47 protein-coding genes (1 of these 47 running past the window's edge) are annotated in these 57671 nt (G+C 69.9%); 32 read left to right on the top strand and 15 right to left on the bottom strand.

Annotation, left to right across the window (positions count from 1 at the left end; translation table 11 throughout):
* Nucleotides 1–391 carry the end of an RNase A-like domain-containing protein gene (locus tag KGQ19_RS01195; RefSeq protein WP_212007139.1) on the top strand. The gene continues 1052 nt to the left of window position 1, outside the view, so only the last 391 of its 1443 coding nucleotides appear in the window; its start codon lies off the left edge, out of view; it ends in the stop codon at nt 389–391.
* A gap of 31 nt (nt 392–422) precedes the next feature.
* Nucleotides 423–1190: a contact-dependent growth inhibition system immunity protein gene (locus tag KGQ19_RS01190; protein WP_230418044.1), complete on the top strand. Its 768-nt coding sequence runs from the start codon at nt 423–425 to the stop codon at nt 1188–1190.
* A 350-nt stretch (nt 1191–1540) separates the two neighbouring features.
* On the opposite strand, the gene KGQ19_RS01185 is transcribed toward KGQ19_RS01190, so the two are convergent.
* Nucleotides 1541–2164: an ArsR/SmtB family transcription factor gene (locus tag KGQ19_RS01185; protein WP_212007137.1), complete on the bottom strand. Its 624-nt coding sequence runs from the start codon at nt 2162–2164 to the stop codon at nt 1541–1543.
* The gene (locus KGQ19_RS01180) at nt 2161–3171 is read right to left on the bottom strand and encodes an ABC transporter permease (protein WP_212007220.1); all 1011 of its coding nucleotides are present in this window, start codon (nt 3169–3171) and stop codon (nt 2161–2163) included. The genes KGQ19_RS01185 and KGQ19_RS01180 overlap by 4 nt, the downstream gene beginning before the upstream one ends.
* Nucleotides 3172–3640: 469 nt before the next feature.
* Between KGQ19_RS01180 and KGQ19_RS01175 the strand changes: the two genes are divergently transcribed.
* Nucleotides 3641–5638, top strand: coding sequence for a hypothetical protein (locus KGQ19_RS01175; protein ID WP_212007136.1), 1998 nt, complete (start codon nt 3641–3643; stop codon nt 5636–5638).
* Between the two features lie 185 nt (nt 5639–5823).
* On the opposite strand, the gene KGQ19_RS01170 is transcribed toward KGQ19_RS01175, so the two are convergent.
* Nucleotides 5824–6450 (bottom strand): TetR/AcrR family transcriptional regulator, encoded by a 627-nt coding sequence (locus tag KGQ19_RS01170; RefSeq protein WP_212007135.1) that lies wholly within the window; start codon nt 6448–6450, stop codon nt 5824–5826.
* Nucleotides 6451–6540: 90 nt separating this feature from the next.
* On the opposite strand from KGQ19_RS01170, the gene KGQ19_RS01165 reads away from it, so the two are divergent.
* The 3 genes from KGQ19_RS01165 to KGQ19_RS01155 all read left to right on the top strand — a co-directional run bounded on the left by KGQ19_RS01165 (nt 6541) and on the right by KGQ19_RS01155 (nt 8686).
* The gene (locus tag KGQ19_RS01165) at nt 6541–7212 is read left to right on the top strand and encodes a DsbA family oxidoreductase (RefSeq protein WP_212007134.1); all 672 of its coding nucleotides are present in this window, start codon (nt 6541–6543) and stop codon (nt 7210–7212) included.
* A 151-nt stretch (nt 7213–7363) separates the two neighbouring features.
* Nucleotides 7364–8047: an SDR family NAD(P)-dependent oxidoreductase gene (locus KGQ19_RS01160; protein WP_212007133.1), complete on the top strand. Its 684-nt coding sequence runs from the start codon at nt 7364–7366 to the stop codon at nt 8045–8047.
* A gap of 132 nt (nt 8048–8179) precedes the next feature.
* The gene (locus tag KGQ19_RS01155; RefSeq protein ID WP_212007132.1) at nt 8180–8686 is read left to right on the top strand and encodes a VOC family protein; all 507 of its coding nucleotides are present in this window, start codon (nt 8180–8182) and stop codon (nt 8684–8686) included.
* A 152-nt stretch (nt 8687–8838) separates the two neighbouring features.
* On the opposite strand, the gene KGQ19_RS01150 is transcribed toward KGQ19_RS01155, so the two are convergent.
* The gene (locus KGQ19_RS01150) at nt 8839–9495 is read right to left on the bottom strand and encodes an NAD(P)-dependent oxidoreductase (RefSeq protein WP_230418032.1); all 657 of its coding nucleotides are present in this window, start codon (nt 9493–9495) and stop codon (nt 8839–8841) included.
* Nucleotides 9496–9623: 128 nt separating this feature from the next.
* A complete protein-coding gene (locus tag KGQ19_RS01145) occupies nt 9624–10067 on the bottom strand; it encodes a MarR family winged helix-turn-helix transcriptional regulator (RefSeq protein ID WP_212007218.1) in 444 nt (147 codons plus the stop codon).
* A gap of 197 nt (nt 10068–10264) precedes the next feature.
* Between KGQ19_RS01145 and KGQ19_RS01140 the strand changes: the two genes are divergently transcribed.
* A complete protein-coding gene (locus KGQ19_RS01140; protein ID WP_212007131.1) occupies nt 10265–11152 on the top strand; it encodes an NmrA family NAD(P)-binding protein in 888 nt (295 codons plus the stop codon).
* Nucleotides 11149–11799: a hemerythrin domain-containing protein gene (locus KGQ19_RS01135; RefSeq protein WP_212007130.1), complete on the top strand. Its 651-nt coding sequence runs from the start codon at nt 11149–11151 to the stop codon at nt 11797–11799. Before KGQ19_RS01140 ends, KGQ19_RS01135 begins: the two co-directional genes overlap by 4 nt.
* A gap of 60 nt (nt 11800–11859) precedes the next feature.
* Here the strand turns inward: KGQ19_RS01135 and KGQ19_RS01130 are convergent, their stop codons facing one another.
* The gene (locus KGQ19_RS01130; protein WP_212007129.1) at nt 11860–13563 is read right to left on the bottom strand and encodes a flavin monoamine oxidase family protein; all 1704 of its coding nucleotides are present in this window, start codon (nt 13561–13563) and stop codon (nt 11860–11862) included.
* Between the two features lie 91 nt (nt 13564–13654).
* Complete coding sequence (locus tag KGQ19_RS01125) at nt 13655–14407, bottom strand: TetR/AcrR family transcriptional regulator (protein WP_212007128.1); 753 nt, start codon at nt 14405–14407, stop codon at nt 13655–13657.
* 253 nt (nt 14408–14660) lie between these two features.
* Between KGQ19_RS01125 and KGQ19_RS01120 the strand changes: the two genes are divergently transcribed.
* The 6 genes from KGQ19_RS01120 (at nt 14661) to KGQ19_RS01095 (ending at nt 21638) form a co-directional block, all read left to right on the top strand.
* On the top strand, nt 14661–16274 hold the full coding sequence (locus KGQ19_RS01120; RefSeq protein ID WP_413562476.1) for an amidohydrolase: 1614 nt from the start codon (nt 14661–14663) through the stop codon (nt 16272–16274).
* 109 nt (nt 16275–16383) lie between these two features.
* A complete protein-coding gene (locus KGQ19_RS01115) occupies nt 16384–18042 on the top strand; it encodes an ABC transporter substrate-binding protein (protein WP_212007126.1) in 1659 nt (552 codons plus the stop codon).
* A 23-nt stretch (nt 18043–18065) separates the two neighbouring features.
* Nucleotides 18066–18983, top strand: coding sequence for an ABC transporter permease (locus KGQ19_RS01110; protein ID WP_212007125.1), 918 nt, complete (start codon nt 18066–18068; stop codon nt 18981–18983).
* On the top strand, nt 18983–19864 hold the full coding sequence (locus KGQ19_RS01105; RefSeq protein ID WP_212007124.1) for an ABC transporter permease: 882 nt from the start codon (nt 18983–18985) through the stop codon (nt 19862–19864). The genes KGQ19_RS01110 and KGQ19_RS01105 overlap by 1 nt, the downstream gene beginning before the upstream one ends.
* Nucleotides 19861–20850 carry an ABC transporter ATP-binding protein gene (locus KGQ19_RS01100; protein WP_212007123.1) on the top strand — a complete coding sequence of 330 codons (990 nt, stop codon included), beginning with the start codon at nt 19861–19863 and terminating at the stop codon, nt 20848–20850. Before KGQ19_RS01105 ends, KGQ19_RS01100 begins: the two co-directional genes overlap by 4 nt.
* Complete coding sequence (locus tag KGQ19_RS01095) at nt 20847–21638, top strand: ABC transporter ATP-binding protein (protein ID WP_212007122.1); 792 nt, start codon at nt 20847–20849, stop codon at nt 21636–21638. The genes KGQ19_RS01100 and KGQ19_RS01095 overlap by 4 nt, the downstream gene beginning before the upstream one ends.
* Nucleotides 21639–21654: 16 nt before the next feature.
* Here the strand turns inward: KGQ19_RS01095 and KGQ19_RS50820 are convergent, their stop codons facing one another.
* Nucleotides 21655–22860, bottom strand: coding sequence for a PucR family transcriptional regulator (locus KGQ19_RS50820; protein ID WP_212007121.1), 1206 nt, complete (start codon nt 22858–22860; stop codon nt 21655–21657).
* 366 nt (nt 22861–23226) lie between these two features.
* Here KGQ19_RS50820 and KGQ19_RS01085 point away from each other — a divergent pair, with 366 nt between their 5' ends.
* Nucleotides 23227–23844, top strand: a complete 618-nt coding sequence (locus tag KGQ19_RS01085; RefSeq protein ID WP_212007120.1) for an HAD family hydrolase — start codon at nt 23227–23229, stop codon at nt 23842–23844.
* 27 nt (nt 23845–23871) lie between these two features.
* Here KGQ19_RS01085 and KGQ19_RS51625 read toward each other — a convergent pair whose 3' ends face one another.
* Nucleotides 23872–24099, bottom strand: coding sequence for a hypothetical protein (locus KGQ19_RS51625; RefSeq protein ID WP_307856308.1), 228 nt, complete (start codon nt 24097–24099; stop codon nt 23872–23874).
* Between KGQ19_RS51625 and KGQ19_RS01080 the strand changes: the two genes are divergently transcribed.
* The 5 genes from KGQ19_RS01080 (at nt 24016) to KGQ19_RS01060 (ending at nt 32899) form a co-directional block, all read left to right on the top strand.
* Entirely contained in the window at nt 24016–24867 is an 852-nt protein-coding gene (locus tag KGQ19_RS01080; protein ID WP_368862039.1) for an NADP-dependent oxidoreductase, read from the top strand. The two genes, KGQ19_RS51625 and KGQ19_RS01080, sit on opposite strands and share 84 nt — an antisense overlap.
* Nucleotides 24868–24904: 37 nt before the next feature.
* Nucleotides 24905–25723 carry a hypothetical protein gene (locus KGQ19_RS01075; RefSeq protein ID WP_212007119.1) on the top strand — a complete coding sequence of 273 codons (819 nt, stop codon included), beginning with the start codon at nt 24905–24907 and terminating at the stop codon, nt 25721–25723.
* 171 nt (nt 25724–25894) lie between these two features.
* Nucleotides 25895–29236, top strand: a complete 3342-nt coding sequence (locus tag KGQ19_RS01070; RefSeq protein ID WP_212007118.1) for an ABC transporter permease — start codon at nt 25895–25897, stop codon at nt 29234–29236.
* Nucleotides 29233–31920, top strand: a complete 2688-nt coding sequence (locus KGQ19_RS01065; protein WP_212007117.1) for an FtsX-like permease family protein — start codon at nt 29233–29235, stop codon at nt 31918–31920. Before KGQ19_RS01070 ends, KGQ19_RS01065 begins: the two co-directional genes overlap by 4 nt.
* Nucleotides 31921–31951: 31 nt before the next feature.
* Nucleotides 31952–32899 carry an ABC transporter ATP-binding protein gene (locus KGQ19_RS01060; RefSeq protein ID WP_212007116.1) on the top strand — a complete coding sequence of 316 codons (948 nt, stop codon included), beginning with the start codon at nt 31952–31954 and terminating at the stop codon, nt 32897–32899.
* Nucleotides 32900–32922: 23 nt separating this feature from the next.
* Here the strand turns inward: KGQ19_RS01060 and KGQ19_RS01055 are convergent, their stop codons facing one another.
* The gene (locus tag KGQ19_RS01055) at nt 32923–33927 is read right to left on the bottom strand and encodes an NADP-dependent oxidoreductase (protein WP_212007115.1); all 1005 of its coding nucleotides are present in this window, start codon (nt 33925–33927) and stop codon (nt 32923–32925) included.
* Nucleotides 33928–34064: 137 nt separating this feature from the next.
* Between KGQ19_RS01055 and KGQ19_RS01050 the strand changes: the two genes are divergently transcribed.
* The 3 genes from KGQ19_RS01050 to KGQ19_RS01040 all read left to right on the top strand — a co-directional run bounded on the left by KGQ19_RS01050 (nt 34065) and on the right by KGQ19_RS01040 (nt 36098).
* Complete coding sequence (locus KGQ19_RS01050) at nt 34065–34643, top strand: TetR/AcrR family transcriptional regulator (RefSeq protein ID WP_212007114.1); 579 nt, start codon at nt 34065–34067, stop codon at nt 34641–34643.
* A 100-nt stretch (nt 34644–34743) separates the two neighbouring features.
* Entirely contained in the window at nt 34744–35634 is an 891-nt protein-coding gene (locus tag KGQ19_RS01045) for an LLM class F420-dependent oxidoreductase (RefSeq protein WP_212007113.1), read from the top strand.
* A 65-nt stretch (nt 35635–35699) separates the two neighbouring features.
* Complete coding sequence (locus tag KGQ19_RS01040; RefSeq protein WP_212007112.1) at nt 35700–36098, top strand: VOC family protein; 399 nt, start codon at nt 35700–35702, stop codon at nt 36096–36098.
* Nucleotides 36099–36110: 12 nt separating this feature from the next.
* Here the strand turns inward: KGQ19_RS01040 and KGQ19_RS01035 are convergent, their stop codons facing one another.
* On the bottom strand, nt 36111–36944 hold the full coding sequence (locus KGQ19_RS01035; RefSeq protein ID WP_212007111.1) for a DsbA family protein: 834 nt from the start codon (nt 36942–36944) through the stop codon (nt 36111–36113).
* 251 nt (nt 36945–37195) lie between these two features.
* On the opposite strand from KGQ19_RS01035, the gene KGQ19_RS01030 reads away from it, so the two are divergent.
* The 6 genes from KGQ19_RS01030 to KGQ19_RS01005 all read left to right on the top strand — a co-directional run bounded on the left by KGQ19_RS01030 (nt 37196) and on the right by KGQ19_RS01005 (nt 46662).
* Nucleotides 37196–38278 (top strand): extracellular solute-binding protein, encoded by a 1083-nt coding sequence (locus KGQ19_RS01030; protein WP_212007110.1) that lies wholly within the window; start codon nt 37196–37198, stop codon nt 38276–38278.
* Nucleotides 38275–39864: an ABC transporter permease gene (locus KGQ19_RS01025; protein WP_212007109.1), complete on the top strand. Its 1590-nt coding sequence runs from the start codon at nt 38275–38277 to the stop codon at nt 39862–39864. Before KGQ19_RS01030 ends, KGQ19_RS01025 begins: the two co-directional genes overlap by 4 nt.
* 1 nt (nt 39865) lies before the next feature.
* On the top strand, nt 39866–40990 hold the full coding sequence (locus tag KGQ19_RS01020) for an ABC transporter ATP-binding protein (RefSeq protein WP_212007108.1): 1125 nt from the start codon (nt 39866–39868) through the stop codon (nt 40988–40990).
* Nucleotide 40991: 1 nt separating this feature from the next.
* The gene (locus KGQ19_RS01015) at nt 40992–42362 is read left to right on the top strand and encodes a recombinase family protein (protein WP_212007107.1); all 1371 of its coding nucleotides are present in this window, start codon (nt 40992–40994) and stop codon (nt 42360–42362) included.
* Between the two features lie 393 nt (nt 42363–42755).
* Complete coding sequence (locus tag KGQ19_RS01010) at nt 42756–45116, top strand: putative Ig domain-containing protein (protein ID WP_212007106.1); 2361 nt, start codon at nt 42756–42758, stop codon at nt 45114–45116.
* 172 nt (nt 45117–45288) lie between these two features.
* Nucleotides 45289–46662 carry an aspartate aminotransferase family protein gene (locus tag KGQ19_RS01005; RefSeq protein WP_212007105.1) on the top strand — a complete coding sequence of 458 codons (1374 nt, stop codon included), beginning with the start codon at nt 45289–45291 and terminating at the stop codon, nt 46660–46662.
* Nucleotides 46663–46717: 55 nt separating this feature from the next.
* Here the strand turns inward: KGQ19_RS01005 and KGQ19_RS51620 are convergent, their stop codons facing one another.
* Both KGQ19_RS51620 and KGQ19_RS00995 read right to left on the bottom strand, forming a co-directional pair.
* Nucleotides 46718–47341 carry a Clp protease N-terminal domain-containing protein gene (locus tag KGQ19_RS51620; protein WP_212007104.1) on the bottom strand — a complete coding sequence of 208 codons (624 nt, stop codon included), beginning with the start codon at nt 47339–47341 and terminating at the stop codon, nt 46718–46720.
* A complete protein-coding gene (locus KGQ19_RS00995; protein ID WP_194893205.1) occupies nt 47341–47589 on the bottom strand; it encodes an RNA polymerase sigma factor sigma-70 region 4 domain-containing protein in 249 nt (82 codons plus the stop codon). The genes KGQ19_RS51620 and KGQ19_RS00995 overlap by 1 nt, the downstream gene beginning before the upstream one ends.
* Before the next feature lie 144 nt (nt 47590–47733).
* Here KGQ19_RS00995 and nhaA point away from each other — a divergent pair, with 144 nt between their 5' ends.
* Nucleotides 47734–49623: a Na+/H+ antiporter NhaA gene (gene nhaA, locus KGQ19_RS00990; protein WP_212007103.1), complete on the top strand. Its 1890-nt coding sequence runs from the start codon at nt 47734–47736 to the stop codon at nt 49621–49623.
* An 18-nt stretch (nt 49624–49641) separates the two neighbouring features.
* On the opposite strand, the gene KGQ19_RS00985 is transcribed toward nhaA, so the two are convergent.
* On the bottom strand, nt 49642–50175 hold the full coding sequence (locus KGQ19_RS00985; RefSeq protein ID WP_212007102.1) for a hypothetical protein: 534 nt from the start codon (nt 50173–50175) through the stop codon (nt 49642–49644).
* Nucleotides 50176–50385: 210 nt separating this feature from the next.
* Nucleotides 50386–51591: an ROK family transcriptional regulator gene (locus tag KGQ19_RS00980; protein ID WP_212007101.1), complete on the bottom strand. Its 1206-nt coding sequence runs from the start codon at nt 51589–51591 to the stop codon at nt 50386–50388.
* A gap of 143 nt (nt 51592–51734) precedes the next feature.
* On the opposite strand from KGQ19_RS00980, the gene KGQ19_RS00975 reads away from it, so the two are divergent.
* Together KGQ19_RS00975 and KGQ19_RS00970 are read left to right on the top strand one after the other, a co-directional pair.
* Nucleotides 51735–53639: a ricin-type beta-trefoil lectin domain protein gene (locus tag KGQ19_RS00975; RefSeq protein ID WP_212007100.1), complete on the top strand. Its 1905-nt coding sequence runs from the start codon at nt 51735–51737 to the stop codon at nt 53637–53639.
* A 123-nt stretch (nt 53640–53762) separates the two neighbouring features.
* A complete protein-coding gene (locus tag KGQ19_RS00970) occupies nt 53763–57668 on the top strand; it encodes a ricin-type beta-trefoil lectin domain protein (protein ID WP_212007099.1) in 3906 nt (1301 codons plus the stop codon).
* The last annotated feature ends 3 nt before the right edge of the window (nt 57669–57671 follow it).

The raw sequence follows: 57671 nt of genomic DNA, 5'->3' as shown, positions 1-57671 counted from the left end.
ATATGATAAGCATGTTGGGGAAAGCAATGAGGAGCTTGGCGATCGGCTCTATGACACCAGAAACGACGAAAATCCGCCGGACGAGGTGTCGACATACGAGACCTACGAAGACGAACGGAGGTTCAGCCAAATGGTGATCGATCAGAATAATGCGCAAATCACCAATTGGCTGAGCAAGGCAAAACCTGGCAGCACACGGGATTTCGAAGTGGACACTCTCGGCGAGGTGACCGGCCGCCAGCTCACCAGAGAAGATTGGGAGAATAAGCTCCCGTCCAAGCCGGTGCTGGGCGCCAGAGTAGTCATTAGAGCCGATCCGGCCGCGCCAAATGGGTATTATATCCTAACTAGCTTTCCTACTGGGATTGACGCAGCCACGTGGCTCCCTTAATACCCGCCAGCAATAGCCTGAGGTCTTGACGATGACACAGCCTGACATTTTCGATGACGACGCCCCGTGGGCCGAGAGGTTGCCAGAGCTGAGGCTCCTCCTCGAAGCTTATTCATCCGTGCCGCTCCAGGAACGGTTCACCGATACACCGGACTCGCCCTCGAAGGCAATGCGTTCGTACCTGCGGATGGCCACCTTCTATCCGGGCCGGGCCTTCAGGGCCACTGCCGAGATCCTCGACACGCTCAAGCGTGGCCTGGACGACCCGGAGGTCACCGCGGACATGGACTCGATGTCGCGCATGATCGTTCCGGATGGCAGGACCCGTGAGGATTGCCTGACGGCGATGATCCCGCACCTGGTTGCCTTCACGGAAGGCGGTGAACAGGCCGCGGTTCAGAAGCCGGAGACCCGGTGGGAGTGGCGGGAACGCTTTCCCAATCTGGGCAACCTGCTTGGCAGCTACTATCACCAGGACATCGGCTACGTATACGGCAACAATGCGACCAGTGAAGTTATTCTCGCCGACTACTTCACCACAAATTGGCCCTACGAAGTAGCCGCTGCCGTGTCCGAGATCGACGAGCTGCTCGCGATGGGTTCCGACGAAGATTTTCTTGAAATGACGACCTCAATGCTCGGCCGCCAGGTGCGCCCGTCGCGCGGGTTGTCACATGGAGAATGGCTGTCTTCGATCACCCGAGATCTACAGGGGCGACTGCAAGGCGTAGATTACCAGCCTCCGGCACCTCCGAACCCCGCATATCCGGCACACGACAAACGTGCCTGGGGACGTTGATCCACTGCCGCGCGAGGTACCTATCAAGGCTGTCGAAGCTGCCCCCGCTCCGGGCCAGGCTCGCTTGGCCCGCGGCTGGTCCGAGCACCTAGTAGTGCAGCGACGCTCCCGGTCTCAACCGGTCGCAACGCGTCTCGACACCACCGGTGCATGCGTGGTGCGGTTTCGGAAGTTGAAAGCATGCAACCGTCCCGCGCCAGCTCGCAGGCATAGTTTCAGGATTCGACTACCAGGCCCCTAAGCTCCACAAAGAACGTCGCGTGCGATGTTCGAACAAGCAGGTAACGGCCCCGACCTCAAGGTCAGGACCGTTTTTGCTTATAGGCGTGTTCGAATGCCGGGTCTGGTGCTCATGCGCTGTCGTCCAACTCGAACATGAACGCCGTCATACTGACATGTACCCTTCCCTCGGCCCGCGGCTGACCTGCCTTGTCGTGGATGAGCTGTATAGCCTGATTGACCAGGTCGCATGCCTCGGCCCAAACCTCGCGGCCTACCCATACCTCAACGTCGGTGGTCGATCGTTGCCTGGTCATCAAGGGCAGGCGACGGCGGAGGTCGGTGAATGTCGCCTCGTACAGCAGTTCGCGGCCGCTGGAGGTGTCCAGGCGGTGGGCGCTGGCCGGGTCGTATTGATAGAGCAGCCGTGTCCGTCCGCGGCGGGCTGGGGTGGCCGGGTCCTTGATGTTCTCGACCCGCTGCAAGAAGCCGGCCGCGGCGAGCTGTCGCAGGTGGTAGCTCGCTGACGCGTGCGCGATGCTGAGCTCGTCCGCCACCTCGGTCGCCGACATCGCCGTGCCTGTCAGCAACGACACGATGCGTAGGCGCAGCGGGTTGGCCAGGGCTCGGAGGGGGACCAGCCCAGTATTATCCAAAGGCATGTTGGGATAGTACGCATCGCCTACGTAGCATGCAAGACGTGCGATATGCCCGATTTGATCAGGGTCCGTCCTCAGGGTGAATCTTTTGCTCATGAGGCCCTCACTCGGGGGTCTACGACGCCGTACAGCAGGTCTACGACCAGGTTCGCCAGCACGATGAAGGTGGTGGCCACGACCGTGACGCCCATGATGACGGGGAGGTCGGACTGGTTCACCGCGTCGACCGCCTCCCGGCCGATGCCCGGCAGGTTGAAGACCTGCTCGGCCAGCACCACGCCGCCCAGGGCGAAGCCGAGGTCCATGCCGAAGATGGTGACGATCGGGGTCAGGGCTGCGCGCAGCGCGTGCTTGAAGATGACCGTTCGCTCCGGCAGGCCCTTGGCCCGGGCCGTGCGGACGAAGTCCTCGTTCATGGTGTCCAGCATGCCGACGCGGGTGAGGCGGGCGTATAGGGCCGCGAGGCCGAACGCCACGGAGATCCACGGGAGCAGCAGGTGCGTCATCCAGTCGACGGGGTTCTGGGCGAACGGCACGTAGCCGGGGTTCGGGAAGATGTGCCAGTTGATCACGAACGCCAGCATCAGGAGCGGGCCGACGAAGTACACCGGCAGCGACACGCCGATCAGGGCTGTGATCATGCCGGCGCGGTCCACGAGCGTGCCCTTCTTCAGGGCGGAGGCGACGCCGACGGCGACACCGAAGATCAGCCACAGGATCGAGGAGCCGACGGCCAGGGAGATCGTCACCGGGAGCCACTGGGAGATGCTGTGGGAGACCAGCTCGTTGGTCTTGAACGAGTACCCGAGGCACGGGGCGTAGCAGTGCGACATCTGGGTGCCGGTGTCGTAGTCGTACCCGAGGAAGATGCCCTTGATGAAACGCCCGTACTGCACCCAGATCGACTGGTCGAAGCCGAAGCGGTGGATGACGCCCTCGATCGCCTGCGGACTCTGGGTCTTGCCGACGAACTGTGACGCCAGCGACTCCGCCGTCTGCCCGCCCAGGCGTGGGAAGACGTAGAAGATGAAGAACGTGATCAAGCTGATCACGAACAGCAGCACGACTGCCGCGAACAGACGTCTGATGATGTAGGTAACCACGGAGTGCGGCAGCGGTCGCCCGGCGGTACCGGGGTTCCCTGCCTTCACCTGCCTATCTGTGAAAGCGAAGGGGTCTGACCTCAGGGGGCGGTGTCACTTCACGCCCACGGCGGTTTTGCGGTGCGTCCAGTAGCCCTGGCTGAACACGAGGGGGCCGGCCCGGCATTATCCAAAGGCATGTTGGGATAGTAGGCATTGCCTGCGAAGCAAGCAAGATGCGCGGGCAAGCCTTGGCGATCTTCTTCGGGGCGCGGGCCAGGCAGAGTGCGGAGTTTGAGGACGGCCTCGGAGCCTTCAAGTCCCCAGCGGGCCCCGGTGGTGTTCAGGCGGTGCGTGGAGACCAGACAGCCGCAGCGGCATGATCCCTCCCCGATGTCGCTATTCCGCCGACAGCCACACCAGGACACTGACAACCCGACACGGGTCCGGCTCCGTATGACAGTCGAATGTCCACGAACGGGAGGAACCAGTGTCAGAGAACAGCATCACCCGTCGCTCGGCCCGTCGGAGGGCCACCGCCCTCGGTCTAGCGGTCGCCACCACCACCGCCGCGGCCGCGGTAACCACCTCCGCGGCGGCCGGCACGGCGACGGCTCCAGCTGTGCCGGCCCACTCCGTCGCGCATGTCAGTACCCTGCCGGACGGCGATCGGGTCACCGTGCGCGGTTCCGGGGCGCACACGTCGACGATGGTGACCACGCCGGACGGGAGCTCGGCGCCCGCGGTCCAGATGGCCGTGGCCGGGCACGCCTACGTGATCCCGGTGTCGGTCATCGCCTCGGGCCAGGCCTATGACCCGGCCGGGTACGACACCGCGGCCCCGGCAGCCGCCCACCCCGCGGCCGTCACACCGCATTACCCGCTAAGCATCCTGGAGATCGACGGCATCGGTCTCGACGGCGCGGCGGCCCAGGCGACCACCTTCCTGCTCAACACCGACGACATGAAGCGGTTCGCGGCGCCGATCCCGTTGAAGGGCGGCGTCGCCCGGGTCGCGGTTCCCAGCGGGAACTACTGCGCGGTCACGGTCTTCGCCACCCTCGGCCCCGCGAAGGGCACCACCGAGCACGTCGTGACCCGGACCGACTTGGCGGTGAGCGCCCCGGGCACCACCACCCTGACCGCCGACGAGCGCACCGCGACCGCGCAGGTCGGCGCTGTCACGCCCAGGCCGTCCACCGCCGACACCGACTTCGAGACCATCGACCGGACCGACGCCGTCGGCGCCACGGGCCACGTCGTCACCGGCAGCACGGGCGCCACTTGGGTGACGCCGCAGCCGGCCGCGCGGATAGGCGCCCTCGCCTTCCGCGTCCTGGACTTCGGCGCCGCCGGGCCCGCCGGCCCCGACCCCTACCGCTACGACCTCAGCTTCGCCCCGTCCGACCACATCGACGCGAACCAGACTTACCGGCCGGACCCGTCGCGGATCCAGACCACCCACAACGTCTTCGCCACCGACTCGGTCAACCCCGCTCACCAGGCCAGCTGGGACATCGGGGCCAGCGGGCCGGACGGCGGCGCCGGAACGGGGTACATCGTCCCCGCCCCGGGACGTCTGACCGACTACATCGGCGTGTCGACCGACGATGTCTCCTGGGCCGCCTACTACGTGCCGGTGGAGAACGACCCGAACCAGGAATCAGAGCTCGAATTCGAGGATCTCGGCATCTACCGGGGCCCGGGCCAGACCTGGCGTACCTGGGGCCGGGGCCCCCTGACACCCCAGGTCGGCCAGTACACGAACGGCATGGCCTGCAACGCCTGCGTGGACCCCGTCACCGACATGACGGACTTCGGCATCACCGAGTTCACCGACAGCGACCCGAACAGCGCCGCCCACGACAACGGCCCCGGCTACGCCGCGACGTTCAGCGTCTACCGCGACGGCGTCCAGGTCGCCACCCAGTCCGGCTGGCCGCACACCGAGCTCCCCGGCACCACCGCCCAGCCCGGCACCTACCGCATGGTCTACGACGCCGACACCACCGGCAGCGGTCTGCCGATGTCGCAGTCCACGAAGACCCACACCGACATCACCTTCCGCTACGCGCCGGGGTCGCCCGAGCAGCCCACCCTCCCGGCCGACGACGTCTGCTACGCGGCGAACTTCGTCAACCTGCAGTGCGAGATCCTGCCGGCGCTGTCCCTGGACTACCAGCTCTCGACCGACGACTCCAACACCAGCCACCTGCCGGTCCAACTGCTCGACCTCGGCATCGGCCACCAGTCCTACCAGGGCCAGGGCTCGCACGCGGCGATCACCGGCGCCACCGTCTCCGTGTCCTACGACGCGGGCAAGACCTGGGTCCCGGCCGCCGTGGCCCCGACCGGCGACGGCCACTACCTGGCGGCGTGGCCCAACAACGCGCCGAAGGGCAGCACGCCGTGGCTGAAGGTGACCGCCACCGACGCGATCGGCGGCTCGATCAGCCAGACCGTCGCCGACGCCTACACCATCGGCTGAGACAGGCCGGGCCTAACCAAGGCGCGGAACAGCAGGCTCAGCAATGCGCGGGCCGGGAACAGGGGCTCCCGCCTTCCCGGCCCGCGTCGGCACCCCCAGGCTCGACAAGCGGCGCGAGGAAGGCTGGGGGTCAACTCAGTTGGAGCAGCGCTGAGCTTCCCGCCTCCAGCCCGGGCTTGGGAAGCCTACTTTTCAGCACCTTCTCGTGAACCGCCACGGACCTCGGTCTGGGCGTGCTGACCCGCGGCGCCGACTGTCCACGCCTGGTCGAGGGCGCGGGTGATGACGCGCTGCCAGTTGGCCGGGGCATGCGGGTCGCGGTTCGCGATGCCGGCGAGCCAGAGCATGCAGAACAGGTCGTGCTCGGTGAAGTCCGGTGAGAGTGATCCGTCGGCGTGAGCGTCGCGTACGAGGTCTTGTCCGAGGGCGATGGAGCGGTCGCAGATGCCGAGGAGGGCTACTGCGTCCGGGTAGCGGCGCAGGATCGCGTCGTTGAGGGCGGGGTCCTCGCCTTGCAGGTCGATCATGCCGGTGACGAACTCTTCGAGCCGTTCGCGCGGCGTGGTCTTCGCCAGCACGGCGGTCCCGAAGGCCAACAGCTTGCTGCCTGCCACCTCGGGGATCACCGCGTCGATCAGGCCTTCGCGGGAGCCGAAGCGGTTGTAGAGCGTCCCGATGCTGACGCCCGCGGTGCGCGCGATCTCGTCCAGCGAGGCGTCCAGGCCCTTGGCCAGGAAGACCTCGAGCGCGGCGGCCTGGAGTTTCGCGATGTTGTCGCGCGCGTCGCGCCGTAGCGGTCTCGTCTCGGTCATGGTGGCCCCGTTCCATCTTGAGGGTGCACTCAAGTTAGGTGCTATGCTGAATTTTGAGATGGTACTCAACTTACTGGAGAGAGACCCCTGATGGAAATGACAACAGCGGCCAAGGCACCCGCTCGGCTGACGATCGACATGTGGGCAGACGTGCTCTGCCCCTGGTGCTACCTGGGCGAACAGCGGCTGAGCAGCGCCATCGCCAGCTCACCGCACGCCGCCGAGATCGAGGTGAAGGTCCACACTTTCGTCCTCGATCCGGACGCGCCTGCGCGGGTCTCGCCGACTGTGGACTACCTGGCGCACAAGTACGGGATCCCGGTGGCGCAGGCGCGTTCCATGGAGCAGAAGTTGGCCGGGCTGGCCGCGGCCGAGGGCCTGCCCTACGAGGTCGATCGTCTTGCGCGCAACACCTTCGACCAGCTACGCCTCGTGCAGCTGGGGGCCTCGTACGGCGTGGCGTGGGAGTACCTGCGGGCGATGCAGGCCGAAGTGTTCGGCGGGAACCCGGAGGCGTTCGAGCACGACACGCTGGTGCGGATCGGCGAGGAACTCGGTATTCCGGCCGAGGCGGTTCGCGAGGTCCTCGCCACCGACCGCTTCGCAGACGCAGTCCGTGCCGATCACGACGCCGCCGTGGCCCTGGGCGCGCGGGGGGTGCCGTTCACCGTCCTCGGCAACCGGCTCGGCATTCCGGGCGCGGCCGGCGTCGACCAGTACGCCGCCGCCATAGATCAGGCATGGAAGCGGGCTAATGGCTGACGACGGCCCATCCACTCCGGCGCAGCTGGAATAGGTCGACGCCGACGTGCACGGCTACTGCGACGCCGCGACCGGAGTATGTGCGCTGCCTGATACCCCGGCACCGACCGCTGATCCCGTTCTCGGACAACCAAAACAAGGAGATACAGCCATGCCCGTCATCGCCATCGTCGGCGCAGGCCCCGGACTGGGACTCGAGATCGCCCGTGTCTTCGGCAAGGAAGGCTTCGCTGTCGCGCTGATCTCCCGGACCCAGTCGAAACTCGACGAACTCGCCGCCACTCTCGGCTCCGAGGGGATCGAGGCGCGCGGGTTCGCCGGAGACGTCACCGACCCGGACTCGATAGTCGGCGCGCTCACGGCCGCCACTGATGCCTTCGGCGCCATCGACGTCCTCGAATTCTCACCGCTCGACCCGGGCATGGGCTTCGTCGACGCCCTCGACGTCGACCGCGCCAGCCTCGCCCCACAACTGGAGTTCCACCTCTACGGTGGCATCACCGCCGTACGGCAGGTGCTACCGGAGATGATCAAAGCCGGCAAGGGGACCGTCATCGTCACCACCGGCGGTGGTTCGATCACCCCGGTCACCATGATCGGGAACATCAACATCGCCCATGCCGGACTGCGCAACTGGGCGCTCAACCTGCACAACGCCGCCAAGCCGCACGGCGTGCACGTCGCGCACCTGGCCATCAGCGCCTGGATCAACGGCGGCCATCCCGACGCGGACGCCGCCGTCATCGCCCGCGAATACTGGAAGCTCTACGAGGACCCGGAGCGGGCAGAGCACCACCACATCGCGCTCGCCGAGCCGCCGGCTCCCCACGCCTGACCGACACGGCAGCCGAATCACCGGCCCACGGTCGCCTCAGCGCCTGGTCGAATCCCCGACGCTTCAGCAGCACACACGAGATCGCGAAATCGCGACCGGCGAAGCGATCCACCTGATGATCAAGGAAATCCCATGGCCATTCACCGCCTCAACCACGCCGTCCTCCACATCCGCGATCTCGAGCGCAGCGTCGAGTTCTACTCGAACCTGCTCGGCTTCCGCGTCGTGTTCCGCACGCCCAACGCCGCGTTCCTCCAGGCCGAGGGCTCCACCAACGACCACGACCTCGGCTTGTTCCACCTCGGCGCCGACGCCGGTGATTCCGAGGCCGGCGTACGCACGGTCGGGCTCTTCCACCTGGCCTGGGAGGTCCAGACGCTGCCTGAGCTCAAGGACGTCAAGAACCGGCTGGCCGAAGCCGGAGCGCTGGTCAACGAGACCGACCACGGCACCACCAAATCGCTCTACGCCAAGGACCCTGACGGGCTGGAGTTCGAGGTCTGCTGGCTCGTACCCGCCGAACTGCTTCCCGGAATACACCCGGAAGTCGCCTCACCGCTCGACATCGACGCCGATATCAGACGATTCGGCGCCCAGACCCTCAGCGGCGTCGGCGTCTCCACAGCCCTCCCACGCTGAACCCGGCAGGTGAGCTAGTGAGTTGGTGAGCTCCCCCTGCAGGGAAGTCCTCGACCGCATCTTCTCGGGGCCCGTGCCAGTTGCGGCACGGGCCCCGAGAAGATGCGGTCGATGGCGCTGGTGATCAGTGTTTCTCGGGCTGCCTCGGCGGCCTACTTGGCGTCCGTGACTACGGCGATCTGACGGACGAAGGTGGTTTCCACGGCGGAGTGGAGGAGGAAGTCGGCGACGTTTGCGCGGGAGGTCGAGGGGAAGATCGGCAGCTTCGTGACGTCCGGGAGCGCGACGGCGTTGTAGTGGGTGCTGTCGCCGTTGTTCAGCGCTCCGGGGTATTCGAGGGTCCATTTCAGATCGCTGGCCTTCAAGAGCACTTCTGATGCGGCTTTGTCCGCGTAGACCTTTCGAAGCACGGTTCGGAAGAGGGGGCCTACGAGGAATGACGCTTTGGGGAGGGAGTCGCCGACTCCGAAGGCGGACAGGATGACGAAACGGTCCACGCCTGATGTCTTCGCGGATGCGATGACCGCGCGGACGGTGTCGGTGATCAGAGTCGGGGCCTCGCGGGCGTTCTTCACGCCGAGGGCACTGATGATCGCGTCGTGGCCGCGGGCTGCCGTCGCGATCACGGCGGCGTCGGTGACGTCGCCGACGACCGTTTGAGCGCGCGGGTCGACGGTGGCGTCGGGCCGCCGGACGATGGCAGTGACCTGATGCCCCTGGTCGAGTGCCTTCTTCGTGAGGAGCACGCCGGTGCGCCCGGTTGCTCCGAGAACAAGAAATCTCACGGTGGATCGCTCTCCGCCCATCATCAGAACATAGTCAGGATCATCAACTAATCTAGTCAATGAAACTGACTATGTCAAAGCGGAGTCGGGCCTGTTGAAGCCAGCCGGATCCGGTGGCTCGGGGCAGGCGGGACCGGTCGCCGTGGCCGGGTCTACCGCGCGTAGGGGTCGGTGATCTCGCGGAGTTGGTCCAGGATCTGCTGGAGCAGTGTGAAGTTGCGGGTGCCCAGGTATTCCTTCCACTCCGCGAGGATCTCGTCGCGTGTGGCCATGGCCACCTCGACCGCCTGCCGGCCGCGCCGCTCGATCACGATCAGCCGGGCGCGGCCATCCGCGGGGTCGGGGATCCGGCGGACGTAGCCCAGGTTCTCCAGCTGATCGACCATCACGCTGGCGCTCTGCTTGGTCATCTGCGCCTGGTCAGCGAGGTCCGTGAGGCGCGAGCCGTCCTGGGCGACGCGCTGGAACACCCGGCACTGGGCGAGGGTCCAGTCGTCGAACCCGGCGTCCTGCAGGGCTCGGAAAATCCGGTCCTCGGTGTACCGGTACGGGATGAACAGTGACGTCCCCAGATCAACCCGCCGCTCGTCGTCCATGCCGCTCCCAGCTCCGTCGCCCGCGTGATTTTGCAAGGTTCACACCTTACGCCGCCGCCGACCACCTCCTACCTGCCGCTGTTGCCATCGGTTCGGATCCGTGACTAAAGTAGTCATGAAAGCTGACTAGTTCGGATGAGGGTTGGGCCACTCCAACTCAGTTCCGAAACTCGATCTCGGATAAAGGACCAGGACTCATGATTTTGATCACCGGAGCCACCGGCACGGTCGGTTCGGAAGTCATCACAGCACTCCTCCCCACCCAGGCAGGCAACGTCAGGGTTCTCACTCGCAACCCTGGCGCGGTCCTCCCCGACGGCGTCCAGAAGGTCGTGGCCGATCTCGGTGAGAGCGATCTGGCGCCCGTGCTGGATGGTGTGCGGGCGGTGTTCTTGCTGACCGACGGGCTCCACATCGCCGCACACGATCAGCGGCTCATAGCCGCGGCGCAGCGAGCGGGCGTGAAGCGGATCGTCAAGCTGTCCGTGCGCAACGTCGGACACGACGCCACCGACCCGATCACCGCCTTGCACCGGGCCGGTGAGGAGGCGATCCGCGCCAGCGGCATCGGGTGGACGTTCCTGCGGCCCACCGCGTTCATGTCCAACGCGCTCAACTGGGCGGGGATGATCGCGGCCGACCAGGTCGTGTACGCCCCGTTCGCCGCCGGCCGGGCCGCTGTCGTCGACCCGGCGGACATCGCGGCGGTCGCAGTGGCCTGTCTCACCGAGGAGGGCCACGATCACCGCGTGTACGAACTCACCGGCCCCGACCCGCTCAGCCCCTCCGACCAGGTCGCGATCCTCGGCCGGGTGCTGGGCCGCGACCTGCGCTACGCCGAAGCCGACCCGGCCGGCACGCTCGCGCAGATGGTGTCCTATGGCATGTCCGAGGAGCACGCGCACGCCGTCATCGAGCTCTTCCGCTCGACCGTCGAACCGTACAACTCCGAGCCGACGGGTGACGTCACCGTCGTCACCGGCCGTTCGGCACGCAGCTTTACCGACTGGGCCCAGGCCCACCGCAACGAGTTCCCCGCTCCCGAAGCCGGCCAGCACGCCGCGACCATCGAGGAGTCACGATGACGGCCTCCGGCCCCGGGGTCGACACCCACGAGATGGTTCTGATCCACCGTGTCATCCGGCGTGAGTTCGGCCGACTCCCCCGGCTGTTCCGCTCCGCGGCCGACGACCGGGCACGATCGAAAGTCGTCGGTGCGCACGCCCGGGAGATGCTGGACTTCCTGCACACGCACCACACCGGCGAGGACGAGCTGCTCTTTCCCTTGCTGCGCAAGCGGACCACGCTCGACCCGGATCTCATGGACCGGATGGACGCACAGCACGCACAGGTCGACGACACCGTCGCGGCCCTCAACGCGGAACTGCCGGCGTGGACAGCGACCGCCGACGCGGCCATCGGCGAGAAGATGGCCGCCCGCATCGAAGCCACGTTGCCGACGCTGATCGATCACCTGGCCGAGGAGGAGGAGAAGCTGCTCCCGGTCGTCTCGGCGACCCTGACGCAGAGCGAATGGGACGCACTCGGCAAGCACGGCATGAGCGCGATCCCGCTCACCCGGCGACTGGTCATCCTCGGCCACATCACCGAGGAAGCCGACGACGCGGAACGCCAGCAGTTCATGCAGGTCGTACCCGCCCCAGCCCGTTTGGCCTACAGGCTGATCGGCCACCGCCAGTTCACCCGCGAAGCCGCCGCACTCCGAGGTTGACCCGGCTCGGGGCCCGGCGATGGCATGCCTGGCAGCGGCGTACCCGGCAGCGGCGATCAGCTAGACCTGCGCTCGGATCTCCGCCGCGGCCCGTTCCCCGGACCGCACCGCCGAGTCCAGCGTCATGTTGTCCACGTCGGTGTGCTCCCCCGCGAAGTGGACGCGGCCTTCCTGGACTGCTTCGTACCCTGCGATGGTCGTGTACTGGCCGACCTCGTAGTAGTGGTACGCGCCCAAGTGCCACGGGTCGCGGCTCCAGTGGTCCTCGTAGGCGCGGCCGTTGTACGCCGCTTTTGTTCCCGGATACAGGTTCTCGATCTGGTTCAGGAACCAGGTCACGTCGGCTGCCGGGGCCGGGCCGTGGGCCGCGCCGGTCAGCGTGTTCTGCGCCACGTTGCCGCCGGGGAAGTTCACCAACAGCGCCGGAGCGCCCTTGGCGCCGAGGTTCACCGAGCCGTCCCAGGCGCTCTGGTAGCCGGTCGGGCCGGTGTTGCTGACGCCGTTGCCGCCTGCGGCCGGCCAGGTCTTGGCGGTGAGCTGGAGCACCAGTTTCGCGTTCTGGCCCATGCCCTGCTGCTGGATCGCGGTGTTCTTCAGCGCCGACAATCCGGCGCGGCTGTAGTCGACGTTCCTCAACGTCCGGAACGGCAGGGCCAGGACTACGTGGTCCGCGACGGTGGTCACCGTGGTGCCGGCCGCGTCGAAGGTCAGGGTGTAGCTGCCATCAGAGTTCTGGCATATGGCGATCAGCTGGTGCCCCTGCTGAACCGTCCCGGCCGGGAGTTGTCCGAGCATGCCGGTGACCAGTTGGTCGTTGCCGCCGGCCAGGTGGTACTTCTCGTCGAAGCCGGCGGAGCTGTCGAAGGTCTTCGACGAGCCCAGGAATCCGATCAGCCCGATCGCGGACGCCGACCCCGGCTCGCCGCCGGACTGGAGTTGGAGCGTCTCGATGAGCTGGGTCAGCGGCGCACCCGAGGACAGGCCGATGGACGCCAGGTAGTCCAGGCACGACATCTGGTCCAGGCGCGCGGCCTGGGCGGTGTAGGAGTTGTAGCGCGGCGTTCCCATCGCCTGGTACGAGGCGCTGAACGCGGAGTAGGCGTCGGCGACCCAGTCCTGCTGCTGCCGCTTGCTGGGATAGGAGGCGCTGTTGATCCAGGCGGCGTAGTTGCCCGAGTCCAGCGCGCCGCCGTTGGCGTATTCGGTGGACAGGCCGAGAGCGGTGGCGAGGTTCAGGACCGCGGTGTCGGTGGAGCTGATGAACGACCCGCCGTGCTCGCTGACCTGGCCGCCGGCGAAGAAGCCGCGCAGCGACCAGCACCGGCCGCCGAGGTGCGACGTGTCGGCCTCGTACACCGTCGAGGCGACGCCGTCTTGGGTCCACAAGCTGTGCGCACAGCGCAGCCCGGCCAGCCCGGCGCCGACGATCACCACTCGCGGCGACGTCGCGGCGTTGGCGCGCGGGGCCCGGATCAGCGCCGTGGCGGCTGCCGCGCCCGCGGCTCCGGCCAGCACCGTACGGCGCGACACCGCGCGCGAGGCCCAGTACCGCTCGGCCCGGCCGGAAGCCGCGGCTCGGACTTGAGCCTGGTCCCGGTCTTGAGCCTGGTCCCGGTCTTGGGCCTGGGCCCGGGCCTGGGCCCGGTGCACGTGCTCGGCGCGCATTCCGGTCAGCTCATCGACCGGTATCCCGGTCCGGCGCGACTCCCCCTCGGCGGCGAACGCCTGGCGCAGGGCGCTGGGTATTCCGCTTCCGGTTCTCACGGTTCCGCTGGTTGGCACAGACATAAGCACTCCCGGGTCGGGAAACAGTGGAGGCGATGACCCAGGAGTGAACCGCCTCACAACGCTGATGTCAACGCTGTTGCGCTGTCGTCTCGGCGCTGGGCGCCCCGGCCCCGGCCGGGTCCGTGACGGCTCGCGCCTCGGCCGCGCGCCGCTCGATCTTGTCCAGCAGCGCCTCGATCCGGGCGGCGTAGATCTCCTCGTGCGTCACCGCCGCCAGCTCCTCGACCAGGCCCGCGATGTACGGGAAGCGCTGGCGGTCGGCCAGCCGGTACTCCCGGCTCCACGCCGACTCATCGCCCTCGCGCTCGGTCGGCGCGAACATCTGCAGTGCGGCGTGCTGGCCGACGTAGGCCAGCACCGAGTCGCCGAACATGCGGTAGTGCACGACCGCGTCGGGGCCGCTGAGCCCGGCCTCGTGGACCGCGCCGAGGATCAGCTCCACGATGCGGAACTCGTTCGGCCTGCGGGTGGTGCGCGAGGCCATCAGGGAGCTGACGACCGGGTACTTCATGCCGACCCGCAGCGACTCGGCGGCCAGCGTGCGCAGCCGGTCGCGCCAGGGCAGGCCGTGCGGGACGCCGTCCAGCGCCTCGCCCAGGGTGCGGTCGGCGACCGAGAGCAGCAGTTCGTCCTTGTCGCGGAAGTGGCGGTAGATCGCGGTGGGATCGCAGCCGAGTTCCTGTCCGAGGCGGCGCACGGTGAACGCGTCGTCGCCGCCGCGTGCCGCGACGCGCAGTGAGGCCTCGATGATCGCCTCGGGTGACAGCTGGCTTCCGGAGCGCTTGCTGGCTCCGGGCCGCGCCGATGAATGAGTGGCCATGGTGCCGGCCAGTATAACGAGACGGAAACGGGTCAGCGCAACAGTGTTGACATCGGCGTTGCGCTGCGCTTCGATCCTCGATCAAGCGGCAGAGGCCGCAGGTGGAGGGGCGAGGATGCGAAACGCTGTGAGCGCCGAAGGTACCGGTCCGGTTCCGGATCGAGGTTCGGGCGTCGGTTCGGGTGCCGGTTCGGCCGCGGGTTCGGCCGCGGGGCCGAGTCCGCGGACCCCGGACGCGGCGACGGCCCAGACCGTGTTCGTCGGCGGCCGGGCGTTCATCGACGGAGCGCCGCGCCCGGTGGCCGTGGCCGTGCACGCCGGACGCATCGTGGCGGCGGCTGCCGAGACCGAAGTCAGACCCCTGATCGGCCCGGCCACCGACGTCGTCGACCTGGCCGGCGGCCTGCTGGTCCCCGGCTTCGTCGACGCGCACAACCACGCCGCCTTCGCCGGTCTGCAGCTCACCCGCTGCGACATGTCCGGCCAGGACGAGGCCGACCAGTACCTCAAGACCGTCGCGGACTACGCGGCCGCACACCCCGACGCGCCCTGGATCCTCGGTGGCGGCTGGTCGATGGACAGCTTCCCCGGCGGCATCCCGACCCGGCACCAACTGGACGCCGTCGTCCCGGACCGCCCCGTGTACCTGACGGTCCGCGACGGCCACGGCGCCTGGGTCAACACCCGCGCACTGGAACTGGCCGGCCTCACGAAGGACACTGCCGACCCGGCGGACGGCCGCATCGAGCGCGAGCCGGACGGCACCCCGATCGGCATGCTCCAGGAAGGAGCCATGGACCTGGTCCCGGTCCCGGTCGCCACCCGCGCCGACGCGGTCGCCGGCCTGCTGGCCGCCCAGCACCACCTGTTCACGCTGGGCATCACCGGCTGGCAGGACGCGATGATCGGCGACCATCCCGGTAATCCCGATAATTACGACGTCTATCGGGACGCCGCGCGCAGCGGCGAGCTCAAGGCGCGTGTCGTGGGGGCGCTGTGGTGGAACCGCGAGCGCGGCCTGGAACAGATCCCTGACATCCTCCAGCGCCGCGCGTCCGGGACGGTCGGGCGGTTCGGCGCCACCACCGTGAAGCTGATGCTCGACGGCATCGCCGAGAACTTCACCGCGGCGATGCTCGAGCCCTACCTGGACCGCTGCGGCTGCGCCACCGCCAACCGCGGCCTGAGCTTCATCGACCCGGACGTGCTGCGCGAGGCCGTTCGCCGACTGGACGCCGACGGCTTCCAACTGCACTTCCACGCCCTCGGCGACCGCGCCGTGCGGCAGGCGCTGGACGTGCTGGAAGCGGCGCGCGCCGCGAACGGCGCCAACGACCAGCGGCATCACCTGGCCCACGTCCAGGTCGTGGATCCCGACGACGTCCCGCGCTTCGCCGCCCTGGACGCCGCGGCGAACATCCAGACGCTGTGGGCCGCGCACGAACGGCAGATGGACGAACTCACCATCCCGTTCCTCGGCGCCCAGCGCGCGGCGCAGCAGTACCCGTTCGGCGACCTGGCGCGGGCCGGAGCCCGGCTGGTCGCCGGCAGCGACTGGAACGTCAGCAGCCCGGATCCGCTGCTCGGCATGCACGTGGCCGTGAACCGGTCGCGGCTCGGCGAGAATCCCGAACCCTTCTATCCGGAACAGGCGCTCACCCTGGCGCAGGCGCTCACCGCCTACACCGAGGGCAGCGCGTGGATCAACCACCTGGACGACCGGACCGGGACCATCGCGGTCGGCAAGCTCGCCGACCTCGCGGTGCTGGACCGGGACCCGTTCGCGCACCCGGCCGAGGAGATCGGGGCCACGCGGGTGCGGCGGACCTACGTCGAGGGCGAACTCGTCTTCGCCGCCGACGCCTGAGCGGGCCGCGACGCGATCCCGCGGTCCGCGACGCAATCCCGCGGTCCACAACAGAACGCCCGCGATCCGCGACAGAACCCTGACTGACCGACGTCCCGAGGAGAGAGCTGTGACTGTGACCATCCGAGGCCGGCGCGGGGCGCTGGCCGCGGCGACGGCGCTGCTGCTGGCCGTGAGCGCGGCGGCCTGCAGCGGCAAGGCCGGATCGAGCGGGTCCAAGAGCGGCGCCGGCGGTTCCGCCGACGGCCGGACCTCCTACCAGCTCACCGCCGACACCGGCACCCCGAAGGGCGACCTGGACTCCTTCACCTGGTCGATCTTCGCCGAGCCGTCGTCGCTGGACTACACGCAGGCCTTCGACTACCCGCCGAACCAGGTGCTGGCCAATGTCTGCGAGAGCCTGCTGCGCTGGAACCCGGACCTGACGACCTCGCCGGGCCTGGCCACCGACTGGAAGAACCCTGATCCCAAGACCTGGGTCTTCGACATCCGGGCCGGCGTGAAGTTCCACGACGGCACCACGCTGACCGCCGACGACGTCGTGGCCTCGCTCAATCGCAACCTGGACCCGGCCGTGGCCAGCGTGTGGGCGAATCAGTACCGCAACGTCGACAAGATCGAGAAGACCGGGCCGCTCCAGGTGACCGTACATCTGAAGAACCCTGACTCGACGTTCCTGGAGTACATGGCGGCCAGCCCCGGGACCGTGGAGTCAGCCGCCACGCTGGCCGCCGACGGCAAGGACTACGGCGGCCCGGCCAAGGGGGTGAACTGCACCGGCCCGTTCGCCTTCAGCTCCTGGCAGCCCGGTCAGTCCATCGTCCTCAAGCGGTTCGACGACTACTGGGACCCGAGCCTGAAGGCCCACAGCAAGCAGGTGAAGTTCGTCTTCATCGTGGACCCGACCGCCCGGGTCAACGCGTTCCAGACCGGCGAGGTGGACGGCGGCTGGATGGTGCCGCCGGGCTCGTATGCGCAGCTGGCGCCCAACGTCTACTTCGGCAAGTCCACGACCGTCGCCGACGAGGTGGTCTCGAATCTGAGCGGTCCGCTCGGCGACCCGCGGGTGCGGCAGGCGCTGTTGATGGCCACCGATCGCAAGGGCATCATCAACGCCGGCGACGGCGGAGTCGGGGAGGTCGCCGACTCGCTGGTCACCGCGGACAACTGGAACAACGCCCCGGACGCGGAGAAGAAGGCCGGGACCACGGGCCTGCCGTCGTATCCGTACGACAAGGCCAAGGCGAAGGCTCTGGCCCAGGCGGCCGGCGTGCACGGCCAAGAGGTGGTGATCGCCACCAGCCCGCTGGACACCCAGACCACGATCATCACCCAGGCGATCGCGCAGGCCTGCAGCGACATCGGTCTGACGCCGAAGATCGACACCATCTCGGCCGACAAGTACACGGCACTGTTCACCGACCCGGCGGCGCGCAAGGGCGTCGACCTGTTCCTGACGTTCTGGTACACGTCGATCACCGATCCGCTGGACATGTATGCCTCGCTGGAGACCGGTTCCTACAGCAACTACGGGAACTACTCGAACAAGGACTTCGACTCGGCCTTCGAGCAGGCCGTCGCCTCCTCCGACCCGGCGGCGCGAGCGCAGGCCACGCAGAAGGCGCAGCAGATCGCGCTGACGGACCTGCCGTGGCTGCCGTTGTACTTCGAGCCGGTGAGCGTGTATCTGGGCTCGAAGATCACCGGGCTGAAGCCGTCGATCGACTACCTGTACTACCCGTGGGCCGCCGAGATCGGGTCACGGTGAAAAGCGCGAACCTCGGCCCTGTGATGTGGCTGCGCAGGGTCGGCGCGATGGCGCTGACCCTGCTGGTCACCTCGTTCCTGGTCTTCTCCTCGCTGTACCTGGCGCCCGGCGATCCGGTGGCGTTCCTGGTGAAGGGCCGCTCGCCGAGTCCGGACCAGCTGGCCGCGATCCGGCACGAGTACGGCTTCGACAAGCCGTTCCCGGTCCGCTACTGGGACTGGCTGACGGGCATGCTGCACGGCGATTTCGGGCAGTCCTACCAGCTGCACGCCAGCGTGGCCTCGGTGATCGGCTCCCGGTTGCCGTCCACGCTGCTGCTGGTCGGGCTGTCCACGGTGCTGATCGTGGTGTTCGGCGTCGGGCTCGGGATCTTCGGCGCGCTGCGCAAGGGCAAGGGCGTCGTGGTGCTGGTGACGGTCGGCGCCGCGGTGCCGTCGTTCACCGCGGCCATCGTCCTGCGCTCGGTGTTCGGGGTCAGGCTCGGGTGGTTCCCGACCGTGGGCACCGGATCAGGGTTCGGCGACGAGCTGCACCACATGGTGCTGCCGGCGGTCGCGCTCACGATCACCTTCATGGCGCTGGTCACCCGGGTGACGCGGGCGTCGATGCTGGAGGAGCTGGGACGCGAGCACGTCGAGGTGGTGACCAGCCGGGGGCTGTCGCGCTCGACGGTGATCCGGCGGCACGTGCTGCGCAACGCGCTCGGCCCGGTGGTGACCGTGTCGGGCCTGCTGATCTCCGGCCTGCTGGTCTCCACGGCGATCGTGGAGTCGGCGTTCGGGATGAACGGTGTGGGGTCGTTGCTGGTGACCAGCGTGGACCACATGGACTTCCCGGTGGTGCAGGCGATCGTGCTGCTGGTGGTCGCGACGTTCGTGGTGGTGAACACGGTGGTGGACCTGGTGTATCCGCTGATCGATCCGAGAGTGCGGGCGGCGTGATGAGTACGGCGACGGTTTCACATCCACGGCTCCAGTCCCGGCTCGGGGGTTGGGCGGCCCGGCTGGGACGGCTGACCTGGCCGGTGCGGATCTGCGCGGTGCTGTTGGTACTGGTCGGGCTCGGCGCGGTGTTCGCACCCTGGCTCGAGCCCTACGACCCGACCGACGGCGACTTGTCGAACACGTTGGTCGCGATGAGCGGCGCGCACTGGCTCGGCACCGACGCCGGCGGCCACGACACCTTCTCCCAGCTGCTGGCCGGCGGCCGGACGAGTCTGCTCGGGCCGTTGGGCGTGGTGCTGTTCTCCACGGTGTTCGGGGCGTTGGTCGGCTTGTTCAGCGCGTGGCGCGGCGGCTGGGTGGATGCCTTGATCGGGCGGGTGCTGGACGTCATGTTCGCGTTCCCGTCGTTGTTGCTGGCGATTCTCGCGGTGGCGTTGTTCGGCAAGGGGCTGGGTGCGCCGGTGGTCGCGATGGCGATCGCCTACATGCCTTACACGGCGCGGCTCGTACGTAGCCTGACCGCCCAGGAGAAGACGCGTCCTTATATAGCCGCGTACCGGGTGCAGGGGCACTCCCCCGCCTTCATCGCGCTGCGCCGGCTGCTGCCGGCCGTCGGGCCGACGATTCTGGCGCAGTCGACGGTGAACTTCGGCTACGCGCTGCTGGACCTGGCGGCGTTGTCGTTCCTGGGGCTGGGCGTCCAGCCGCCGACGCCGGACTGGGGCGCGATGATCAACCAGAGCCAGGCCGCGGTGTTGGAGGGCCAGCCGCTGTCCGCGGTGCTGCCGGCGGTGCTGGTGGTCGTGGTGGTCGTCGCGGTGACCGTGATCGGCGAGCACTTCGGGGACCGGCTGGCCGGACGGGAGGCGAAGGCGTGAACACCTTGCTCGACATCAAAGGCCTGACGGTGGCGATGGCCGGCCTCGGGCGCCCGATCCTGGACGAGGTCTCGCTGGCGGTGCACGACGGCGAGGCGGTCGCCCTGGTCGGCGAGTCCGGTTCGGGGAAGTCGGTCACGGCGCGGACCGCGCTGGGGCTGTTCCCGGGCGGCGCCACCGTCTCAGGGTCCGTAGTCGTCGGCGGCACCGAGGTGGTCGCCGCCGGCCCAGGGGACTTGCGGCGGGTCCGGACCTCGGTCGCGTCCATGATCTTCCAGGACCCGCGGGCCGGGGTGAACCCGGTCCGGCGGATCGGCGACTTCCTGACCGAACCGCTTCGGCGGATCCAGGGCAGGTCCAAGGCTGAGGCGACGGCGCAGGCGCTGGAGCTGCTCGGCGCGGTGGGCATGCCGGACCCGCCGCGGCATCTGCGGCAGTTCCCGCACGAACTGTCCGGCGGGATGCTGCAACGAGTGATGATCGCCTACGCGTTGACCGCCGATCCGCGGCTGCTGCTGTGCGACGAGCCGACGACCGCGCTGGACGTCACGACGCAGGCCGAGATCATGGCGATCCTCGGTCGGCTGCGCCGGGACCGCGGACTGGGGATCCTGCTGATCACCCACGATCTGGACCTGGCAGCCTCGGTCTGCGACCGGGTCTACGTGATGTACGCGGGCCGGATCATGGAAGCGGCGCCCTCGGCCGCGCTCACCTCCGTACCGCGGCACCCCTACACCCGCGGCCTGCTCGGCTCGGCACCGCCGCTGACCGGGCCGATGCCCCGGCTGGCGCCGATCCCCGGCGCACCGCTGGGGCTCGCCGAAGCGGTCAGCGGGTGCCCGTTCGCCGCACGGTGTGCGCACGTGGTGCCAGGGCTCTGCGACGCCACGACCCCGACGCTGGAGCGGCACGGGGACTCGCAGGTCGCCTGCCTGCGGGCCGCGGAACTGATCGACGAAACCCAAGGAGAGGGGCTGCGATGAGCACGCCGCTGCTCGACGTCACGGGCCTGTGCAAGACATACGGCACGAACGTCGCCGTCTCGGACCTGTCCTTCACGCTGCCCGCCGGCGGATCCCTCGGCCTGGTCGGCGAATCCGGCTCCGGCAAGACCACGACCGCCCGGATGCTGATCGGTCTGGAGCGCCCGGACCGGGGCCAGATCCTGGTGAAGGGCGAGCCGCTGGCCGCCGCCTCGCGGCTGGCCCGGGCCAAGGCGGTGCAGATCGTCTTCCAGGACCCCTACTTGTCGCTCGACCCGCGCCTGACGATCCGCGCGGCCCTGGACGACGTCCTGCGCCTGCACCGTCACCCGGACCGGGCGGCGCGCGTCACCGAGCTGCTCGACCAGGTCGGGCTGGGAGCGCGGGAGGCGGCGGCGAAGCCGCGCGGGCTGTCCGGCGGCCAGCGGCAGCGGGCCGCCATCGCCCGGGCGCTGGCGGTGGAACCGGACGTGCTGGTCCTGGACGAAGCCGTCTCGGCGCTCGACGTCTCGATCCAGGCCCAGGTACTGAACGTGCTGGCCGACATCCGCCGGGAGACCGGCATCGGCATCGTCTTCGTCAGCCACGACCTGGCCGTCGTGCGCTACCTCTGCGACGAGGCGCTGGTGTTGCATCGAGGCGTGGTCGTCGAACGCGGAGCGATCGAGGCGCTGCTCACCGATCCGCAGGACCCGTATACCAGGCTGCTGATCTCTTCGGTGCCGCATGCGGGATGGAGCCCCGAGGAGATCTCCGAGCAGCGGCGCGCGCTTCAGCAGAGGTCTTGATCCGCGCCGCTACCCGCTATGTCTCGACAACTGTCGACCTCGGCTCCCGCCCCCGCACGACCTCGAAAGCGAGGCTCAACTCCGCCACTTGCCGGGGGTCCGACAATGAGCGCCCGGTTCGCTCCTCCAGGCGCCGAAGGCGGTAGCGCACCGTGTTCGGGTGGACGTGGAGGCGCCGTGCCGTCTCCTCGGCCGAGCCGGAGCAGTCCAGCCACGCGCCGAACGTGTCCAGCAGCAGGACCCGGTCCTCGCCCGGCATGGTGTCGAGTCCGGCCAGGATCGCGCGGGCCAGCCGCCTCATCACGTCCGGGGCGCTGGCCGCTGCCACCGATAGCGGGTCCCGCCCGAAAACCACGACCCGGCCTTGGTCTGCGGCGCCGCGCAGGGCGATCTGCGCCAGCCGTACGGCCTGCGAGGTGGCTGCCAGGTCCTCATACAGGGGGCTGACACCGACCCGGCTCGCGCCGTCCGCGTCGAGCTTCTCGATCAGCCGGTCGAACTGGTCGCCGGGGCGCGGCAGGCTGGCCACACCGACTTCCAGGTCGTGCGTGAGCTGCCAGGCGGAACCGATGCCCAGGGCGTCGAGTGTCTGCTCGATGCTCGGCAGTGCCGACTCCGCGATCGCGGCCACTCGCGCGGCGATCACCACATACGGGCCTCGGTGCGGGAGCCGTAAGAGGTCTGCGGCTTCCCACAGTTCGGGGTCGGCCAGGTTCCCTTCCAGCAGCGCCTGCACCAACGCCGAGCGCCTGCGCACCTGCTTGCGGACCCGCGCTTCCAGCTCGACACGGTAGCTCTCGGACATGGCGGTGGTGAAGTCGTGAAGGTGCCGCCAGGACTTGGTCGCGAGCAGGATCACCGCGGCCGCCGACCACCCGTCGCGGGCTCCGGCTTCGGCGAGTTCCTCCCACAGGAAGGTCGCCCCGATCTGGTAGGCGTCGAACAGCGCCGACATCGGGACGCCGTCGCGTACGCCGGCCCGCCCGGTGTCGGCCGGTGCCGAGCCGGCCGGGGGCCGGCCGCCGAGCACGGTCAGGAGCTGGTTGATGTTCTGGGCACAGGTGACCCGCAGTTCGGGCTCGGCCACCAGGGAACGCAATACGGCCGACTCGGCCAGGATGTGCGCGGCCGTGAGATCGGCCAGCTCGTCGAGCCGTTCCGCGAACCGCGCCACGAGGGCCCGGGCCTCAGCCTCGACCTCCGGCGAATGAGCTGCCGCCATACTTGGAGATGCTAGTCGCGGGGCTATCTCCGCGAAGGTCGAATCGCGCAGCCGTCGCGATCTGGTCCCGGCCTTCGCGATCCGGACACGGCCTTCGCGCCGTGCGGGGGGCCTGCTGTCGTACAGGCCCGGCTCAGACAATCTCCGGCTGCTGCGCGAGCTGGTCGGTCCGTTCGTCCAACTGAAGCGTGAACGCCTCCGCCCCACCAGGACGCGAGCAGCGATGTCCGCCGTCGGGGAGTACATCCGAGACCCCTCAGGGGCCTGTCACCAATTCCACTTGTCGGCCCACAGAATGCGGTGCTTCTGGATCACACCATTCCATGCCAAGTGCGGCCATCGCCACCACATCGCTAATCTCATCCCATGACGTCACCCCGCTATCAGGCCTTGATCACGGATTTCGCCGGCGTGCTGACCGACAGCCTGGTGGAGGTATATGCACGTTTTGAGCAGCGCGAGGGATTGCGGCCGATGACGTTCTTAAGCGAAGGGTGGGGGTCGCCGGAAGGCCGGCAGTTGTATCAGCAGCTGGAGATCGGGGAGATCGATCAGGCGGAGTGGAATGTCGGGATGGCGGCGCTGATCGGGGTGCGGCCGGAGGATCTGATGGGCCGGCTTTTGTTGGAGATGGATCCGGCCTACGAGATGCTGCGGCTTGTCACCGATGCGCGCGCCGCCGGCGTGCAGACCGCGGTGCTGACCAACTCGTTGGGACGCGCGCCTTACGATCCCTATGCGCTGTATGACTTGCCGGGGAAGTTCGATGTCGTCGTGTTCTCCGATCGCTATGCGATGCGGAAGCCGGATCCGCGGATCTTCGAGCTGACCTGTGAGCTGTTGAAGGTGGCGCCCGAGGACTGCGTCTTCGTCGACGATTCGGAGCAGAATCTGCCGCCGGCCGCCGCCATGGGGATGGCCACGCTGCACGGCGTCGATGAGCAGATCACGGTTCCGAAGCTGCGCCGGTTGTTGGCGATCTGACGCGCCCGATCCAGTAGGAAAGCCGAATCAGGAGCCTTCTTCACCGTCTTCGGACGAACTCAGCGCGGCCTCCCAGGCCGCGTCGATCATCCGGAACACCTCGTCCGACGCGGCCTGCGGATCGTCGGCACGAAGAAGGTGATCTTCGCCGAGTTCGGCGGTCCGGATGTCCTGCGGCTCACCGACGCCGACGAGCCCCACGCGGGCCCGGGCCAGATACGAATAGCGGTGCGCGCCGCGGCGGTGAACGCCCACGACTGGCGGCTCCGGGAGGGCCAGTTCCAGCAGGCGCGTCCGATCGAGTTGCCGGCCGGGATCGGGATCGAGGGCGCCGGGGTGGTGGACGAGATCGGCGCGGGCGTCACAGGGTTCGAAGTCGGGGACCGGGTGTTCGGCGAGGGCTCGAGTACTTTCGCCGAGTACGCCGTGCTCTCGGTGTGGGCCCGCATGCCCGAGGGCCTGGCGTTCGAGGAGGCGGCCGGATATCCGTCCGTGGTCGAGACGGCGTTGCGCGTCCTGCACGAGGTCGGGGTGCGGCCCGGCCAGACGTTGCTGGTCAGCGGCGCCTCCGGCGGGGCCGGATCGGCGGTGCTCCAGGTCGCCCGCGACCGTGGCATCAAGGTGATCGGCACGGCCGGCGCCGCGAACCAGGACTACGTACGCAGCCTCGGCGCCCTGGCCACCACCTACGGCGAGGGCTGGGTCGAGCGGGTACGGCGGTTCGGCCCCGTCGACGCGGCGCTCGACCTGGCCGGCTCGGGCGTGGTGCGCGAACTCGTGGAGCTGACCGGGGATCCGCGGAAGGTGATCTCGATCGCCGATCTCGGGGCGCCGGAATTCGGCGTCCGGTTCTCCGGCGTGGCGGGGAGCCTGCCGGACGCACTCGCCGAGGCCGTCGGCCTCATCGCCCGCGGAAGGCTCCGCATCCCGGTCGAGAAGACCTATCCGCTCGCCGAGACCGCCGCCGCACACGTCGACAGCCAGGCCGGTCACACGCGAGGACGCCGGGTCATCGCCGTCTGAGAGCCGGCGGCAGGGTTCCCCGTAGGCGAGAACGTACATGACCGCGCCGCCGCGTACGATCAGTGGCTTCGGGAGGGGAAACCGAATGTCGCTGTCTCAGGTGTCGTCAGGCCGTGCATCGCGCCCCCGGCAGCCGATGACGCGGAAGTTCGCGCACGGCGCGGGCTGCGTCTTCGGGTTCCTCGCCCTGCTGGCCGCCGTAGGGTCAGTGCTGCTCGCGCTGGCCGATGCCAGGGCCCATGCCGAATCGGTGCGCTTCGATGCCGCGCCGATGTGCGCCTCAGCCGCGCCACCTTCCGTGCCGCCTTCCGCTTCGGCGGACTGCAAGGCGGAGGTGGCGGCGACGCTGAAGTCTGCCTCGCTGTCCGGAGGCAAAGACCCGGTGTGGAACCTCACGCTCCGACTATCGAGCGGCGCACTGGTCGTCGCCGATATAGACGACACGGATGGCGAGCCCGATTTCGGGGCGGCCACCGTCGTCACCTTGTGGCGGGGCCATTGCGTCACGGTTCGTACTGTCGGCGACGGGGACGTCTCCACCTACGCCAACCCGGCCCGGCGTGGCAGCAACGACGGCGGCGGGTTCTTGGCGCTGCTGGTGTTCACCGTGCTGTTCGAGTCCGTCTCAGCCCTCTACTTCACCTACTTCAGGGTGCATCCTGAGCGGATGGCTGCCGCGTATCTTCTGGCCGCTCTGTCGGTGGCCGTGACCGCGGCGCTGAGCCTCTCGCACGCGTACGACACGGAGGTGGCGGCGAGCTTCGTCGTGCCGCTCGCGGTCGCCGGGCTCTACCTGATGTGGCCGCGGCTTGAGTGGGCTCAGCGGCGGACGAAGTGGGCGGGGCCGGACACGTAGGGAAATTGCGGCTGGCTGTCTGGTTATTGCAACCCGGCGTCGATTCTCGGTACTCTCGCCGCTGTACGGGCACACCGAGCACAGCGGCCGGGAAGGACCCGTGGGGTGAGACGGCGCGTTCGGCGGGGGTTCAGGCGCGCCGGTCATCGGTGGCGTACGGGGCTGCCCGCGATGGTGGTCGCGGCGGCGGCCGCGGTGGTCTTCGGGACGCTCGGGTGTTTCGTCGCGGGACTGGCCCGTTCTGAGGCGCCGGTGGTGGTGCGCGGGGCTTCGGCCGCCGACCGGGTGCTGCGGTACTTGGGGACGTATCAGGCTGCTGAGGCTGCCGGTACGGGGAACGAGGACGCGGCGGTACAGAGCGCGGCGCGGCGGTTTCTGGCGGATGTGCCCGGGGCGGTGTATCGGGTCGACGCCTCGCGGTCGCTTGAGGTGGCCGGGGGTGCGGCGGAGCCGTTCAGCGATGAGGCCGTGGCTGTCACCGGTCCCGATATCGCCGGTCATGCGACGCTGACCGCCGGTAGGTGGCCGGTCGCGCAGGTGGTTTCGGCGGGTACTGGTACCGCGCCGCCGCTCGAAGTCGCTGTGCCGGACACATTGGCGGGTTCCTTTCGCCTCGGGCCGGGCAGCGTCCTCAGCCTCGGCGGTATCGGTCAGCTCGCGGATCCGGCCACTACGCGTTCGGCTACGGTCGTCGGCGTCTATCGGGCTGATGACAGTGCCCTGTGGCAGGCGTTGCCGCCGGCCGCGCTGCCGCACACCGCCGCGCGTCCCGCTCAGGTACTGGTCGTGGCGCCGGATGCGCTCAGCGGGACTGACGCGCTCGGGCTGGCCGGAAGCTCGACCTGGATCGTCGATCCGCGACTGGACGGACTGTCGGCAGCCCGGTTGTCAGGGCTCGTGGATCGCGCGGACGCCGCGATCATCAGCCAGGACGCCCGGGCGGCGCCCGGTGCCGCGCCGATCAGTCCGGCGATCATCGTCTCCTCGGCGCTCCCGGCGCAGCGGACGGTGGCGCGGCGCGCGGCGCTCGTCGGGGAGGCCGGGCTCGCGGTGCCGATCGGGGTCCTGGTCCTGCTGGCCGGGACGGCGATGGTGCGGGCGGCGCGGACGGTGGCGGCGCGGCGGCGGGCGGATGTGGTGCTGGCTCGGAGCCGGGGCGCCGGGCCCATAGGCGTTCTGGGCGCGGCCGGCTCGGAGGGGCTCGGCGTCGGCGTGGTGCTGGTCGTGGCCGTTCCCCTGGTCGCTCCCGCTGCGGCTCGGCTGCTGGGCGACGTAGCTCATGTCAGGGATCTGACCTTCCCGGCGACCGGACTGCTGACCGTGGCGATAGCGACCGCGGTCGGCATCGCGCACGCCGGTCTCGCCGTCGCCGCCACCTGGCCGGACGCGGTCGAGCGTTTTCCCGGCGCCGCGATACGTCGCCGGAGTGCCCGGGCCGCCCGGTTCCAGCGGGCCGGGACGGACCTGATGCTGGCCGGGGTCGCGGCCTGGGGGTTGGTGCAACTCGACCACTACCGGTCACCGCTGGCCGACCGAATCAGCACTCAGACGGTCGATACGCCGCTCTCCCTCGATCCGGTGCTGATCCTGGTCCCGGCCGTGGTGACCGGGGCCCTGGCGATCCTGGTGCCGCGCCTGCTTCCGCTACTGGCGCGGCCCCTGGACCGGTGTGCGCGGCGGCGACGTGGGTTGACCGGCGCCTTCGGGATCTGGCAGGTCAGTCGGCGTACCTCCCGGCTGACCGGGGCGTTGCTGCTCATGGTGATGGCGATCTCGGTGGGTTCCCTCGCGCTGACCGCCACCGCCATGCGGACGCGCAACGTCGACGACCAGGCGGCGTTCGGGATCGGCGCCGATGTGCGGGTCGACAGTTCCGCGCTGCCGCCTTCGGCTCGGCATGCCGCCTATACATCAGTACCCGGAGTCACTGCCGAGACGCCGCTGTGGTCCACACCGGCGACCACCGCCGACGGCACCCACACCGCGACCACGTTGATCGGCGTGGACCCGCGCACCGCCGGCGCCGTGTTGGCGTTCGGTCCCGGCACCGCCTCGGCGGCGGCGCGCGGCGCGTTGGCCCGGCTCGGCGGCACGCCGCTCGGCGGACTGCCGCTGCCCGGTCGGCCGGTGCGGCTCACGGTGGCGATGACGACCGCCGTTTCCGACGGCGCGCTCCCGGTGGGGTCAGAACTCGAACTCGGTGTCGTGGACGCCGACGGGCTCACTACGACCCGCGCGGTGCCGTTGACCACCGGGGAAGCCGTGTTCGATCTCACGGACGCCGGACCGCTGTCGTATCCGCTCCGGGTCACGTCCATCAGTGCTCTGACGCCCGAGTCACCGATCACGCACCTGGTGCGCATCGACGTTCGCAGCATCACCGGGGTCGATGCTCACGGCGTGCCGACCGGTCCCGGCGTGATGCCCGCTGACGGCGCCACGTGGCTGGTCGACGGCATGCAGCCGGGCGTACCGGGTGCGGGATCCGACACGGTCGCCTGCACGCTGCCGGTTCACCAGCCTGCCCCGGGCCAGGAGTCCGGCGGCGTTCTGTGTCGCGGTCGCGCGCCAGGCAACGCGCTGACCACGCTGGCCTTCCTGACGCCGGGAGACAACGACGTCGGCGCGGATCGGCGTGGGCCGTTCACGGTCAGCGCCACGCTCCCGGTTCCGCTCGCCGACGGGTTGGCTCCGGCCCTGCCCGCCGTCGTCAACCAGGATCTGCTGAAGGGGACCGGGACGCATGTCGGCGACACGGTCACGCTCGACACCGACGATTCGCCGCCGCCGTCCGCCCTGGCCGGTGCGGATGCCCCGCCGCCTCAGCTCACGCTGCGCATCACCGGGGTCGTCACCGCCGTGCCCGGACAGAGCGCTGGACCGGCCGTGATCCTTGACCTCGCCACCCTCGCCGATCAGCTGCCCACGCTCGGCCTGGCCCCGCCGACCGACGCGACGTGGCTGCTCAAGGCCGCGCCGGGCAACGAATCAGAAGTCAGCGAAGCTTTCGCCGCGCATCCGGAGCTCGGGACGCCGATGCTGCGCGGCGCGGTGGCAGCCGGACGCTACGACGTCGTGCGCGCCGGATCGTCGGGGCTGTTCGCGGCCTGCGTCGTCCTGGCACCGCTGTTCGCGTTGCTCGGCTTCGCGATGGACACGGTCAGCTCGGTCCGGGAACGCTCGCGGGGCCTGGCCGCGCTTCGGGCGTTCGGCGCGCGCCCCCGGGAACTCGCCTCGGCGCTGCTGATCGAGCAGGGGCTGGTGGCCGTCCTGGCGCTGGTGAGCGGGAGCGTCATCGGCGCGGGGGTCGCCGCGCTCACCGAACCGCTGCTGGCCACCTCGCCTGACGGGTCGGCGGCGCTGCCGGAGATGGCGGTGCTGATTCCCTGGCTGCGTACCGCGGGACTCGGCTTGGGCACGGTCGTGGCTGTTGTCGCCGCGCTGGCGCTGATCGCGCGGGCGGCGGCCGCACTCGATGTGGCCAGGGTGCTCCGCGCGGGAGACGAGCTATGAGCGCGGGGGTTCGGGGACTTCGGGGGGTTCGGGTCCGCACCGCCTTGCGCGAGTTGCGGGCCGACGGAGCGTTGCTGGCGTGTATGGCGGTGCTCGTAGGGGTCAGCACTCTGATGGTGAGCGCGGGGCCGGCTTTGGTGGCGCGGTTGGATGACCGGGCTCTGCGACGAAGCGTCGCGTCCGCTGCTGAGCAGGGACTCGGGGTGTCTGTCACGGTGGACACGCTCGGTATCGATGCCAGTGCGGCGGGGACGCCAGCGCACGCGTTCGGTGGCTTCGCCAGTCAGTTGCTGGCGCCTTTGCCCGGGTGGGCACGGCCGATGCTGGGTGTGCCGTCGATCGATATCGCCACGCCGTTCATGCCGGCGGCCGCACCGGGGTTGGCCACCGTGGGTGGCGTCGCGCCTGAGGTGCGCGTCGAGTACGCGGATCAGGTGCCGGGAGGCTTGCGGTACGTTGCCGGAACGGCGCCGCCGGTCGATTCGCCCGGGCCGAGCGGGGTGGTGCCGATTGCGGCGTCGACGGCGACGCGGGACGTGCTGCACCTCACCATCGGCGAGACTGTCGCCCTGTCCCCCGGCACACCCGGATCCACGCCCGCCACGGCGCGGGTGGTCGGCTTCTTCCAGCCGATCGACACCACGTCACCGACGACGGCGGCCTTCTGGTACGCCCACCCCTGGCTGCGCGCTCCCGTGTCCGGACAGGGTCCGGCACGCGACGGCTTCAGTCCTCTGATTCAGCGCGCGACCGTATTGACCAGCGCCGGCGGCATAGCCGCCATCACGCCGACGGCGAGCGCCGCCGGGTCGGTCGGCGCCACGATCACGTTCCCGCTCGCGCCGGCCGCGATGACCGCCGACAGCGCGGCAGCCCTGTCCGCGCAGTTGGGGCGGATGACGGACCCCGCGTTCGACAACCCCTGCACCCCCGCGTCGTATGGGATGCCCGAGCAGTGCGGCCCGTTCACGGTCGCCCGGGGCGGGTTGGCGATCGCCGCCGATGTGAAGCCGACGCTGGACCGGTTCGTCACGGCGCGCGCCGAGGTGTGGGTCGTGGACTCGTTCTCGCTGGCGAGCCTGGCCACCGTCGCGTTGATCACCATGTTCAGCGCGGCCCGGCTGACGGTTGGCAGGCGCGAGCGTGATCTCGTGCTGCATCGGGTCAGGGGTGCCAGTGTGAGAGGGCTGATGGCGGTGCGTGCGGTGCACGGTGCCGTGGTGACGGTTCCGGCGCTGGTCGTCGGGTGGATCGCGGCGCGCGTGTGGCTTGTGCTGGGGAGCCATGGCCCGCAGAGCAGTGGGCCGGGACCGGGCTGGCTCCTCGCGGCGATCGGTGTCGCGGGCCTCGTCCTCCTGCCCGGGCTGACGTGGGCGAGGAGTCGTTTCCGGTCCGTGGCCGCGGATCCCGCCGTGGTGCGCCGCAGGCGCCTGGTTGTCGAGGCCGGGGTGGGAATCCTCGCGGTCGCGGCCGTCGTCTCCCTGCGCAGCCGAGGTATCAGCGGTCTGCGAGCAGCGGGCATCGACCCGCAGATCAGCCTGGTTCCGGTGCTGCTCGGCACTGTCGGCGCGGTGGTGCTGCTGCGCGTCCATCCGGTCGTGCTCGGCGGGTCGTTGCGCTGGGCCCGTCGCCGACGTTCGGCGGTGCCGGTGCTGGCGTTCGCTCAGGCCCGGCGCGGGCCGGGACTCGGCGCCGCCGGTCTGCTGGTCTTGGTGCTGACGCTGGCCGGGCTGGTGTTCGGCGGCCTGGTCACCAGGACGGTCACCGGAGCGCACGTCGATGCCGCGAACGAGGTCAGCGGCGACGCCGTCGTTCAGGGACGCGGGCTGACCCCGGCGGTACGCGCCGAGGTCGGGGCGGTCGCGGGAGTTCAGCACGTCATCGGTGAAGAGGCGCTGTGGACCCCTGGCGGCGGCGCCTCACCACCTGTCAAGACGATCGCCGTGGATGTGAAGGCTCTGATGGAAGCCGACCCCGCCTCGCGGCTTGCCCATCTGCTCACCGGCGCCGGCGCCGTCCCCGGCGCCGCCCTGAGCCCGTCAGATCTGCGGGTCGTCAGCACCGAACTCGGCGGCCTGTCCCCCGCCGGTCCCTTCCTCATCGTCCCGCTGGCCGCGGGCTCCGACCCCGACACCCTGGTGATCGATGGTCCGGCCGTCAGCGAATCCGAGCTCCGCGCGGCGCTGCCGGCGAACATCACGTACCGGATCCAGACCCGCAGAACCCTGACCGACAACCTCGACACCAGTACCCTGACTGCCTCACTCGCCCTGGTCGCGAACGCCTGTGCCGCACTGGCCTCGGCCTTCGCGCTGGCCGCGCTGGTGCTCGAACTGCTGGCCGGGGCCCGCTCACGCGGCGAGACGGTCTCGTTCCTGCGGACGATGGGCCTGCGCAGCCGGTCGGCCACGTCCATGCTGATCGTGCAGCTGCTGCCGCCGGCGTTCCTGGCCGCGTTGGCCGGGGCTGGTCTCGGGGTCCTGATTCCCCGGTTGCTGGGCTCGGCGCTGGAGCTGCGGGCGGTGACCGGCGGCGCGGCCGAGCCGGTGATCCGCGTGGACTTCGCCACCACCGTGGCGCTGGGCAGCGGGGTCGTAGCGCTGGTCCTGCTGGCCGCGCTGATCGACAGCGGTCTGGCGCGGCGCCGACGGCTCGGGTCCGTCCTGCGATTCGACTCCCGATAGCGCGACTCCACAGCCCGACGGAAGGAGATCCATGACCACCCTGGACGACCTCGAAGCGCACGCAGCGCAGCCGCGCGAGCGGTTCGGGGCGCAGGCACACATCGTCTGCGACAACCTGGTCCGGATCCACCAGGCCGAGGGGGTGCAGGTGCAGGCGCTTCAGGGCCTTGACTTGCTTGTCGACAAGGGCGACCTGGTCGCGCTGGTCGGGGCGTCCGGCAGCGGGAAGTCCACGCTGCTCACCATTCTGGCCGGACTGGACACGCCGACCGCGGGTGCGGCCTCGGTCGCGGGCTGCGATCTGCTGACGATGAAGGCGCGCGACCGGTTGCGGTATCGGCGCGAGGTCGTCGGCTTCGTGTGGCAGCAGACCGGGCGGAATCTGTTCTCCCACCTGGACGCGCTGGACAACGTGATGCTGCCGATGAGCTACGCCGGTACCCGTGGCGCGGCGGCCGGGCGGCGGGCCGGCGAACTGCTGGAGCTGCTCGGCGTCGGCCACGTCCAGCGCCGCCGCCCCGGAGCGCTGTCCGGGGGCGAGCAGCAGCGCGTGGCGATCGCGGTGGCGCTGGCCAACGCGCCGGACGTGCTCTTCGCGGACGAGCCGACCGGCGAGCTGGACAGCGCTGGCGCGCAGCAGGTGTTCGAGGCGTTGCGGACCGCGAACCAGGAGCTGGGAGTGACCGTGCTGGTGGTGACGCACGATGCGACGGTGGCCGGACAGGTACGGCGGACCGTGGCGATCCGGGACGGCCGGACCAGCTCGGAGACCGTGCGGGACGTCGCGGTAAACGACGACGGCTCGGAGCGACAGATCGCCGAGGAGTACGTGATGCTGGACCGGGCCGGGCGGTTGCAGCTGCCCGGCGAGTACGTCGAGCGGCTGGCGCTGCGCGATCGGGTACGGGTGGCGTTGGATGAGGACCACGTCAGCGTGTGGCCGGCGGCAGCCGGGCCCGCACCCGACGCAGAGCCCTGAGTACTCTCCTGGTTCGGTCCGGCTCAGTGCGACCCGGACGGAAGCAGCAGGAGCTTTCCGCGGGCATGGCCGGTGAGACTGACGTCCAGAGCGGTGCGCCAGTCCTCCAGCGGGTAGGTCCCGGCGATCGGCACGGCGAAGCGTCCGGCGGCGGCCAGCTGCGCGAACTCGGGGAACGCGCCGTAGCGCTCTTCGTCGGTAAAGGTCGCGGGGTCTTCGTGGAACGAGTCGCGGACACCGAGGTCCGGCGCCGCGGCGACATCCGAGCAAGTCAGGACCCTGTTCGCCGCACCGCCGACGATCTCGACGAGTTCGGGCAGCGCGTTGTTGGCCGGGGCAGTGTCGAAGGCGGCATCGATCGGGGCGTCGGTGAGCGCCTTGACACGCGCCGGCAGGCCGGGGCCGTAGGTGGTCACGACCGCGCCGAGGTCCGTCAGCTGCCGGGTGTAGGTGGCGCCGGCGGTCGCCACCACGCGTAGCCCTCGGGTGAGGGCGATCTGGACGGCCGCGTAGCCGATGGTGGTTCCGGCCCCGTTGATAAGGACCGTGCGGTCGGGGGCCGGGCCATCGGTGCCGTCGGCCGGGACATCGGTCAGCCCCAGGCGCGTCAAGTGCCAATAGGCGGTGCTCAGCGCCATCGGCAGAGCCGCGGCCTGAATGAGGTCCAGGCCTTCGGGCACGGCGAACCAGTGATCCATGATCGCGTGGTCCGACGCGCCGGCGATCGGCTGCCCGGCCCAGTCGGCGGTACCGAAGACCAGGTCGCCGGGCTTGACGTCGGTGACACCCGCGCCGACGGCCTCGACCGTGCCGGAGACGTCGCATCCGATGCCCCGAGGCAGGCCTCCGGGGAACAGGCCGCGGCACAGGGCCCAGTCCGCAGGCGCCAGGCCGGTCGCGTGGACGGCGACGCGGACGCGGCCCGGGCCCGGAGCCGGAACCGGGACGGTTTCCAGGCGCAGGACGTCGGCGGGTTCGCCGAATTCGTGGAAGCGCACCGTGCGGGTGGTGTCGGGGGCGGCAGTCATGGGGGGCTCCTTCAAACGGCTTTATGCAGCTTCGTGCGGCTGAGCAGCACGGGATCCAGCGAAACGGAACATGTTCCGCTTTCTCTGATCTATACTAACCCGATGCAGGGCTCAATCGGAACACGTTCCGTTTAGACATGATCGCTGACTCCTCCCGGGCTGCCGGCCAGGTCCGCGCCGATGCCGCGCGCAACCGCCAGACGCTGCTCGCCGCCGCCACCCGCGTCTTCGCCGGCTCCGACGACGAGCCCTCGATGCGCGAGATCGCCCGCGCGGCCGGCGTCGGGGTCGGCACGCTGTACCGGCACTTCCCGACCCGCGAAGCGCTGGTCGACGCGGTGTACCAGGACCAGGTCGGCCGGTTGACCACCGGCGCGCGGGAACTGCTGGCCGAGCATCCGCCGGCCGAGGCGCTGCGGCGGTGGATGGACCTGTTCGCGCAATGGCTGGCCACCAAGCACGGGATGACCGACACGCTGCTGGCGATGGTCGACACCGGCGAGATCTCGCTGGCCCACACCCGGCGGGAACTGCTCACGGCCATCGGCACCATCCTCGACGCCGGGGCCGAAGCCGGGCAGATCCGGGCCGATGTCCGCGCCGAAGACGTCAGCAGCGCGATCCTCGGCCTGCTCGCCGTCGCCGGGAAGCGCGAGGACACCGAGCAGGCCGCGCGGCTGCTGGATCTGTTGATGGACGGACTCAGGCCTCGATGATCGGCTGAGGTCGAACGCCCCATACCGTGAATATCAGTACTATGATCCACCGCGAGGTGCCACTTACCGCTGGCGACAACGCACTCGTGAGGTGAGGTTCATGGACCGCCCGTTCCGATTCGGTGTCAACATGATGATCCCGGCGTCCGCGGCCGAATGGCGGGCGAAGTGCCGCCGGGCCGAAGCGCTCGGGTACGACGTGATCGCCGTGGCCGACCATCTCGGGATGCCCGCGCCGTTCCCGGCCCTCGTCGCCGCCGCCGAGGCCACCGAGCGGCCGCGACTGGGGACGTTCACGCTGAACGCCGCGTTCTTCAACCCGACGCTGCTGGCCCGCGAGGTCGCCACCACGGACCAGCTGACCGGGGGCCGGCTGGAGCTGGGGCTGGGCACCGGCTATGTGAAGGCCGAGCACGACAAGGCGAACCTGCCGTTCGGCACGCCCGGCGAGCGGGTCGCGCACCTGCGCCACACCATCGAGGAGTTGGACCGGCTCGCGGTCGCCGAGGACTTCGCACCGCATCCGGCGCAGACTCCCCGTCCGCCGCTGCTGATCGGCGGCAATGGGAACAAGGTCCTGGAACTGGCCGCGCGGCACGCGGACATCGTCGCCTTCACCGGGGCGGGCACCGCTCCGGGCGACCCGAGCGGGGCCCCGCGGGCCTTGAGCGCGGAGCAGTTGGACGAGCGCGTCGCCACGTATCGCAAGCTCGCCGCCGACCGGGCCGAGCCCGCCGAACTCAATCTTCTGATCAACTTCGTGATCCCGACCGACGACCGGCGCGCCGCGATCCGGCCGCACCTCGGCAGCGTCCCGCACCTCACCGAGGACGAGACGCTCGCCCTGCCGATCCTGCTCCTGGGCACGACCGAGCAGATGGCCGAGCAGCTGCGGGCGCAGCGGGAGCGGTACGGGTTCACGTACCTCACCGTGCTGGAGCCGGCGATGGAGAGCTTCGCGCCGGTGTTGGAGGCGCTGCGCGGGGAGTGAGCGGCGCCCCCGACACGGGGAGTCAGCGGTGCCCCCTCGGCGCGCCGGCTGTGCGACCCTGGATCATGCCCTTGAGTGACTACGAACTCAGATGCTCGATCGCCGTGTCCGACATCCAGAAGGCCGTCGAGTTCTACGAAGGCAAGTTGGGCCTGCCGGTACTGTGGTCCGGGCCGAGCGCCCACATCGCCGGCGGCAGTCGGATCTACGGCTCCGGCGGCGGACCGGCGCTGAACGTGTACCAGTCGGTGACCGCCGGGAAGACCGCGGCGACGCTGGCCGTGTGGTACGTCGACGACATCGAGCCGGTCGTGGACGAGCTCACCGCGGCCGGCGTCGAGATCGTCCGCTACGAGCAGTTCGAGCACGACGCGCGCGGGATCAGCGCGCGCGCCGGCGGCGGGCGGATCGCGTGGATCCAGGATCCGGACGGCAACACCTTCGCGATCGAGGCCGACGTCTGAGCGCTCGGCTTACTACTGCGCCGGAAGCCCCGCGGCCTGGAGCACCTGCCGGAGCACCGCCGGATCTGAACCGGCCAGCGACGAGCCGTCCTTCGAGGCCTTCCACAGGTTGTCCGGCAGTGTCAGGGCCTTGCCGTCGAGCATCAGCGTCGGGGTGCCCTTCAATGACAACGCGTTGAAGTCCGACCAGTTCTGCTGGACCAGTCCCTTGTAGGTACCGGCCGTCACGCAGGACTCGAAGGCCGGTGTGTCCAGCCCCGGAACTTGTTTGGCCAAGGCGATCAGCGTAGCGGTGGCGCTGTAGCCGTCGGTGGTCTCGTCCGGTTGGTTGGCGAACAGCACGTCGTGGTACTCGATGAACTTGCCGGCCGTGGCCGCGCACACGGCCGCGTTGCCGGCCTGCAACGAGCCGCTGCCGTTGTCGTTGGTGTCGATCAGCGTCACCGGGTGGAACAGCACCCGCAGCGTGCCCTTGGCCACATAAGCCTTGTAGACGGACGCCGACCCGGTTTCCAGCGCCTTGCAGTAGGGGCACCGGAAGTCCTCGAAGATGGTCAGGGTGTGCGGGGCCGTCGCCGGACCGTAAGCCAGCGCCGTCGCCTTGTTCGCCGGGTTCGCGTACTTGTCGGCGACCACAGAGCCGTCGGCCGGCGGGGTGTAGGCCTTCGGTTTGGCAGAGGCCGTACTCACCGCGATGCCGACGCCGACCGAGACGCCGATCACCACCACGACCGTGGCGAGGACGGACACCCGGCGGCGCTGCATGCTCTTGCGCTTTTGAGCTTCGCGTTCAGCCACCACCCGGGCCCGTGCGGACTTCTCGTCCTGAGCGTCCTGCTTAGCCACAGCCCCATCCCCCACACCATGCCGAGTCCGGACGACCAACCTCCCGGATCTGACCACCGCGACGCGGTGTCGTCAAGTCCCCACTGTCGCCAAGCCCCCCACTGGCGCCAGCCGAGCGCTCCCCGGCGTCCGCGAAGCCCTGGAGACCCCCCTCTTCTTTGCTTAGGCAAGCCTAAGTATGGTGTGCCTCAGTTCCACCCCCACGCCCGTCGTCCGTCGGGTGGCTACTTGTGTTCCCCATGGAGGTCTCGGTGCCCACGTCTGCCCAGCGATCCGGTCGGAAGTCAGCGGTATTGGCCGCCGGGGCGGCCGTGACTTCAGTGGTGCTGGCGGCCTGCGGCAGCGGCACCTCCAAGCCGTCGACCGTGCCGGTGGCGGCCGCGTCCGGGACCGCTCTGAGCGGGCAGTCGATCACCATCTACAGCGGCCAGCACGAGCAGACCATGCAGGCACTGGTGAAGGGCTTCGAAGCCAAGACCGGTGTGAAGGTGAACGTGCGGTCCGGGGACGAGGCGGAACTGGCGAACCAGATCCTCACTGAGGGCAAGGCCTCCCCCGCGGACGTGTTCGTCTCCGAGAACCCGCCGACGCTGACCACGCTGGAGGAGAAGGGCTTGCTGGCCAAGGTGGACGCGGACACGCTGGCCGCCGTCCCGGCCGCGGACAGCGCGGCGGCCGGGGACTGGATCGGAGTCTCGGCCCGCAGCGCGGTCTTCGCCTACGACACCGCGGCGGTGCCGGCCTCGCAGCTGCCGACATCGGTGAAGGATCTGGCCGGTGCGGCCTGGAAGGGCAAGCTCGGCATCGCGCCCAGCGAGACCGACTTCACCCCGATCGTCACCCGCATGATCCAGTCGGTCGGCGCCGACGCGACCAAGACCTGGCTGCGGGGGCTGAAGGCGAACGGCAAGGTGTACGACTCGAACGAGGACCTGATCGCCGCGATCAACAAGGGCGAGGTCGCCGGGGGTGTCGTCGACCACTACTACTGGTACCGGATGCGCGATGAGGTCGGCGCGGGTGCCGTGCACAGCCAGCTGTCCTACTTCGCCGCCGGGGACCCCGGGTCGATGGTGGACGTCTCGGGGGCCGGGATCCTGGGCTCCAGCAAGCACCAGCCGGCGGCGCAGGCGTTCCTGAACTACCTGGTGGCCCAGCCCGCGCAGCAGATCATCGCCACTTCGCAGAGCTATGAGTACCCGCTGCTGGCCGGGGTGGCCGCCACCAAGCTGGCCAAGCCGCTGTCGGCGGCCGGGCCGGTGGTGCCCGCGACCGATCTGGGCGACGGCAAGCAGGCGCTGAGCCTGTTGCAGAGCGTCGGCCTGCTTTCGTGAGCGACCAGCCGTTCTTGAAGGCGATCGGCCCGGCGGCGTTGCGTCGCCGGGCTTCCGGCGCCCCGTTCGCGCTGCCGCTGGTGGCCGCCGCGGTCGCCGTGGTCGTGTGCTGCCCGCTGGTGTTCGTGGCGATGCAGGCCGGGCAGTCCGGCTGGGCCTCGGTCCGGCAGCTGCTCGGCCGTCCGCTCGTCACCACGCTTTTGTGGCACACAGTGGAGCTCACGGTCACCGTGACGGCCGCGACGCTGGTCATCGGGTTCTGCGCGGCCTTCCTGACGCAGCGCACGGACATACCCGGGCGCCGGGTGTTCACCGTGCTGCTGGCGATGCCGCTGGCGGTCCCGGAGTTCGTGCACGGCTATTGCTGGGTCTCGCTGTTCCCCTCGGTGCAGGGGTTCTGGGGCGCGGTGCTGGTGATGACGACTTCGTTGTACCCGCTGGTCTTCCTGCCGGCCGCCGCGACCCTGCGACGCGGCGACGCCGCGACCGAGGAGGTGGCCCGCAGCCTCGGTCACGGCCGCTGGCACATCCTGTGGCGGGTGACGCTGCCGCAGACCCGGCCCGCACTGGCCGGCGGGGCACTTCTGGTCTCGCTGTATTTGCTCGGCGAATACGGGGCATTCGCGATGGTGCGCTACACCACCTTCGCCACCGCGATCTACACCCAGTTCGAGACCAGCTTCGACACCGTCTCGGCATCCGTGCTGGCCCTGGTGCTGATCGTGCTGGCGGTCCTGGTGATCGGCGCGGAGGCCGGAGCCGGACGGCGCCGCGGCCGGGTGGTCCGGGAAGGCGCGGCCACGCGGCCCGCCGATCCGCTGCGGTTGGGCCGCTGGACGGCTCCGGCGGTCGTGGGACTGGCAGCGCTGGTCGGGACCACGCTCGGCGTCCCGGTCTACGCGCTCGGATACTGGCTGGCCAAGGGCAACTCCAGCACCCTGCCCTCGGCCTCGATCTGGTCGGCGACCGCGACCACCGCCGGCTACGCCTTGGTCAGCGCGGCGATCGCGACCGCGGCCGCGGTGCCGGTCGCGCTGCTGGCCTGGCGGCATCCGGGACACCTGTCCGTGGGAATCGTGCGCCTGGCCTACCTGACCCGGGCCCTGCCGGGCATCGCGGTCGCGCTGGCCGTGGTGTTCTTCGCGATCCGCTATGCCACACCGTGGTATCAGCAGCCGCCGATGCTGGTCGCGGGCTACGTGGTGTTGTTCTTCCCGCTCGCGCTGACCGCGGTGCGCGCCTCGCTGGCCCAGGTCCCGCACGGCGTCGAGGACGTCGCGCGCTCGCTGGGCCGCCGGCGCCTGGTCGTGCTCGGCCGGGTCACGCTGCCGCTGATCGCGCCCGGGCTGGCCGCCTCGTTCGCGATGGTGGCGCTGACCGCCAGCACCGAGTTGACCGCCACGCTGCTGTTGCACCCGACCGGGACCGACACCCTGGCCACCCGGTTCTGGTCCTACACCACCGGCCTGGCCTACGGCGCCGCCGCCCCGTACGCGGCGATGATGACCGCGCTGTCGGTCCCGGCCGTCGTCCTGCTGACCCGCCGCACGCTCGGCCCTGCCCGTCTGTCGAAGGAAGAAGCCTGACATGAGCGGACTCACGATCTCCGGGCTGCGGGCCGGCCACGGCGGCGCCCCGGTCCTGGACGGACTCGACCTGACGGTCCAGGACGGGACGCTGGCCTGCATCCTCGGTCCTTCCGGCTGCGGCAAGAGCACGCTGCTGCGGGTGATCGCCGGATTCCACCGGTCGGGCACCGGAACCGTCGCGGTCGGCAGCCGGGTCCTGAACGACGACCGGACGCACGTCGCGGCCGAGCGCCGGCACATCGGCTACGTCCCGCAGGACGGCGCGCTGTTCCCGCATCTGTCGGCCGCCGCCAACATCGGGTTCGGGCTGCCGCGGGCAGACCGGCGTGAGCGGGTGGCCGAACTGCTGGATCTCGTCGGGCTGTCAGGGCTCGGAGACCGGCATCCGCACCAGCTGTCCGGGGGCCAGCAGCAGCGCGTGGCGCTGGCCCGGGCGCTCGCCCCGCGTCCGGAGTTGTTGTTGCTGGACGAGCCGTTCGCGGCGTTGGACGCCGCGCTGCGGACCGAGGTGCGGGCCCAGGTCGCCGCGACCCTGCGCGCGGCCGGTGCCACCGCGATCCTGGTGACGCACGACGTGGACGAGGCCCTGTCGTTCGCCGACCTCATTGCGGTGATGCGCGACGGCCGGATCGTCCAGGCCGACAGCGGCCACGCGCTCTACCACCGGCCCGCCGACGCGCAGATCGCGCGGACGCTCGGCGAGGCGAACCTGCTTCCGGCCGTGCTGCGCGACGGACGGGCCGACACGGCGCTCGGCGCGGTTCCGCTGGCGGATGGGCTACCGGATGAGCTCGCGGATGAGGCGGAGACCCCGCACGGATCGCAAACCGTCATGCTGCGCCCGGGCCAGCTCCGGCTCGCGGCGGAAGGCATGGACACCACCCCGGCCCGGATCCTCGATTCCCGTTTCCGTGGCACCGACTGGCGCGTCGAGCTCACGCTCGAAGACAGCGCGGTCGCGGGCCCACCGCTGATCGCCTATGTCAGCACGGCGCCACCGCCGGTCGGGCAGCAGGTTCACGTCGGCGTCCAGGGATCCGCCTACCCGATCGGCACGTCGGCCGATTCCGCGGACGCCATAGTCCGGCCGCCCACGATGGCCGTCGGCAACCCCGTGTCCTGACATGGCCGGGCCGAGGCGGGGCGAACGCGGGGCGCTGTACTGCTGCGTCCCGCACCGCACCGACGCCGACCAACTGCCGGTCGACGCCCAGGAACGGCAGGGACGGGCCCTGGCCGCCTCGTTGTGGATCACCGTGCGCCCGGAATCGGTGTTCGCGGACCGGCAGCGTGCGGTCTGGCAGCCGGAGACGGATCGGACCGGCTGGACGAACCTGCTCGCCGCGATCCGCGCCGGCCGGGCGAGGGCGGCTCTGGTGTTCCGGCCCTCGACGCTGATCCGGCATCGCCCGGCCGACGCGGTGGAACTGTTGCTTTTGGCCGAGGAACGCCGGGTGGCACTGCACGGCTTCGGCGACGACGTGGACCTGAGCGATCCCGGGGTGCGGTCGGCGGTGCTGGACCGGGCGCGCCAGTCCAGCCAGACCGCCTCGGCGCTGTCCGAAGCGGCTCGGGCCGCGCACGAAGTAGCCGCCGCGACCGGACGTCCGCACGGCGGCGGGCGCCGCGCGTACGGGTACGAGCTGGGAATGCGGGCCCTGATTCCCGAGGAATCCCGCGTGGTCCGGGAGGTCTACGCGCGCTATCTCAACGGCGAGAGCCTGCGCGCCATCGCCTGGGACCTGAACGCCCGCGGCGTCCCGACCTCCACCGGCAGCACCTGGACCACCACCGGCGTCGACCGCATCCTGCTGGCGCCACGGTACTGCGGGCTGCGGGTGTTCCGGGGCAGCGTCGACCGCGAGGAAGGCGGGCTCCGTCCGGGCAGGTGGGAGGCGTGCGTCGACATCGGGGATTGGCGCAGGGCACAGAAGGAACGCGCGGGGCGGGCCGCCGCGAACAGCGCCGGGCGGCGGCAGCGAGCACGGTACCTGCTGACCGGCCTCGTCATGTGCGGACGGTGCCATGTGCACATGGTCGGCTCGATCGTCGGCGAATACCGGATGTACGCCTGCGCCTCGTTGAACAGTCCGCTGCCCAGGACCTGCACCATGCACATCGCCGCGGCCTCGTTGGAGGACTTCGTCTGTGAGGCGGCCGTGGGGCTGCTGCTCGACGGGAACGACTCGATGATCGACCCGGACCGGCCGGTCAGCGTCCGGCGCGGACCGGCCGGACCGCCGGCCGGGCGCGACGGGTTCCGGGCCGGACACGGACAGATCGACCTACGGGACGTGCACGCGCTGGACGGGGTGGTCACCGGGCCGAAGGCGCCGGCGGCTTGGCGGCGGTTGCCCGAGGAGCGCCGGGCCGCGGTGCTGCGGGCGTTGTTCACGGCCGTCGAGATCGGGCCGAAAACCACCGCACGCGGCGTTTTCGACACCAGTCGCATCACCCTGGTCCAAAGCCGGGATCCCGGCATATCTATGCCCTGAGTTACTACGCGGCATAGCAGAAGGCTCGAACGGAACTACGAATCAAGCTCGTCGGCGCGGTACCGGATCTTATAGCCCGCCGCGAAATACCAGGCCAACGGTGATGGTGTAGACCATCGGCTACTACGGATAGCAGTCGGTCGTCATCCACGCCCTTACATAAGAAACCGTTGACCGTTACTCCGCGTGGCGCTAGCTTCCACAATCAGCACGGCGCACAACGGCACGGCCGGTCCCAGACGCACCGGCCACCTGCGGCGGAACCCACCTGGCAAGCCCAGCACCGCAGATGGCTCGCGCGTCACCCCAAGGCATCGGTCGCGTCGTCTCCTGCCGAAAGGCGTTCGGACACCGCGTCCGACCGCTCCCCACACCGAGAGGGAAGCCACCCCAGTGAATCTCAGTTCACGCCTGCGCGCGACCGCGCGCGTGGCGACAGCCGCCGCCCTGGGCAGCGCGCTGACCATCGCCGTCGCCTCGGGGGCCACCGCCTCCCCGGCGCCGTCCGCGACCCCGTCGGCATCCGCGAACCTGATCGCCGCCGAGGCCGCCGGCTCCGCCCACGCCTCCCAGCCCGATGTCACCCCGGCGAATCAGGATTCGAGCCATGCCTGTTCGGCGGTGATCGTCGTCGGGCACCAGTCCTGTTTCGCGCTGAAGCGGGACGGAGTCCACCCCAACACGGCGATCTCCCCCAACGCCATCCCCTCCGGTGTCGGGTACGGGCCCTCGCAGTTGCAGTCGGCCTACAACCTCACCTCCACCTCGGCCGCGAACGGGGCCGGCAAGACCATCGCCCTGGTCGACGCCTACGATGACGCGAACGCCGCGTCCGACCTGGCCGCGTACCGGTCCGCAGCGGGCCTGCCCGCGGGGAACTTCAAGAAGGTCAACCAGACCGGCCAGACCTCGCCGTTGCCCTCGGCCCCGCCGGCCGGCGACGACTGGACTCTTGAGGAGTCCCTGGACCTGGACATGGCCTCCGCGATCTGCCCGCTGTGCAGCATCGTGCTGGTCGAGGCGGCTGACGACTCCAGCGACGGCCTCTACATCGCGCAGAACACCGCGGCGAGCCTGGCCGGTTACATATCCAACTCGTGGGGCGGCAGCGAGTCCTCGACCGAGAGCTCGCAGGACAGCCAGTACTTCACCCACGCCTCCGGCATCGTGACCACGGTCTCGGCCGGTGACTCCGACTACGGCGCGTCGTACCCGGCCACTTCGCCGAACGTCGTCTCGGTCGGCGGCACCAACCTGACCACGTCGTCCAACTCGCGCGGCTGGACCGAGTCGGTGTGGAACACCACGCAGGGTTCTGAGGGCACCGGTTCCGGTTGCTCGTCCTACGAGGCGCAGCCTGCCTGGCAGACCGCACTGAACCTGCCCTCCGGCTGCTCCAACCGGATCGACAACGACGTCGCCGCGGACGCCGACCCGGCCACCGGTGTCGCCGTCTACGACACCTCCAACGGCAACACCGGATGGAACGAAGTCGGCGGCACGTCGGCCTCCTCCCCCATGGTCGCCGCCATGTTCGCCCTCGCCGGTAACGCCGGCGCCACCCCGGCGCAGGACATCTACCAGCACACCAGCAACTTCTACGACGTCACCTCCGGCAACGACGGCACCTGCACCCCGTCCTACCTGTGCACCGCCGGAACCGGCTACGACGGCCCGACCGGCATCGGCACCCCCAACGGCGTCGCCGGCCTGCAGACCGGCGGCAGCGGGACCGAGACCGTCTCGGTGACCAACCCCGGCAGCCAGACCTCGACGCAGGGCACTGCGATCAGCACCCTGCAGATCTCGGGTACGGACTCGGCGGGCAAGTCGCTGACCTACTCGGCCACCGGACTCCCGGCCGGCCTGTCGATCAGCAGCTCCGGCGCCATCACCGGCACCCCGACCGGCACCGGCTCGTCCACCGTCACGGTGACCGCGTCCTCGGGCACCGCCTCCGGCTCGACCTCGTTCACCTGGACGGTCAACGCGCAGGGCGGCACTGAGACGGTCTCGGTCACCAACCCCGGCAACCAGACCTCCACTCAGGGCACTGCGATCACGAAGCTTCAGATCGCGGCGACCGACTCCGCGGGCAAGGCGCTGACCTACAGCGCCTCCGGTCTGCCGGCCGGCCTGTCGATCAGCAGCTCCGGCGCCATCACCGGCACCCCGAGCGCGGCCGGCACGTCGAACGTCACCGTGACCGCGTCCTCGGGCACCGCCTCCGGCACGACCTCCTTCACCTGGACGGTCAACGCCTCCGGCGGCGGCTGCACCGCGGCGCAGCTGCTGGGCAACCCCGGCTTCGAGACCGGCAGCGCGTCCCCGTGGACCGCGTCCTCCGGCGTCATCAACAGCGACACCACCGACGAGCCCGCCCACTCCGGCAGCTACGACGCCTGGCTCGACGGCTACGGCACCACCCACACCGACACCCTCGCGCAGAAGGTCACCATCCCGGCCACCTGCAAGACGGCCAACTTCTCCTTCTGGCTGCACATCGACACCGACGAGACCACCACCACCACGGCCTACGACAAGCTGAACGTCCAGGTCCTGAACGCCTCCGGCACCGTGCTGGGCACCCTGGCCACCTACAGCAACCTCAACCACAACAGCGGCTACAGCCAGCACTCCTTCAGCCTGGCCAGCTACATCGGCCAGACCGTCACCCTGAAGTTCACCGGGACCGAGGACGCCTCGCTGCAGACCTCGTTCGTCGTCGACGACACCGGTCTGAACGTGAGCTGACAGCAGCACTGAGCAGGTAACGGAGGGCGGCGGATCTCTGGGCGATCCGCCGCCCTTCGCCGCGCCCGCGGGCCCGGCCCGACTCGAACAACCACGCGGTGCGGCCGGGTCGGCCGAGGCGTAAATCGTGTCAAAGGTCGCCTACGGGACTTCCGTGCGCGAGACTCGTGACATGGGATTCGACCTCGCCGAACTACTCGCCGCGCGCCGAGGCGAGGGATACGGCCTGCACGCCAGGTACGGCAACCCGCAGTTGGCCCGGATACTGCGGACCATCGGCTTCGACACGGTCTACGAGCAGGCCGAGGGTGCGTTCCTGGTGGGCGCGGACGGGCAGCGGTACCTGGACTTCCTCAGCGGCTTCGGGGTGTTCGGCCTGGGCCGCAACCACCCGGTGGTCCGGCAGGCCCTGCACCAGTACCTGGACGCGCAGGTCGCCGATCTGGTGCAGTTCGACTGCGCGCTGCTGGCCGGGCTGCTGGCCGAGCGGCTGGTGGGCAAGGCGCCGGGAATGGAGCGGGCGTACTTCGCCAACAGCGGGACCGAGGCGGTCGAGACGGCGCTGAAGTTCGCGCGGTGCGCGACCGGCAAACCGCGGGTTCTCTACGCCGACCACGCGTTCCACGGGCTGACGGCCGGGTCGTTGTCGGTGAACGGGGCGCAGGAGTTCCGGGCCGGGTTCGGGCCGCTGCTGCCCGGCGGTTCGGTGGCGTTCGGGGATCTCGGGGCGTTGGCGGCCGAACTGCGCAAGGGCGACGTGGCGGCGTTCATCGTCGAGCCGATCCAGGGCAAGGGCGTGTTCCTGCCGCCGGACGGTTACCTGCGGGAAGCGCAGGAGCTGCTGCGTAAGCACAAGGCCCTGCTGATCTGCGACGAGGTGCAGACCGGTCTGGGCCGCACCGGGGACTTCTTCGCCTACCAGGCCGAGGGGCTGGAGCCGGACCTGGTGACCGTGGCGAAGACGCTGTCCGGCGGGTTCGTGCCGGTCGGGGCGACGCTCGGCAAGGAGTGGATCTTCCAGAAGGTCTACTCCTCGATGGACCGGGTCCTGGTCCACGACTCCACCTTCGGTTCCATGGCGATGGCCATGACCGCGGCGCTGGCCACGTTGTCCGTGCTGGACGACGAAGACCTCACCGCGAACGCCGCTCGGACCGGCGACCAGCTGCTCACCGGGCTGAAGGAGATGGCCGGACAGTACGAGATGCTCGCGGACGTGCGGGGCCGCGGGCTGATGATCGGCATCGAGTTCGGGAAGGCTTCCTCGCTGCGGCTCAAGGCCGGGTGGTCGATGCTCCAGGCGGCGCGCAAGGGCCTGTTCTCGCAGATGATCGTGATGGCGCTCTACCGGCGTCACCGCATCCTGACCCAGGTCTCGGGCGACTATCTGGAGGTGGTGAAGCTGCTGCCGCCGCTGACCATCGGCGAGCGCGAGGTCGAGGAGTTCCTGGCGGCCTTCGCGGACGTCATGGAGGACGCGCACAAGGGCACCGGGATGATGTGGGACTTCGGCAAGACCCTGGTGAAGCAGGCCCGGTCGTCCTGAGGCGCGCCGCGGTCGCGCCTGGTGGACGTCGTGGTGTCGTCGGGGCGTCGGGGCGTCAGCCCGCCTGCTGGAGCTCGGCGAGCACCAGACTCCGCAACCGCCCCGGTTCCACGCCCTCCTCGCGCAGGATCCGGACGGCCGTGCCGTCTTCCCGGATGAGCCCGAGCAGCACGTGCTCGGTGCCGATGTAGCCGTGCTTGAGGGCCAGGGCTTCGCGCAGCGAGAGCTCCAGCGCCTTCTTGGCCCGGGGGGTGAAGGGGATGTGGCCGCGCGGAGCGCTGGTCGGCGGTTCGTTCCGGGTGCGGCGGCGCCACCACGGCCCCTGGCCGCCGGCGCCGTGCGCGGGCCCGTTGTCGAGCGCGCCGGGTCCGAACGACTCCTCCAGGGCGGCCCGCACCGCGTCGATGTCGATACCGATGGTCCGCAGCGCCGCCGCGTCCTTCTCGGCCAGGTCGCGCTCGGACTCCGGCCCGGCCTGCTCCAGCCGCCCGATGGTGGCCAGGACCCCGTCGCGGGTGATCCCGGCCTCGGCGAGCGCGCGGGCCCCGGCGTGGTCGGTTCCGCGGAGCAGTCCGAGCAGCAGGTGCTCGGTCCCGATGCGCGGATGCCCCAGCAACCGGGCCGAATCCTGGGCGACCACCACCGTCTGGCGGGCTTCGCCGGTGAACCGTTCGAACATCACATCTCCCGTCCGGACGCCGGGACGGACACGCTCCGCGCCCGCCCCGCGTGCTTCTTGTGGACAGCCTGTTTGCTGACGCCGAGCTCGTCGGCGATCTCCTGCCACGACCAGCCTTTGGCCCGGGCGTGGTTGACCTGGAGGGTCTCCAGGGTTTCCAGCAGCCGGCCCAGCGCCGCGACCGCGCGGAGTCCTTCGCGCGGCTCGGCGCCGGCGGCGGCCGCCGCCAGATCTGTTGCCTCGGTCATAAAAGTCAATGTAAGTTGACGCCCGGGCTCCTGTCAACCGTGGTTGACGATCGGGGCCGCCGCCGATCGCCGATCGGGGCCGCTGCCGGTCTCTGATGCCGACCACACCGCGCGTCCGGCGCGCCGACTCGGCAGAATCCCGGTATGGCCCTCTCCCGATCACCGGCTTCCGCCGAGGCCGGAACGACGACGGCGGCCGACGGCGACACGCCGCGCCGGAAGTTCCTGCGGACCGAGACCGGCAGCTCCGCGCTGCTCCTGGCGGCCACGGTCGCGGCACTGATCTGGGCGAACGTCTCCACGGCGAACTACGACTCGGTGTGGGCGACGCAGGCCTCGGTCACGATCGGACACACCGGCGTGGCCCAGGATCTGCGCGGCTGGGTCAACTCCGGCCTGATGACCTTCTTCTTCCTGGTCGTGGGGCTCGAGGCGCGCCGCGAGTTCGACATGGGCGAGCTGCGCCGGCGCAGCCAGCTCGCGCTGCCGCTGGCGGCCGGGGTCGCCGGGGCGGTACTGCCGGTGGCGATCTTCCTGGCGATCAACGCCGGGCACCCCTCCTCGCACGGCTGGGGCGCGGCGATGAGCACCGACACCGCGTTCGCGCTCGGCGTGCTCGCGCTGGTCGGCCGGGGGCTGCCGCTGCGGGTGCGGACGTACCTGCTGACCGTGTCAGTCGTCGACGACCTGGTCGGCATCCTGGTCATCGCGTTCTTCTACAGCGAGCACATCCGGGTGGCGGCGCTGCTGGTCGGGCTGGCACTGCTCGGCGTGGTCCTGGTGCTGCGGCAGCGCGGGGTGCGATACGGCCCGCCGTACTTCGTGATCGGGCTCGCGGCCTGGGTCGCGTTCTTCAAGTCCGGGGTGGACCCGGTGTCGGTCGGCCTGGCGATCGGGCTGCTGACCTTCGCCTATCCGGCCGCGCGCGACGATCTGCAGCAGGCCAGCGAGCTGTTCCGGAGCTTCCGCGAGCAGCCGACGGCCGAGCTGGCGCAGAGCGCGCGGCTGGGGGTGTCGGCGGCGATCTCGCCGAACGAGCGACTGCAGAGCTGGTACCACCCGTGGACCAGCTACGCGATCGTTCCGCTGTTCGCGCTGGCCAACGTCGGCATCCCGATCGACGCGGGGTTCCTGGCCCACGCCTACACCTCCCGGATCACCCTGGGCATCCTGATCGCCTACGTGGTCGGCAAGCCGGTCGGGACGGTCGGCGCGGCGTGGGTGCTCACCCGGGTGAGCCGGGGCCGGGTGCGGCTGCCGGTCGGCTGGGCCGGGGCCGCCGGGGCCGGGGCCGCCGCCGGGATCGGGTTCACGGTGTCGCTGCTGATCGCGACGCTCGCCTTCCACGGCGTGCAGCTGGAGCAGGCCAAGCTCGGGGTGCTCTCCGCGGCGCTGGTGGCCTCGGCGGGGGCATGGGCGGTCTTCCGGATCACGGCCCTGCTGCCCAAGCCGCTGCGGCAGCGGGCACTGCTGGGGACCTCGGAGTCGATCATCGACCTGGCGGTCCCGGTCGACAAGCACCGCGACCATATCCGGGGGCCGGCCGACTCGCTGGTGACGATCGTCGAGTACGGGGACTTCGAGTGCCCCTACTGCGGGCAGGCCGAGCCGGTGGTGCGGGAGCTGTTGGCGGCGTTCGGGGACGTGCGCTACGTGTGGCGGCACCTGCCGCTCAGCGACGTGCACCCCCGGGCCGAGATCGCCGCCGAGGCGTCCGAGGCGGCGGCGAAGCAGGGTGCTTTCTGGCCGATGCACGACCTGCTGCTGGACCGTCAGGACGCGCTGACGCCGGTCGACCTGCGGCGGTACGCGAGCGAGCTCGGGCTGGACGTCGAGCGGTTCGCCTCCGAACTGCGCCAGCACGTCTTCGCCGCGCGGATCGCCGAGGACGCGGATTCGGCCGATCTGAGCGGGGTGTCGGGGACGCCGTCGTTCTTCATCAACGGCCGGCGGCACCATGGCGCCTATGACATCGAGACGCTGACGACGGCGGTCCGGGCGGCCTACGCCCGCGCGCAGATCGCGCGGGCGTGAGCCGGTCCCGCGCGGTGCTCAGCGCGCGAGGGTGAACACCACGGTCGAGGTGACGTTGGTCTGGCCGGACGCCGTGCCGCAGCCGGGACCGGTGGTCATGACCGCGCCGTCGATCGCGTCGCCGCCGAACTTGGCGCTGGCGGGGGCCATCGAGCCGGAGCCGTTGGTCGAGGCGTTGCCCAGGACGGTGACCACGGCGGCCTGGCCGAGCGACAGGGTGGAGACGGTGCCGTCCGACCAGGTGATGAAGGTCGTGGAGGGGTCGCTGTAGGCGATGCCGGTGCACTGCGCGGCCGGGAGCACCGTGGTCCGGGTCATGGTGCCGCCGACCAGCGGGGCGCCGCCGTCGTCGAAACACCCGACCGGCCCGCTCTGCTGGAGCGTCTCGGGCTGCGCGGCGTTGGTGCTGCCCGGGTCCAGCGGTGCGCTCCAGCTCCCGCTCAACGTCGCGGTGCAGCTGGCGACCAGCACGGCGGCTTCGGCCCGCGGCGGCGCGGTGACGGCGAGTCCCGCGGCGACGGTCAGCACGGTGCCGAGGATGGCGGATCTCATGGTGCGGTCTCCGATTCGGTAGTCATGATCAACTACGCAGAAGCTACTGCCTCGGAGTTCGGCGACACCTTCGGCGCGCCGGGCCGGCGCGGTAATTGCCCGCGGCTGTTCGCCGCGGCCCGCGGGCTGTTCAGCTTGGCCCGCGCTTGTTCAGCCCTGCCCGCGTTGGTTCAGCTCGGCCTGCTTTTGTCCAGCCTGGCCTGTGTCTGTTCAGCCCGGCCCGCGCCGCCCGCCGTCGGCCAACAGCCGCGCGACCGGAAGCGTCGCCGCGCCGAGGGTCCCCGAGGTGTGGCCGAGTTCGCCCGGCTCGATGCGCGCGAGCTCGAACAGGTACGGCAGGGCGTGCCGGCGCGCGATGAGGCGGATGGCCGGGAGCAGCGCCTGACACAGCAGCGCCCCGGCCCAGCCGGAGATGATCACCCGGTCCGGGGCGACCAGGTTGATCAGGTTGCTGATTCCGGCACCGAGGTAGCCGGCCGTGGTGTCCAGGACGGTGCGGGCCGCGGGTTCGCGGTGCTGGACGGCCCGGTCGACCAGTTCGGTCAGCTGCTCCACCACGCCTTCGGTGGCGAAAGGCGTGCTGCCGCGAGTCGCCGCATAGCGCGCGAGGATCGCCTCCGCGCCGATGTACGTCTCCAGACAACCGCGCGCTCCGCAGCGGCAGGTGGGCCCGTCGAGGTCGACGACCGTGTGCCCCCACTCCAGAGTGAAGCTGCGGGCCCGGCCGCCGGGACCGGCCGCCATCGACAGAGCGCCGCCCGCACCGATCCCGAGGAGCAGGGTCACGGCACGTTCGGAACCGCGCGCGGCTCCGCGCCAGACCTCGGCCTGGCCCAAGGCCATGGCGCCGTTGTCCACCTCGGGGGCGAAACCGAGGCCGTCGCGGAGCAGACCGGCCAGCGGGACCGCGGACCAGCCGAGCGTGGGGGCGTGGATCACCGCGCCGCCGGCGCCCGGGACGCCGACGCCGACGCCGAGCAGGCCGGCCGGGGTGATCCCGACTCGGGCCGTGACCGCGGCTATCTCCGACAGGATCTGGTCGGCCACCTTCTGCGGCGGAACCTGCGCGGTAGCCACCGACCGCACCTCTTCGGCGATCGGCTCCAAGGTCCAGTCGAACAGGCCCACCCGGATCGCGGTCTCGGCGATGTCGACGCCGACCACGTACCCGAAGTCGGGCAGGACCCGCAGCAGCGAGCGCGGCCGGCCGCCGGCCGAACTCTGCGACCCGTTCTCGCCGACCAGACCGTCGGCGATCAGGTCGGAGACCACGTTGCTGATGGTCGCCGCGCTCAGCCCTGAGGTGCTTGCCAGATCATTGCGATTGGTGCACTCCCCCAGATACAGCCGCGTCAACAGGTCGGCGCGGTTGTGCCAGCGCAGGTCGCGGGTCGTTTTCTGGGTGCGGGTGGTCACGGGCCGGATTCTGCCACCCTTGACGCCCGTCGGTGGTGAGAGTTCAATCACGTCTTGGAATAAGAAGTGAACAAAAGGGCTGATGGCGATCAAGCCCCGACACCCCCCCACACACCCCCACGTAGTCCTCAGGCGGTACCCCCATGCCCAAAACGTCCGCAAGCTCCACCGCAAGACGTCGTATCCGGCTCCTGATACGCGCGGTGTCGGCGACCGCGCTCGTCGCGTCCGGAGTCGCGATCGCCGACGTTCCCGCGCACGCCGCGAACGAGCCGGTCAACGTCTGGCTGACCACCACGAACGACTCCGGCGGCCGAAACGTCACCCAGGGGCTGGCGCAGCAGGCCCCGATCTCGTTCAGCGCCGGGTCCGGAAGTTCCGGGCAGGTCGTGACGGTCGACGAGAACACCAAGTACCAGCAGTTCACCGGGGCTGGGGCGTCCTTCACGGACACCGCCGCCTGGCTGATCAACAGCAGCGGGGCGCTCAGCGCCAGCACCCGCAATACCCTGATGAACAACCTGTTCAGCCCGACCGCCGGCATCGGGCTGGACTTCCTGCGCAACCCGATGGGCGCCTCGGACCTGGCCCGCTACAACTACACCTACGACGACATGCCGTCGGGGCAGACCGACCCGTCGCTGGCGAACTTCTCGATCGCCCACGACCTGGTCGACGTGCTGCCGCTGACCAAGCAGGCGCAGCAGCTCAACCCCGGGCTGAAGGTCATGGGGACGCCGTGGACCGCGCCGCCGTGGATGAAGGACAGCGGCGCCTACAGCCAGGGCTGGCTCCAGTCGCAGTACTACGCCGCCTATGCGCAGTACTTCGTGAAGTACATCCAGGCCTACCAGGCCCAGGGCGTGCCGATCGACTTCGTCTCGGTGCAGAACGAGCCGACCTGCTGCTCGGGCTACCCGTCGATGCAGTGGAACGGATCAGGGCTCGACTACTTCACCGTCAACGACCTGCTGCCGGCCTTCCACGCCGCGGGCCTGTCGACGAAGGTGCTGGCGCTGGACTGGAACCCCGACTCCTACGCCTCCTACGGCGCCCCGACGGTCGACGACGCCACCGTGCGCAACGACCCGAACTTCGGCGGCATCGCCTGGCACGGCTACGAAGGCGACGTCAGCACCCAGACCGACATCCACAACCAGTACCCGGACGTGGACTCCTACGATACCGAGCACTCCGGCGGCACCTGGATCGCCAACCAGCAGCAGGAGGACATGAACAACATCATCGACTACACCCGGAACTGGGGTAAGTCGGTGGTGAAGTGGTCGCTGGCGGTGGACCAGAACATGGGCCCGCACAACGGCGGCTGCGGCACCTGCACCGGGCTGGTCACCGTGCACAACGGCGACTCGCAGTCCGGCCAGGTCGACTACAACATCGAGTACTACGACATGGGCCAGCTGACCAAGTTCGTGAAGCCCGGTGCCTACCGCATCGACTCCACGGCCGACACCAGCGTCCCGAACGTCGCGTGGATCAACCCGGACGGCTCCAAGGCGCTGGTCGCGTACAACGAGTCGGGCAGCACCCAGACGCTGACCGTCAACTGGGGCAACGAGACCTTCAGCTACTCGCTGCCGGCTCAGACCTCTGCGACGTTCGTCTGGAACGGGACGCAGAGCAACGGCGGGGGCGGCGGCGCGCCGACCGGGCAGTTCACCGGCTACGGCGGCAAGTGCGTCGACAACGCCGGCGGGAGTTCGGCGAACGGCACCGCGGTGCAGCTCTACGACTGCAACGGGAGCAGCGCCCAGCAGTGGACGGTCGCCGCCGGCGGGACGCTTCAGGCGCTCGGGAAGTGCATGGACGTCACCGGGGCCGGGACCACGAACGGGACGCAAGTTCAGCTCTACGACTGTAACGGCACAGCCGCGCAGCAATGGCAGCACCAGTCCAACGGGGAGTTGGTGAACGCGAACTCAGGGCGCTGCCTTGATGCCACCGGACCGAGTTCGGCCAACGGGACCCGATTGCAGATCTGGGACTGTACGGACGCGGCGAACCAGCAGTGGACGCTGCCTTCTTGATCCCTTTTTGATCAGAGCACTTATAAGGCATGTATGTCGTGGCATTGACGGACTCCGAGTTCGGCAGTAGAACCAGACCGAACAGAGTCGAACAGCTCCAAACCAAAGCAAACGGAGCCCGGGATGCGACGGCAACGGCGAGTACAGGTTCGGGTCTGGGCGGCGACGGCGTCTCTGGCGCTGGTCGCCGCCGCAGCTCCGATGGCAGCGGGAAGCACGGCCCGGGCGGGCACGGTTGCGGGGTCGCGGGCGCGATCGGAAGCGGGAGCGACAGCTACGGCCCGGACGAGACCGGCGCTCGGCGGGCCGTGGACGCTGTCGACCACGGATCCCACGACGAACTACGCACCGACCTTCATCGGCAACGGCTATCTCGCCGCGCGGGTACCCGCCGAGGGCACGGGGTTCAGCATGAACCCGATCCCCACCGAGAGCGAGCTGGCCGGGTTCTACTCCAACCCGCCCGCCGAGACTTCGTGGTCTGAGATCCGGGCCAGCCTTCCCGCCTGGACCACCCTCGGGCTGACCGACGGCAGCGGCGACAGCTTCGGGAACCTGCCGACGTGCGGCTTCGACGAGCTCTGCGAAGCCGCTGCCGGCCGGCTGTCCGGCGGCGCCACACCCGCGCACGACCACAACGGCTCGGCCGGCGGGCTGTTCGTGGCGGGCCTGGGCTACAGCTCCCCCGAGGTCGGATCGACGGTCACGGTGCCGGTCGCGGGCACGCAGGCGGGTCCGGCCACGGTCGCGATCCGGTATGCCAACGGCAACGCCGGCAACGAGACCGTGTCGTTCAGCGTCGACGGCGCCGCCCCGCAGCAGGTATCGCTGCCGCCGACCGGCAACTGGGACTCCTGGAACACCCTGACTCTTCCGGCGACGCTCAACGGCGGCACCGACAGCGTCTCCGTCTCGGTCGGCGCAAACGATTCCGGCCAGGTCAACCTGGACACCGTCGCGCTCTACCCGGCCGGCGCCACGGCCCCGACCACGGTCGCCCAGGCACAGGCCGGGACCGAGTCCGGCTACAAGCAGACGCTCGACATGAGCACCGGGACGCTCACGACGTCGTTCACCTGGACCGCGCCTTCGGGGCGGACGACGGACTTCACCTACACGGTGAACTCCGATCAGAGCGACGCGCATGTCGGCATGGTGACGATGGCCTTCACGCCGCACTGGTCCGGATCGGCGACCGTCGTCGACGCGCTGGACGGGCGCGGGGTCGTCAACTCCGGGACGTCCGCGGCGACGGTCGACGGGGCCAACGGGACCCTGACCGAGACTGACGTCGCCGATGGGACCGGGGTGACCGCTGCTCTCGCGTCGGTGCTGCGGACAGGTGGGTCTTCTTCGCCGACCGCCACGAGCCCCACCGCCGGCGCGCCGGCCGCGCAGAGCGCGACGATGGCTGTGGCCGCCGGGACGACGTACACCGCGACCAAGTTCGTCGGCGTCGCGGCGACGAACGACGGCGGTCCGGATGCCCCGGCCGTCGATCCGCAGCCGGTCGCGCTCAGCCAGGCGACGGCGGCGGCGAACGCCGGGGCGAAGACCGTGACGACGCGCAACGACCAGGCTTGGTCGCGGTTGTGGAACGCGGACATCGCCGTGCCGGGCGATGACACGCTCACCGGCGAGGTGCGGGCCAGCATGTTCTATCTGCTGGAGAGCTCGCGGGCCGATGTGCCGTGGAGCATGCCGCCCGGCGGGTTGTCGTCCGACGGCTACAACGGCCATGTGTTCTGGGACATGGACACCTGGATGAACCCGGCCTTGCTGGCACAGCATCCTGATATCTCCGAGGCCGCCGACGGCTATCGACAGGCGTTGCTGGGCCAGGCGGATCAGAACAGCTCTACTTGTGCGCCTTCCGGCCAGTCGGTGAGTGGGGCGCGGTATCCGTGGGAGAGCGCGCTCACAGGTAAGGACACGTATACCGGTCTCGGCGCGTATTGCGATGAGCTGCACATCAGCTCCGATGTCGCGCTCGCTCAGTGGCAGTATTACTTGGCCAGCGGAGACACGGCTTGGCTGAGCGGCAAGGCATGGCCGGTGTTGCGGGACATCGCGACGTTCTGGGCTTCGCGGGCTGTGCCGGACCCGAATGCGGCCGGCAGCTACCGGATTCTCGACGTCATGCCGCCGGACGAGTACCACGACGGGGTCAATGACAGCGCCTATACCGATGTCGCGGCGCAGACCGTGTTGCGGATCGCCACGCAGGCGGCGCAGATCACGGGGAACTCGGCGGATCCGAAGTGGGCGACGGTGGCCGGCGGGTTGGAGGTCCCGTTCGACTCCGCCGACAACCGGTATCTGGAGTACGACGGGTATCCGACGGGACAGGGCATCAAGCAGGCCGACGTCACGATGTTGCAGTACCCGTGGGCTCAGCCGATGTCGTCCCAGGTCGCGGAGAACGACCTCGACTACTACACCTCGGTCACCGACATCAACGGGCCGTCGATGACGGACTCGGTCGCGTCCATCGACGCCTCCGCGCTGGCTGGGAGTCGGTGCGACTCTTACACATATCTCAAGCGCAGTGTTGATCCGTTCATGGGTGCGCCGTTCGATCAGTTCCATGAGACGCGCGGCGGCGGCGCGTTCACGTTCGACACCGCCGCCGGTGGCTTCCTGCAGGAGTTCGAGTACGGATTCACCGGGTTGCGGTGGAACGCCGATGCGGTGCAGCTCGATCCTTCACTGCCGCCGCAGCTGCCGGGGTTGGACCTGACCGGGTTGCAGTGGCACGGGACCACCTACTCGCTGTCAATCCGGCCCAGCGGCACCACCATCACGGTCACAGCCGGGCCCGCGCTTCCGGTCAGCGTCGCCGGCGGTGCCACACAGACGGTGAGCCCCGGATCGCCAGCGACGGTGGCCACGCGGACACCGACCGCATCGTCGAACGCGGCTGCCTGCAAGCCGGCCACCGCTTCCAGCCAGGACCCCAGCTACCCCGCTGAGGCCGCCGTCGACGGAAGCCCGGCCACCGCTTGGCACGCCACCGCCGCCGGCGCGAACCTGACGGTGGATCTGGGTACGAGCACTGCGATGGACCAGGTGCAGGTGCAGTCGGACGGGGCCACGACCGCTTACAGCATCGAGGGTTCCAACGACGGGTCCGCGTGGACCACGCTGGCGGTGCAGGCGGCGATCCCGGATTCGACCAGCACGGCCGCGTTCCCGACCGGCTCTTGGCGCTACCTCCGCTACCAGGCCGATCCGTCCGCCACCGCGCAGGTCAGCGAGCTGGTGATCGGGCCGCCCGGGCAGCAGATCCGGCTCGGCTCGGCCGGGTGGTGCACCGACGACCGGGGCGGGGCCGGGCAATCGCAAGACCCGATTCAGGCCTACGCGTGCAACGGCACCGGCGCGCAGACCTGGACCGCGTCCCCCGACGGGACTATGCGGGCGATGGGCCGCTGCCTGGACGTGCAGGGCGGGCAGACCGGCAACGGGACGCCGGTGCAGCTGTATGACTGCGACAACACCGGGGCACAGAGCTGGCAGGTGCAGAGCAACGGGGAGCTACTGAACCCCCAATCCGGCCGCTGCCTGACGGACCCGGCGAACGGCGGCTCCGGAACACAGCTCGACATCGAGGACTGCAGCGGCGGCGCCGACCAGACCTGGACGCTCCGCGCTCCGGTGGGCCCCACAACCGGCGTCAACGGACTCTGCCTGGACGACCGCCTCTCCAACTCCGCCGACGACAACCCGGTACAGGCCTACACCTGCAACACCAGCTTCGCGCAGCAGTGGAACCTGAGCGACAAGACCCTCCGGGCCTTCGGCAAGTGCCTGGACATCACCCTCGGCGGCACCGCGAACGGCACGCTGGTGGATCTGTACCGCTGCAACCAGACCGGCGCGCAGTTGTGGGAGCCGCAGCCCAACGGGGAGTTGCTGAACCCGCAGTCTGGACGGTGCCTGACCGATCCGGGGGGTGGTGGTTCCGGGACGCAGGTGGATATTGAGGATTGCTCGGGTGCGGGCGATCAGGTGTGGGGGGTGGCTTAGGCG

It is taken from the genome of Catenulispora pinistramenti (assembly GCF_018274385.1).
GTDB lineage: Bacteria > Actinomycetota > Actinomycetes > Streptomycetales > Catenulisporaceae > Catenulispora > Catenulispora pinistramenti.
This window is presented reverse-complemented; position numbering and strand designations above follow the sequence as displayed.

Coding starts and splice junctions, on each gene's coding strand:
- KGQ19_RS01190 (WP_230418044.1), top strand. CDS start 423: ATGACACAGCCTGACATTTTCGATGACGACGCCCCGTGGGCCGAGAGG.
- KGQ19_RS01185 (WP_212007137.1), bottom strand. CDS start 2,164: ATGAGCAAAAGATTCACCCTGAGGACGGACCCTGATCAAATCGGGCAT.
- KGQ19_RS01170 (WP_212007135.1), bottom strand. CDS start 6,450: ATGACCGAGACGAGACCGCTACGGCGCGACGCGCGCGACAACATCGCG.
- KGQ19_RS01165 (WP_212007134.1), top strand. CDS start 6,541: ATGGAAATGACAACAGCGGCCAAGGCACCCGCTCGGCTGACGATCGAC.
- KGQ19_RS01160 (WP_212007133.1), top strand. CDS start 7,364: ATGCCCGTCATCGCCATCGTCGGCGCAGGCCCCGGACTGGGACTCGAG.
- KGQ19_RS01155 (WP_212007132.1), top strand. CDS start 8,180: ATGGCCATTCACCGCCTCAACCACGCCGTCCTCCACATCCGCGATCTC.
- KGQ19_RS01150 (WP_230418032.1), bottom strand. CDS start 9,495: ATGATGGGCGGAGAGCGATCCACCGTGAGATTTCTTGTTCTCGGAGCA.
- KGQ19_RS01145 (WP_212007218.1), bottom strand. CDS start 10,067: ATGGACGACGAGCGGCGGGTTGATCTGGGGACGTCACTGTTCATCCCG.
- KGQ19_RS01140 (WP_212007131.1), top strand. CDS start 10,265: ATGATTTTGATCACCGGAGCCACCGGCACGGTCGGTTCGGAAGTCATC.
- KGQ19_RS01135 (WP_212007130.1), top strand. CDS start 11,149: ATGACGGCCTCCGGCCCCGGGGTCGACACCCACGAGATGGTTCTGATC.
- KGQ19_RS01125 (WP_212007128.1), bottom strand. CDS start 14,407: ATGGCCACTCATTCATCGGCGCGGCCCGGAGCCAGCAAGCGCTCCGGA.
- KGQ19_RS01110 (WP_212007125.1), top strand. CDS start 18,066: ATGTGGCTGCGCAGGGTCGGCGCGATGGCGCTGACCCTGCTGGTCACC.
- KGQ19_RS01105 (WP_212007124.1), top strand. CDS start 18,983: ATGAGTACGGCGACGGTTTCACATCCACGGCTCCAGTCCCGGCTCGGG.
- KGQ19_RS01095 (WP_212007122.1), top strand. CDS start 20,847: ATGAGCACGCCGCTGCTCGACGTCACGGGCCTGTGCAAGACATACGGC.
- KGQ19_RS50820 (WP_212007121.1), bottom strand. CDS start 22,860: ATGGCGGCAGCTCATTCGCCGGAGGTCGAGGCTGAGGCCCGGGCCCTC.
- KGQ19_RS01085 (WP_212007120.1), top strand. CDS start 23,227: ATGACGTCACCCCGCTATCAGGCCTTGATCACGGATTTCGCCGGCGTG.
- KGQ19_RS01075 (WP_212007119.1), top strand. CDS start 24,905: ATGACCGCGCCGCCGCGTACGATCAGTGGCTTCGGGAGGGGAAACCGA.
- KGQ19_RS01070 (WP_212007118.1), top strand. CDS start 25,895: ATGGTGGTCGCGGCGGCGGCCGCGGTGGTCTTCGGGACGCTCGGGTGT.
- KGQ19_RS01065 (WP_212007117.1), top strand. CDS start 29,233: ATGAGCGCGGGGGTTCGGGGACTTCGGGGGGTTCGGGTCCGCACCGCC.
- KGQ19_RS01060 (WP_212007116.1), top strand. CDS start 31,952: ATGACCACCCTGGACGACCTCGAAGCGCACGCAGCGCAGCCGCGCGAG.
- KGQ19_RS01055 (WP_212007115.1), bottom strand. CDS start 33,927: ATGACTGCCGCCCCCGACACCACCCGCACGGTGCGCTTCCACGAATTC.
- KGQ19_RS01050 (WP_212007114.1), top strand. CDS start 34,065: ATGATCGCTGACTCCTCCCGGGCTGCCGGCCAGGTCCGCGCCGATGCC.
- KGQ19_RS01045 (WP_212007113.1), top strand. CDS start 34,744: ATGGACCGCCCGTTCCGATTCGGTGTCAACATGATGATCCCGGCGTCC.
- KGQ19_RS01040 (WP_212007112.1), top strand. CDS start 35,700: ATGCCCTTGAGTGACTACGAACTCAGATGCTCGATCGCCGTGTCCGAC.
- KGQ19_RS01020 (WP_212007108.1), top strand. CDS start 39,866: ATGAGCGGACTCACGATCTCCGGGCTGCGGGCCGGCCACGGCGGCGCC.
- KGQ19_RS01015 (WP_212007107.1), top strand. CDS start 40,992: ATGGCCGGGCCGAGGCGGGGCGAACGCGGGGCGCTGTACTGCTGCGTC.
- KGQ19_RS01005 (WP_212007105.1), top strand. CDS start 45,289: ATGGGATTCGACCTCGCCGAACTACTCGCCGCGCGCCGAGGCGAGGGA.
- KGQ19_RS51620 (WP_212007104.1), bottom strand. CDS start 47,341: ATGTTCGAACGGTTCACCGGCGAAGCCCGCCAGACGGTGGTGGTCGCC.
- KGQ19_RS00995 (WP_194893205.1), bottom strand. CDS start 47,589: ATGACCGAGGCAACAGATCTGGCGGCGGCCGCCGCCGGCGCCGAGCCG.
- nhaA (WP_212007103.1), top strand. CDS start 47,734: ATGGCCCTCTCCCGATCACCGGCTTCCGCCGAGGCCGGAACGACGACG.
- KGQ19_RS00985 (WP_212007102.1), bottom strand. CDS start 50,175: ATGAGATCCGCCATCCTCGGCACCGTGCTGACCGTCGCCGCGGGACTC.
- KGQ19_RS00975 (WP_212007100.1), top strand. CDS start 51,735: ATGCCCAAAACGTCCGCAAGCTCCACCGCAAGACGTCGTATCCGGCTC.
- KGQ19_RS00970 (WP_212007099.1), top strand. CDS start 53,763: ATGCGACGGCAACGGCGAGTACAGGTTCGGGTCTGGGCGGCGACGGCG.